The sequence below is a fragment of the Streptomyces sp. NPDC107765 genome (assembly GCF_055657085.1).
Genome location: NZ_JBVKBL010000003.1, coordinates 1 through 54,993, shown reverse-complemented (window position 1 = coordinate 54,993; position 54,993 = coordinate 1). Strand labels below are relative to the sequence as shown.

The window sequence follows — 54,993 nt, the reverse complement described above, 5'->3', positions numbered from 1 at the left end:
ATCATCCGGATCGCCCGGCCGACCTCGGGGTGGTCGCCGAAGTGCTTGGTGAGCAGGGCCATCTGCTCCGCGGCGCGCTGTTCGGTGACCCGGCTGTGGGCGAGGTAGGTGATGATGTCGAGCTCGCCGAGCGGCTCGTCACGGCGCAGTTTGTCGTGCGCCAGGCCGATGCCCCGCCGCTCCAGGAGCATGGTGTAGTCCGTCGCCCGGGGGACCTCGGTGGGGGTCAGTCCGCGCTTGCGCAGCAGGGCCTGGAAGATCCGGCCGTGCTTGTCCTCGTCGGCGCCGTGCCGGGCGACCTTGGGCGCCAGATCACGCAGCGACTCGGGCAGCAGTGCGGCGATCCGGCCGTTCTCCCAGCCGCCCTGCGCCTCACCGCTCGCCGCTATGGAGCAGAACAGGCGGTAGGCCTCGTCGTTGTCGACGATCTCCTGGAACAGGCTCCGGGCCGAGAGCATCTGCGTCACCTCCGAACGGACACACCCGCAACCAGTCAAAGCAGGTGTTCCGGGCGCGGCAACCGGGCGGGACACCCGTTCGCCCGTTCGGACGAGGCGCGGCCGGGTGGCGGGGCGTAACCCGGCCGCCCGTACCGGCGTTGTGCAGCGCGACGGCCGTGGCGGGGAAGATCCCCCGAGCCCCCACCACGGCCGCAGGCTCCCGGAAAGGCCCGAGGTCCAGGCGCCCCGGCGCCGGGCCCTTCGCCGGTCGCTACCGGGCGTTTCACCGGGCGCCTCTCGCTGAGCGCCGCCGGTCCGTTCGCCCGGCGGCGCTCATGCCAGCCCGGCGCGCTCCAGGGCCTCGGTACCGGCCCGCAGCGAGGCCAGCCGGTCCTCCAGTCCGAAGCCCGCCGGGGACAGCGTCAGCGTGGTCACCCCGGCCTCCGCATAGGCCCGCATCCGGTCGGCGATCCGCTCCACGGAGCCGAGCAGCGTGGTCCGGTCGATGAGCTCCTCGGGGACCGCCGCGGCGGCGCCCTCCTTGTCGCCGGCCAGGTACTTGTCCTGGATCTCGACGGCTTCCTTCTCGTAGCCCATCCGCCGGGCCGCCTGGTTGTAGAAGTTCTGCTTGCGGCTGCCCATGCCGCCGACGTAGAGCGCGGTGTACGGGCGGAACATGTCGGCCAGCGCGCTGACGTCCTTGTCGGCGCCGACGGCCAACGGCAGCGTCGGGCAGATGTCGAAGCCGTCCAGGGTCTTGCCGGCCTTCTCCCGGCCGGCCCGGAGGGGGGCGACCGCGGTCTCCTCCAGGTTCTCGGCGGCGGGGAAGATCAGCAGCGCGCCGTCGGCGATCTCGCCGGTCTGCGTCAGGTTCTTGGGGCCGATCGCGGCGATGTAGAGCGGGATGTGCGGGCGCTGCGGGTGGACCGTGAGCTTCAGCGGCTTGCCCGGACCGCCGGGCAGCGGCAGCGTCCAGTGCTCGCCCTCGTAGGACAGCCGCTCGCGGGTCATCGCCTTGCGGACGATCTCGACGTACTCGCGGGTGCGGGCCAGCGGCTTGTCGAACTTGACGCCGTACCAGCCCTCGGAGACCTGCGGACCGGAGACGCCCAGGCCGAGCCGGAACCGGCCGCCGGAGAGCGAGTCCAGGGTGGCGGCCGTCATCGCGGTCATGGCGGGCGTCCGCGCCGGGATCTGGAAGATGGCGGAGCCGATGTCGATGCGCTCGGTCTGGGCGGCGACCCAGGAGAGCACGGTGGCGGCGTCGGACCCATACGCCTCGGCGGCCCAGCAGACGTCGTAGCCGAGGCGGTCGGCCTCCTGCGCCACCGCGAGATTGTCGGAGTCCATCCCGGCGCCCCAGTAGCCGAGGTTGATGCCAAGCCTCATGCCGCTCCCCTTACCCATCAGTAACGTCACTGTTCCGCGGACTGTAGCGCGCACCCCCGCCGGACGTCACCGACGGGTTGTCCACAGGTCCCCTGTTCCCCGCGCCCGGCGCGTACTCTCAGGGCCCATGGAGCAAAGGCACCTCGGCCGAACGGGCCTGCGCGTGTCCCGGCTCGGGCTCGGCACCCTGAACTGGGCCCGCGACACCGGTGAGCAGGAAGCCGCCGACCAGCTCAAGACGTTCTGGGAGGCCGGCGGCACGCTCGTCGACACCGCCGACATCTATGCCGACGGCGGTGCCGAGTACCTCCTCGGCCGGCTGATGGAGGGGCTGGTTCCGCGCGAGGACCTGGTGATCGCGACGAAGGCCGGCAGCGTGCTGGAGGCCGACCGCCGGGTGGACTGCTCCCGGCGCCATCTCCTCGCCGCCCTCGACGCCTCCCTGGGACGGCTGGGCACCGAGTACGTCGACCTGTGGCAGCTCCACGCCTTCGACGCGCACACACCGCTGGAGGAGACCCTCCAGGCCCTGGACCTCGCGGTCACCAGCGGCCGGGCGCGCTACGTGGGCCTGTCGAACTTCTCCGGCTGGCAGCTGGCCAAGGCCGCCACCTGGCAGCTCGCGGCGCCCGGGGTGCGCAACCGCCTGGCGAGCGCCCAGATGGAGTACTCCCTCCTGCAGCGCGGCATCGAGCGCGAGGTGCTGCCCGCGGCGCTCGACCTCGGGATGGGCGTCCTGCCGTCCTCCCCGCTGGGCCGGGGCGTGCTGACCGGGAAGTACCGGCATGCGACCCCCGCCGACTCGCGCGGCGCCTCGGAGCATCTGGCGGCGTTCGTCGCGCCGTATCTGGACGAGACGGCGGGCCGGGTCGTCGAGGCCGTCACGACCGCCGCCGACGGACTGGCCGTCACCCCGCTGCAGGTGGCCCTCTCGTGGGTCCGGGACCGTCCCGGGGTCACCGCGCCGGTCCTGGGCGCCCGCACGGCGCAGCAGCTCAGAGCGGCATTGTCAGTGGAGGCCCTTACTCTTCCTGACGAGATCCGCCGGGCGCTGGACGATGTGTCGGCTCCGGTGCACCACTACCCCGATCACGACTGGAGCACGCTGTGAGCACCGACCGCCCCGCCGGCGACACCCCGCCCGGGCAGGAGGCCGCACCCGGGACCGCGGAGGCCCGCACGCCCGAGGGGGCGCAGGCGGCGGAAGCGGGCGCGACGGTGAGCGAGGCACCGGCCGCGGCGCCCCCGGCCGGCACGACCACCGCGGCGGCGCTGGCGGCGGCCGTCCGGGCCGTGGAGAGCGGCGAGCGCTCGGCCGCGTCGTTCTTCACCGAGGCCCCGCGCCCCGCCAGACCGGCCGCACCCGCCAAGGCGGCACCGGCGCCGGCCGGCCCCGCGCCCCAAGGCGGACCGGCGGGCCCGCCCCCGGGCCCGGCGACCGCGCACCGCGCCGCCGCACCGGCCGGCCCCTCCGCACCGCCCGTAGCCGCCCCGGGCGCCGCCGCACCCACCACCGCACCTCTCCCGGCCCCCGCCCCCGGCCTCGACGGCGTACGACAGGTGCTGCGGGCGGGCGGCGCCCCGGAGACCCTCGCGGAGCGGACCGCCGAGATGCTCGGGGAGGGGGCCGCCGAGGTCCTGCGTGAGGATCCCTGGCAGCTGCTCACGGTGCCGGGCGTGCGGCCCGAGCAGGCCGACGGCTTCGCGCGGGCGCTGCTCGGTGCCGCCGCCGGACCGGGCGACGAGCGCCGCGGCCAGGCGCTGGTCGGCTGGCTGCTGGAGCAGGCCGCGGTCGCGGGGCATTCCGCGCTGGAGGCCGGCACGCTGCGCGGCGCGCTCGCGCAGCGCCAGGTGCCCGACCCCGACGAGGCCCTGCAGACCGCCATCGCCGAGGGCGCCGTCCTGGTCTTCCAGGACGCGATCGAGGAGCCGGGCCGGGCCCGGCCCACGGCGGACGAGGACGAGGAGGAGCGGCCGGTCCGGATCCTGCTGGGCCTGGACCGCTGGGCCATGGCCGAGGAGAGCGTCGCCGACGGCCTGGCCCGGCTGCTCAACACCTTCGAACCGGTCCCGGACTCCGGCGCTGCGGACGCCGCCTCCGGGACGCCGGACGCCGAATCCGCTGCGGCGGGCACCGACTCCGGCTCCGACTCCGACGCCGGCTCCGACGCCGGCTCCGCGGACGCCGACGAGCGGGCGGACGGCACCGGTCCGGCACCGGAGACCGGTGACGCCCCGGCCCCGGTCCGTCCGTCCGCCGCCGCCTGGGAGGCCGCGGCCGCCGCCGCGCCGTCGCCGTCGGCCGCGGAGCTGATCCGTACGGCCGCGCACAGCGGCCTGGTGGCGCATACGGGCGCGGAGGCGGCCCGCGCCGAGCCGGCCGCGCTGATCACCGCGGCCCGTGCGCTGGGCCTGCGGGCCTTCGGCGCGGCCCACAGCGAGAACGGCCGCCGCCGGCTGGCCGCGGACCTCGCCTCGCTCGCACCCGAGGCGGGCCCGGAGGCCGGTTCCGCAGACGTGGGCGCGGCGGCGGTGACGGTCGCCGGGCTGCTGTCCGGGCAGGAGGGCCCCGGCCGGGACGCGGACGGCGCCCTCGCGCTCGATCTGCTGGTGGTGCTGGACGCCCCGCAGCTGGATCTGGAGACCGCGGCCCTGCTGGTCGAGTCGCTGACCGACGGGACCCGGCTGGTGCTCAGCGGCGATCCCGGCGTCCTGTGGTCCGCCGGCCCCGGCCGCCTCTTCGCCGATGTCCTCGCGTCCCGTTTCTGCCCCCAGGTCGCCTCCCGCACCCCGGACTTCGGCCCGATCGGCGAGCTGGTGTCCGGCATCGGCATCGGCGAGCTGAGCCAGGTCGAGGCGCCCGGCAAGGAGGTGGTGACCGTCCCGGTGCGGGACGCCGGCGAGGCGGTGCACCGCGCCGTCCAGCTGGTCGCCGACTCCGTGCCCCGGGCGCTGGGCGTCCCGCCGGAGGACACCCAGGTCATCACGGTCGGACACGGCGGCGCGGCGGGCACCCGGGCGCTGAACGCCGCGCTCAAGGAGCGGCTCAACCCCGGCCCCGGCCGGTTCGGCGGCTTCGACCCCGGCGACCGCGTGGCCTACGCCCCGGCCCCCGGCCGTACGCTGCCCGGCACGGTCACCGGCGCCGACGCCGCGGGGCTGCATCTGGACTGCGCGGGGACCGCGGTCGTGGTGCCGCGCCAGCGGGTCGGCGGCGCGGTCCGGCACGGCTGGGCGCTCACCGCCCATCAGGCGGCCGGGATGCGCTGGCCGGCCGCGGTGGTCGTGGTGCCGGGGGACGCCGCCGGCGGACTGACCCGCGCCTGGGTCTATACGGCCTTCAGCCGCGGTGAGCGGCATCTGTCGGTGGTGCAGGGCGCCGATCAGGCGCTGGCCCGGGCGGTAGCCGAGGTGCCCGTCAAGGAGCGGACCACCCGGCTGCGGACGCTGCTCGGGCAGCAGAGCGCGCCGTCCGCGGAGGACGCCCCGGCGTGAGGCGGGGTGCGCAGGCGGCCGCCCGAAGCGGAGCGGCCGCCTCCGCCCTCACCTCTCGCGGTCGAGCGGCTCCAGCAGGTCGTCGTCGCCCAGTTCCTCGTCGAAGACGGCGCTGACGTCGAAGCGGCACACCACCCGCTGCGGGTCCGCCTGGTCGAACGGCGCGGAGAGCCACTCCCCCGGTTCGGCCGGTTCGTCGGCGGCCGCCACCCACAGCGTGGAGTCGCCCTCCTCCAGGCCGAACTCCTTGTGCCGGGAGGCGATCTCGTCGGGTTCGAACTCCCCGAAGAGCACCCCCAGCGCCGCATGGACGCTGGTGCCGACGACCGCGGCGGCGTCGACGGAGGGGCCCGCCGCCTCGTCGGCGGCGTCCGGATCGAGGTCCGCGATGCGCTGCGCCTGGTGCAGCAACCGCTGCGGTTCGGCGACGGTGTAGTCGCGCCGGATCAGCACGCTGAGCGCACTGGGATCCTCCGGGCCCGCGTACGCCGGCAGCGCCTCGCTACCGGGGATCTCGAAGGGGGTGACCTCGTCATAGGTGTCGTAGAGCAGCTCGTCGTACACCTCGGCCGCGGCGGCGAGCTCGTCGAACGCGGCGTAGACAGCCGGATCGTCCTCCCCCGAGCGGCGTTCGACCGCGTCGAGGTGACGGTCCAGCGCGGCTTTGACCGCCTCGGCGGCGGCACGTACCTCGGCAGCGGAAGGCTGCGCAGCATCAGACATAGTGCAGACGCTATCCGTACCGGGGCCGGTCCCGCACAATAGATGCGATGCCGGAATACGAATTCTGCGATGTGTACGTGCCACGGGGCGTTTCCCGGAAGGCCACCACACGCTTGCTGACCGACCATGCCGAGTACGGACACTGGGAGTTGGACCGTCTGCGGCTGAATCCGGACGGCAGCCGCAAGGTGCGGCTGCGCCGCCGGATCATCCGACAGCTCCGCGCCACGTGGTGATCACCACCGGCGCGTGAACAGCAGAGCGGGCCCCGCCTCGGCAGGGCCCGCCCCTTGGTGCGCTCGTGCGCGCTCAGCTACCGCTCGTCACACAGCGCCGACCGTCGCATGATCGCCGCGTGAGCGCCGCCGTCACCGGCCGGCGGCACGCGCCTTGCGGTACAGCACCGCACCGCCGAGCAGCATCCCGGCGGCGGCCGGAATCGCGTAACCGGCCGTGCCGGCGCCGGTCTCCGCGAGCTGCTGCCGGGGAGCCGGCACGACCTGGCTGTGCGGCTGCACTGCCGGGGTGTGCCCACCACCCTGCTGCGGGGTGACCGGGTGCTGCGGCTTGCCCGGGTGCTGGGGCTTGCCCGGGTGCTGCTGCTCCGGCTGGTGCGGCTTCCCCGGGTGGTGCGGGTGGTGCGGGTGGTGCCCCGGGTGGTCGCCGGTACCGGGGTGGTGCGGCTTCCCCGGGTGGTGCGGCTTACCGGGGTGATGGGGCTTACCGGGGTGGTGCGGGTGTCCCGGGTGCTGCGGGTTGCCGGGGTGCTGGGGCTGGCCCGGCTGGTGCGGACGGCCCGGTGCCGGCGCCTCGTTGGCGCAGTCGTTGCCGAAGACCGGGTTCAGCAGACCGACCACCGAAACGCTGTTGCCGCAGGCGTTGACCGGGACGTCGACCGGCGCCTGGACGTTGTTGCCGGAACCCACACCGGGTGAGTGCGCGGTGCCGCCCGCGGCGCTGGCGCCACCGTGGTGGCCGCCCCCGCCCGGATGCCCACCCTGGTGGTGGCCCTGGTGCGGACCGCCCGGGTGGCCGGTGTGGTGGCCGCCGCCGTTGGCGCAGTGGTTGCCGAACGCGGGGTTCAGCAGCCCGACGACATTGACGGTGTTGCCACAGGCGTTCACCGGGATGTGCAGCGGTACTTGGACGTTGTTGCCGGATCCCACGCCGGGCGAGTGCGCCGCGCCGCCGGCGGCCCCCGCATCCGCGTGTGCGTAGCCGGCGACCGCGGCGAGTACACCGCCGGCCGCCGCCATGGTGATCAGGCCCTTTCGTGCGACCTGTCTCATAAATTGTTCCCCTGCCTAGTGCCTTACAGGAATGCGTGCGCGCGGCGATCCCCCGGGGAGACCGGGGGGATCATCCGCCCGCCCACCGAAATACCCAGAGGCCCCGGAATGCGTGCCACGCACTACGGAGCCGAACCGGATCTGACCCTTACGGGTGCAGGTACAACGTCAAACGGCGTCAGAAAGTCACTTGTTGACGCAGTAGTTGCCGAAGGCCGGGTTCAGCACACCGACCACGGAGATCGTGTTGCCGCAGGCGTTCACCGGAACGTGCACCGGCACCTGGACGACGTTGCCGGACACGATGCCCGGAGAGTTCACGGCAGCGCCCTGGGCACCCGAGTCGGCGGCGGCCAGGCCCGCACCGGCGAGCACCAGACCACCGGTGGCCGCCGCAGCAGCGACGATCTTCTTCAGCATTGTTCCTCCTAGTAGGCAACGCGGTCCCAGCCGCGGACCGCACACCCTGCAACGAGGAAAAGGACGTTGAAGCTACGAACACATCAAAGTGTTCACTCTTTCCGGCGACACCGACGCGAACGGCAGGAAATCCGCGCCGATTTCGGCTTCAGAGGCAGCTCTTCCCGCGGGTTTCCGTGGGTTTTTTCGGCGGGCTCAGCTCTGTTCGATGAACCGGTCGAGCACCCGCACCCCGAACTTCAGTCCGTCCACCGGAACCCGCTCGTCCACGCCGTGGAACATTCCGGCGAAGTCCAGCTCCGGCGGCAGCTTCAGGGGCGCAAAGCCGAATCCCCGGATTCCCAGGTCGTCGAACGACTTGGCGTCCGTACCGGCGGACAGCATGTACGGCACCGCGCGCGCGATCGGGTCCTCGGCCTGCAGCGCCGACTGCATCGCCGCGACCAGCGCCCCGTCGAAGGTGGTCTCCAGCGCCTTGTCCGCGTGCACGTCCTCGCGCTTGACCCGCGGGCCGAGGATCCGGTCCAGGTCGGCCAGGAACTCCTCCTCGTAGCCCGGCAGGAAGCGCCCGTCGACGTGCGCGGTGGCCTGACCCGGGATCACGTTGACCTTGTACCCGGCGCCCAGCTGCGTGGGGTTGGCGGTGTTCCGGAGCGAGGCGCCGATCAGCTTGGCGATGCCGCCGAGCTTCGCCAGCGTGCCGTCCATGTCCTCCGGGTCGAGCTCGGTGCCCAGCGCGTCGCCGAGCTCGTCCAGGAAGACCCGCAGCGTCTTGGTCACCCGCACCGGGAACTCGTACCGCCCCAACCGCCCGACCGCCTCGGACAGTTCGGTGATCGCATTGTCCTTGTGGATCATCGAGCCGTGGCCGGCCGAGCCGTCCACGGTCAGCTTCATCCAGTGCATACCCTTCTGGGCCGTCTCGATCAGGTACAGCCGCAGCTGCTCGTTGACCGTGAAGGAGAAGCCGCCGACCTCACTGATCGCCTCGGTCACCCCCTCGAAGAGCTCCGGGTGGTGGTCGACGAGGTACCGCGCGCCGTAGGTGCCGCCCGCCTCCTCGTCCGCGAGGAACGCCAGCACGATGTCCCGCGGCGGCTTGCGGCCGGTGCGCAGCCGGTCCCGGACGACGGCCAGCGTCATCGCGTCCATGTCCTTCATGTCGACCGCGCCGCGCCCCCAGACGCACCCGTCCGCGATCTCCCCGGAGAACGGGTGGTGGGTCCAGTCGGCGGCGTTGGCCGGCACGACGTCGGTGTGCCCGTGGATGAGCAGCGCGGGCCGGGAGCGGTCCTCGCCCTCGATGCGGGCGACGGTCGACGCGCGCCCCTTGTGCGACTCGAAGATCCGCGGCTCCAGGCCGACCTCGGCGAGCTTCTCCGCGACGTACTCGGCGGCGGCCCGCTCACCGGGGCCCGAGTGGTCGCCGTAGTTGCTGGTGTCGATCCTGATCAGATCCCGGCACAGGTCGACGACCTCGTCCTCGCCGGTCACCGTACGGGCCGGCTGTGACTCGATCACGCTGCCTCCTCTTGGTTCACGGCCGCGTCGCGCGCCCCGAGGCGCCCGGTCCGCGGCGGGGGTCCACCGCCATCCTCCACCCCGGCCGCGCTCTGCCCAAGGCCGCAATACTCCCGACATCCGCTGGTCACAGGCCCGCACCCGGCCACCTGTACGCGTGATCGACCACCCCCGAACGTTTGCTATTGTTTTCCACGTCGGAACGGCCCAGGCCGCACCGGCAGACACCTGGTCCGGGTGGCGGAATGGCAGACGCGCTAGCTTGAGGTGCTAGTGCCCTTTATCGGGCGTGGGGGTTCAAGTCCCCCCTCGGACACTCATCAATATCGACGCCCGCTTGGCACCGTCCAAGCGGGCCTCGCTGTTTTCCCGACCTGTTCCCGACGTGTCCCCTCGTTCTCGCCCGCCCGGAGATCCCGTGAGACGCCGCTCGCCCGTGCCGCCCGCTCCGTTGCCGCAGCGTGACGGGATCGATCCGGTGCGGGTGCGGTTGCCGGCCGATCCGGGCGGGGTGTGGGGCACGGTCGGGGAGCATCTCGTGGCGCGGTTCGGCGGGGCGGTGGGGGCCGGGCGGGTGGCGGAGATGTTGCGGACGGGCCGGTTCGTGGGCCTTGAGGGGGCGCTGACCGGGGGCGAGCCGTACGTCGCGGGGCGGTACGTGTGGTTCCACCGGGACTTCGCGCCGGAGGTGCGGGTGCCGTTCGAGGTGCGGATCGTGCACCGGGACGAACGGATCGTGATCGCCGACAAACCGCACTTCCTGGCCACCACGCCGCGCGGGCAGCACATCACCGAGACCGCGCTGGCCCGGCTGCGGCGCGAGCTGGGGCTGCCGGCGCTGCAGCCCGCGCACCGGCTGGACCGGCTGACGGCGGGGCTGGTGCTGTTCGTCGTACGGCCCGAGGACCGGGGGGCGTACCAGGGGCTGTTCGGCGGGCGCCGGGTGCACAAGGAGTACGAGGCGGTGGCCCCGTACGACGCGGGTGTGGCGCTGCCGGTGGCGGTGCGCAGCCGGATCGTCAAGGAGCGCGGGGTGCAGACGGCGCGGGAGGTGCCCGGGGCGGTGAACGCGGAGAGCCGGATCGAGCTGGTCGAGCGGCGGGGCGGGCTCGGGCGCTACCGGCTGCTGCCGGCGACCGGGCGGACGCATCAGCTGCGGGTGCACATGCACGGGCTGGGGCTGCCGATCCTCCATGATCCGCTGTATCGGGGTGCGGGTGACGCGGAGGGTGCCCGGGACGCCGGTGGTGCGGGCGCGGAGGACTTCGGGGCGCCGTTGCAGTTGCTGGCGAAGGTGCTGGCGTTCCGGGACCCGGTGGACGGGCGGGAGCGGCGGTTCGAGAGCGGGCTGCGGCTGGCGGCGTGGCCGGGGGCCGCGGCCGGCTGACGTCCGCCGGCGGTATTTGCGGTGCGGGCGGGGGCCCGGGCTCCGTAGGGTGCGGGGGTTGGTGAACTGGGGCGAAGGGCTGGCCGGCGGATGCTGATCTTTGATGCGGACGACACGTTGTGGGAGAACAACGTGATCTTCGAGCGGGTCATCGACGAGTTCCTGGAGTGGATGGTGCGCCCGGGGCTCGACCGGGAGGCGGTGCGGACGGTGCTCGACGGGATCGAGGCCGCGAACGCGCCGACGCTGGGCTACGGCAGCAAGGTCTTCCTGCAGAGCCTGGGCGAGTGTGTGGCGCGGCTGCGCGGGCGGGCCGTGACGGCCGAGGAGACGGCGCGGATCGCCGGGTGGGCGGCCGCCTTCGCCGGGGACCGGGTGGAGCTGATGCCCGGGGTGGCCGAGACGCTGGCGGAGCTGTCGCGGCGGCACGAGTTGCTGTTGCTGACCAAGGGCGACACCGAGGAGCAGGAGCGGAAGGTGGCGGTCTCGGGGCTGACCGGGCACTTCCGCGGGGTGCACATCGTGGCGGAGAAGGACGTCGCCACGTACGAGCGGCTGAAGCGCGCCTACGACCTGGTGCCGGACGAGACCTGGATGATCGGGAACTCCCCCAAGTCGGACATCCTGCCGGCGCGTTCGGCCGGGCTGAACGCGGTGTTCATCCCGCACCAGCACACCTGGGTGCTGGAGCACGACGAGCTCGACCCGGACGACAAGAAGGTGCTGCGGCTGTCGGCGTTCCAGGAGCTGCTGCGGCACTTCTGAGGGCGGCGGACACCGGTACGGGAAGTGAGGAGGGGCGACGTGGGAGAAGGAGACGGTGCGGTGCGGCGGCCGGGGGTGTCGTGCGTGTTCGTGTGCCACGACGGTGCGGGGCGGGTGCTGCTGGCGCGGCGCAGCGCCGGGGCCCGGGACGAGCCGGGGACGTGGGACTGCGGTGCGGGGGCGCTGGAGTTCGGCGAGACCTTCGAGGCCGCGGTGGCGCGGGAGGTGTACGAGGAGTACGGCACCCGGCCGCTCGGCATCGAGCAGCTCGGGGTGCGCAATGTGCTGCGCGGCGATCCGGTGGACTCGCACTGGGTCGCGGTGGTCTTCGCGGTGCGGGTGGCGCCGGAGGCGGTGACGATCGGCGAGCCGCACAAGTTCGACGCGCTGAGGTGGTGCCCGCCGGACGCCCTCCCCGCGCCGCTGCATTCGCAGTGCGGGGAGAGCCTGGCGTTGTTCGTGCGGTCCGCCTCGTCCGCGGGGGCGGGTGGCTAGGGATCGTCGGTGGGGGCGGGCTGACGCTCGTCTCCTCCGGTGAGCGCCGCCACCGTGCGCTCGGCGGCCTCCAGGAGCTGTTCGTCGGCGCGCAGGTCGGCGTCCGCGGAACCGGCGTACAGCGGGAGCCGGGTGCGTCGGTCGATCAGCGCGCGCAGGTGCGGGAGCGCAGGGCGGGCGTGCGGCCCCATGGCGGCCAGGGTGGTCATCGCGACGGGCCCGAAGAGGTCGTCGTCGACGTAGCCCGGAAGTACGGCGAGGAGTTCGGCGGCCACGGGTGGGCCCTCGTTCCGCCACAGCACCAGGGAGCCGCGTACCTGCATGGCGCCGGGGCGGCCGAGGACGGCGGCGCGCAGCTGCGCGGACTGCTCGCGGTCGAGGCCGCCGTGGTCGAGCAGCCACCGGAAGAGGGCGGAGTGGTCGGCGGTGCGGCGGCCCTCCGGTGGGTGGGTGCGCACATAGGCCTCGACGGGCGCGCGGTCGCCGGTGATCCGGGCCAGGGCCAGTGCGCCGTGGCCGGGGCGCCGGCGGGAGTCGCGGGTGAGCGTGGTGAGCAGCGGCACCGCGGCGACCGCGGGCGGGCCGATCCGGCCGAGCGTGCCGACGAGGGAGAGCTCCGGCCAGCTGGCCAGGGTGGCGCCGCGGGCCTCGGCCGCCTCGCACGCCGTGCGCAGCGCTGTGAGGAGGTCGGGGACGTAGGGAGCGGCGGCCGCCGGTTCGAGGGCGTCGAGGACGCCCAGGGCGAGGGACAGCGCATCGCGGTCTTCGGATCTGAGCAACTCGCCTGCGTACGCGGCCAGTTGGCCGGTGTCGGCGGCTCCGGCGCGGAGCAGGCCGCGGAGGGCGGCGAGCATGCCGGGTGGGCGGGCGCCGGCGGCCAGCAGGGCGTGGGCGTGCGGGGCGGCGCGCGGATCGTCGATCGTCGCGAGGGCGTAGGTGAGGACCCAGGCGAGGGCGGCGGAGGGGTCGGCGTCCGGGCCGGTGGGGTCCGCGGCCGGGACCGTGGTGGGGTCCGGCAGCAGGGCGGCCAGGGCGGCGGCGGACCGGCGGGTGGCGGTGCGGGAGGCGCACAGGGCGTGCACGACGAGGGTGCGGAGGCCGGGCGGTGCGGTGGGCAGCAGCCGGACGAGGTGCGGGGCGAGGGTGCCGGGGGCGGCCCGCCACTCCTGGAACGCCCGGTGGGCCAGCTGCACCCCGACCCGTCGCCCGTAGGCGCCCGCATCGCCGGCCAGCAGCCGGGTGACGATGGTGCAGCAGTCCTGTTCGCGTTCCTGGCGGTGGAGGGCGTGGCCCCAGCGGGCGCCGATGGAGTAGCCGCGGTCGGTGTCGTGGGCGGTGAGCGCGGTGACCTCCGTGAGGATCTGGGCGTCCAGTTCCGGCCAGCGTTCGCGCGGTGCGGTCGCCAGTTCCTCCAGGCAGCCGAGCAGCCGGATCTCGGGGAGCGGGTCGGTGCGGAGCGGGCCGGGCGGGCAGGAGGCGCCCGGCCTGCCGAGCAGCGCGTCGGCCAGGGCGATCCGGGTGACGGGGTCGGTGAGTTCGCCGAGGGCGGTGCGGGCCCGGTCGGCAGCACCGGTGCGGACGAGGAGCGTGGCGGCGGCCCGGCGGACGTCCGGGTCCGGGTCGTGGAGCCCGGCCGCGGCCGCCGGGGCCGGCGTCGGCCAGGGCGTACGGCCGTACGTCAGCTCGCCGAGCAGGGTGAGCGCGGTACGGCGTACGGCGGGGCTCGTGTGACGGGTGAGCGAGAGCAGTTCGCGGGTGGCCGGGCCGTCGGGGTCGGCGTCGACCGCTCGGAAGACGGCGGTTCTGGCCGGGGTGCCCGGAGCGAGGACGGATCCGTCGAGGACCGCTGCGGTGAGGTCCGACGGACGGTCGGGGCCGGAGGCGGTCGACGGGGTGGAGGCGGTCGACGGGGTGGAGGCCGGGTCCTGGCCCGGCGTCCGCGTGGTCATCGGGTGGGGCGGTGGCCGCCCTTCCTGTAGGTCATGGGGAGGATCATGAACCACGGGAAGGGCGGCGGCAACGCATTTACCGCAAGGGGCTCCCGCCGCCTTCCGGGGCGGCCCTACAGCGGTGCGACATCGGTGAGTTCGCCGTCCTCCAGGGCGAGCCAGCGGGTGATGCCCAGTTCCCGGAGGAACGCCAGGTCGTGGCTGACGACCACGAGCGCGCCCTCGTAGGACTCCAGGGCGGTGACCAGCCGGCGGACCGAGGCCATGTCGAGGTTGTTGGTCGGCTCGTCGAGCAGCAGCAGCTGCGGGGCGGGTTCGGCCAGCACCAGCGCGGCGAGCGAGGCGCGGAAGCGTTCGCCGCCGGAGAGCGTGCCGGCCTGCTGGTCGGCCCGGGCGCCCTTGAAGAGGAAGCGCGCGAGCCGGGCCCGGATGCGGTTGTTGGTGGCGTCCGGGGCGAAGCGGGCGACGTTCTCGACGATGGTCAGGTCGTTGTCGAGGACCTCCAGGCGCTGGGGGAGGAAGCGGTGCGGGACGTGGACCTCCGCGGTGCCGGACTCCGGTGGGATCTCGCCGGCGAGGGTGCGCAGGAGGGTGGTCTTGCCGGAGCCGTTGCGGCCGGTGAGGGCGATGCGTTCGGGGCCGTGCACCTCCAGGTGGGCGCGGGCGCCGTAGCGGGTGCGCACCTCGCGCAGGGTGAGCACGCCGCGGCCCGGCGGGACGGCGGTGTGCGGCAGGTCGATGCGGATCTCGTCGTCGTCCCGGACCGCTTCGACGGCCTCGTCGAGGCGGTCCCTGGCCTCCTTGAGGCGTTCGGTGTGCAGGATGCGGTGTTTGCCGGCGGAGACCTGGGCGTCCTGCTTGCGCCCGTTCATGACGATCTTGGGTTCGCGCTTGTTGGCGCTCATCTTGTTGCCGTAGCGGACCCGGCGGGCCAACTTGGCGTGGGCGTCGGACAGTTCGCGTTTCTGGCGCTGGACGTCGGCCTCGGCGACCCGCACCATCCGTTCGGCCGCCTCCTGTTCGGCGGCCAGGGCGCGTTCGTAGTCGGTGAAGTTGCCGCCGTACCAGTGGATCTCGCCGCCACGGAGGTCGGCGATCCGGTCGACCCGGTCGAGGAGTTCCCGGTCGTGGCTGACCACGACGAGCACGCCGGACCAGCCGTCCACCGCGGTGTACAGGCGCTCGCGGGCCGCCCGGTCGAGGTTGTTGGTGGGCTCGTCGAGCAGCAGGACGTCCGGCCGGCCGAGCAGCAGGGCGGCCAGCCGGAGCAGGACGGATTCCCCGCCGGAGATCTCGCCGATGGTGCGGTCGAGGTCGATACCGGTCAGCCCGAGCTGGTCGAGGGTGGCGCGGGCCCGCTCCTCGACGTCCCAGTCGTCGCCGATGACGGTGAAGTGCTCCTCGCCCGGGTCGCCGTTCTCGATGGCGTGCAGGGCGGCGCGGGTCGCGGCGATGCCGAGTGCCTGGTCGACGCGGAGCGCGGTGTCGAGGGGGGCGTGCTGCGGGAGGTAGCCGATCTCACCGGCGGTCCGGACGCTGCCCGCGGTCGGGATGAGCTCGCCCGCGAGGAGCTTCAACAGGGTGGATTTTCCCGAGCCGTTGAGGCCGATCAGGCCGGTGCGGCCGGGGCCGACGGCAAGCTGGAAGTCCTCGAAGACACAGGTGCCGTCGGGCCAGCCGAAGCCGAGGCCGGAGCAGGCGAGGGACGCGGCGGAGGCGGCGCGGGATGCAGGGGTTGGGGACATACGGGTCTCCTGGGTGCGCGGAAGGGTTGCGGGGAGCTGCGCGGGAGACACCGCTGGGGGGCGCCGGAAGGGCCGGGTGCGCCGGGGTACGCCGGTCGGCACGCCGAGGTCACGGACGGCGCCACGCGATACGTCAGGGCGTACGCGTGCGCGCGGTGTCTCAGGACCTCAGACGAGCAACGGCCTTCTCCAATCGGCGGCAATGGGGCCGGAAAAGACGGTACGGGGGACGCCGCGAAAAAGCAAACGCATTTTTCGTTGCGTTTGCGGGGTGGTGTGCGGCGGCGTCCCCGGAACCCCGCCCTACTCCCCCGCCCCCTCGCGCGGGCGCAGCCGTACCCGGGCGGGACCGGTCGGCTGCAGGGTGATGCCGGCGGCGACCGGCACCTCCTCGTCCACGGCGTCGAGTTCGTACGCGCGCAGGAGCATCGCCAGCGCGAGCACCGACTCCAGCATGGAGAAGTGCTGCCCGATGCAGGCCCGTGGACCGCCGCCGAACGGGAACCAGGCGTAGCGGTGCCGCTCCGCCTCCCGCTCGGGTGCGAACCGGCCGGGGTCGAAGCGTTCCGGGTCCGGCCACAGCGCCGGATCGCGATGGGTCACCCACGGCGCGACCACGACGTCCGCACCGGCCGGGACGCGGAAGCCGCAGATCTCGGTGGCCGCCACGGCCCGCCGGCTGACGACCGGGGCCGCCGGGTACAGCCGCATGGACTCCTTGAGCGCCCAGGTCAGGTACGGCAGCCGGTCCAGGTCGGCGGCGGTCGGCACCCGGTCCGCCAGCACGCGGTCGATCTCCGCCCGGACCCGGGCCTGTTCCTCGGGGTGGCGGGCGAGGAGGTGCAGGGTGAAGGCCAGTGAGATCGCGGTGGTCTCGTGACCGGCCAGCAGGAAGATCAGCACCTGCTCGCGGATCTCGGTGGCGTCCAGCGAACCGTCCTCGGCGTTGCCGGCCGCGGCCAGCAGCGACAGCAGGTCCTCGCCCTCGGTGGCGTCCGGGCCGTCCGCCGCCCCGGTCGCCGCGCGGCGGCCGGCGATGATCCGGTCGCACAGCGCGTCGAGTTCGTCCATGGCGGCCCGCGCCCGCAGGTTGCCCGGGGTCGGCCACTGCCGCGGGATCTTCACCGGTACGTAGGCGCGCTGCACGACGTACGCGTTGATGACCGGGGCGCAGCGGTGGATGGCGGCCACCGCCTCCTCGGCGTCCAGGCCGAAGAGGATCCGGGCGACGGTGCGCAGCGCGAGCCGGTTCATCTCGGGGACCAGGTCGACGGTGGCGTCCTCGGCGGTCCGCCAGCGGTCGACGACGGTGGCGGCCTCGCCCGTCACGGCCGAGGCGTAGCCGTCCACCCGGCGCTTGGTGAACAGCGGCTGCACCAGCCGCCGTTGCCGGAGGTAGTCGGCGTCCTGGCTGGTGAGCAGGCCGTTGCCGAACGCCTGCCGGACCTCCTCGTACAGCGGGTGGTCCTTGCGGAAGTTGGCGGCCTGGGAGGCGAGGATCTGCTGGACGCCCTCGGGCGCGAAGACGGCGTGGAACACGCTGCGCAGGCCGGGCGGTCCGGCCTCCAGGCGGACCACGTCGCCGTGTTCGCGCCGGGCCCTCGCGAACGTGCTGAGGGAGTCGCGCCGCAGGTCGAGCATCGAGCCGAGGAGGGGCAGGCCGGCCGGGCCGGGGATGTCGTCGATCGGGGCCGGGGCGGGCCGGGAGCCGGACGGCGAGTCGGGCTGGGAGTCGGTGAGGGGCATGGTCGGATGTCTATCCCGGCGACGGGTGTTCCTACCCCCGGCCGGAGCCCGGCCGCCAATGTGGCGGGAAGGCGCAGGGGGCCGGGGCGGCGCCGGGCGGGGCCGCGTAGCATGGGCCGGATGATCAACAAGCGTGCCGGCCGCCCGGCCCCCGCGGCCGCGGCGTCCTGCCGGGTCACCGTCTGCCGCGGCTGCTGCTGCGGCGATGCGGCCAAGATCCCGGGCGTGGACCACGCCGGTCAGATACCCCGGCTGCGGGCGGCCCTGGACGGGGCGGCACCGGTGCGCGCCTCGGACTGCCTGGACGTCTGCGACCAGGCGAACGTCGTGGTGGTGCAGCCGTCGCCGGCCGGGCGGGCGGCGGGTGGCCGTCCGGTGTGGCTGGGGCTGGTCAACGACGACGACGCGCTGGCGGACATCGCCGCCTGGATCCGGGCCGGCGGCCCCGGTCTCGCCGAACCGCCGGGCGTCCTGGACCTGTACGCGATCACGGTGTCGCGGCGGGTACGCGAGGGACTGGCGGACTGAGCGCCCCCGCGCTTCCCCGACGTCCGGCTCCGGCCGCCGGTTACCGGAGTCTTACGGCCGCGGGCCGGACCGCGCGCCGCGCCGCCCGGTGGTGTTGGCTGGGGCCATGAGGTCTCTCCCGGGAAGGGCCCGCTGACCGTGCACCGCGAACCGACGCCCGCCGCTCCCCCGCCCGCCCCCGCGTGCGGGCCGCCCCGGCGCGTCCTGGTCGTCGAGGACGATCCGACCGTCGCCGAGGTCGTCACCGGCTATCTCTCCCGCGCCGGATACGCCACCGAGCACGCCGCCGACGGGTTCGCCGCACTGGACCGGGCCGCGGCCTTCCGGCCGCATCTGATCGTCCTGGACCTGATGCTGCCCGGCCTCGACGGCCTGGAGGTGTGCCGCCGGCTGCGCCGCGCCGACGACGGGCCCGCGGTCCCGGTGGTGATGCTGACCGCGCGCGGCGAGGAGGCGGACCGCATCCTCGGGCTGGAACTGGGCGCGGACGACTACGTGACCAAGCCGTTCAGCCCGCGCGAGCTGGTGCTGCGGATCGGCTCGGTGCTGCGCCGCGCGGAGTCCCCGCCGCCGGCCGCGGCGCCCGCGCCCGTCCTGCGGGCCGGGGACCTGACCGCCGACCCCGAGGGACGCCGGGCCGACCGCGCCGGACGCGAACTTGCCCTGACCGCCCGCGAGTTCGACCTGCTGGTCTTCCTGATGCGCCACCCGGGCCGGGTCTTCTCCCGGGAGGAGCTGCTGCACCGGGTGTGGGGCTGGGAGTTCGGCGATCTGTCGACGGTGACCGTCCATGTGCGGCGGTTGCGCGAGAAGGTCGAGTCGGATCCGGCGGCGCCCCGGCTGGTGACGACGGTGTGGGGCGCGGGCTACCGCTTCGATCCGGCGCCCGGCTCCCCCGGGCCGGGAGAGCCGGACGAGGGGTGTCTGCCGTGACGGACTTCCTGGTCATCGTGGCGCTGGCGGCGCTCGGCGCGGCGCTGGTGGGGCTGCTCGCCGCGCCCGCGGTACGGGCGCTGCGGCGCCGTTCGGTGGCGCTGTCGCTGTTCGCGGTGGCGGCGCTGGCGGTGGCCGCGATGGCCGCGGGCACGGTGGCGGTGGCCCAGGCGATGTTCCTGTCGGGGCACGACCTGGGCGTGGTGATGGCCGTGGTGGCGGTGTCCGGGGTGGTGTCGCTGGCGGCCGCGCTGCTCTTCGGCCGGCGGATCGCGGCGGGCAGCCGGGAGCTGGCGCGGTCGGCGCGTACGGTCGGCAGCGAGGGCGGGTTCGTCGCGCCGGAGGAGCCGCCGACGGCCGAACTCGCCGCGCTGTCCCGGGCGTTGGAGGAGACCAGTGCGCGGCTGGCGGAGGCCCGGGAGCGCGAGCGGGCGCTGGACGGCTCCCGGCGCGAGCTGATCGCGGGCATTTCGCACGATCTGCGGACCCCGCTCGCCGGGCTGCGGGCGATGGCCGAGGCGCTGGAGGACGGGGTCGCCGAGGAGCCCGCGCGCTACCACTCCCGGATCCGGATCGAGGTGGAACGGCTGTCCGCGATGGTCGACGACCTCTTCGAACTGTCCCGGATCCAGGCCGGGGCGCTGGCCCTGACCCTGTCGCGGGTGTCGGTGTACGACCTGGTGGACGACGCGCTGACCGGGGCCCGGCCGCTGGCGCGGGCGGGCGGGGTGCGGCTGGTGGACGGCGGGGTGGCGCCGCTGCCGGTGCAGGTGGACGCCCAGCAGATCACCCGGGTCCTGGGCAATCTGCTGGTCAACGCGATCCGGGCGACGCCGGCCGAGGGGACCGTCGCGGTCAGTGCCCGGCAGGAGGCGGACCGGGTGGTGCTGGCCGTCGAGGACGGCTGCGGCGGCATCCCGCCGGAGGACCTGGCCCGGGTCTTCGACACCGGCTGGCGCGGCGGCAGTGCCCGCACCCCGCGGGCGGACGGTCAGGCCGGGGCGGGGCTCGGCCTGGCGATCGTCCGCGGCATCGTGGAGGCCCACGGCGGCCGGGCGACGGTACGCAACGCCGGCGCGGGCTGCCGCTTCGAGGTGGCGCTTCCGGGGGCCGGGGCGTAGGGGCCCGGGCGGGGCACGGCCCCACCGGGTCAGCTGCGGGCCGCCGCCCCGTCCCGTTCCTCCGGTCCGGGACCGGTGGCGTGGTGCGTGTCGTCCGTCCGGCGCTCCGGGAAGTCCCGGACGGTACGGACCGGCGAGAGGACCAGGGTCAGGGCCGCGAGCGGCACACCGGCGGTCGTGATCCACAGGGCGGTGCGGACCCCGAGGGCGGAGCCGAGCGCACCGCCGAGCAGGGCACCCAGCGGCAGCGTCCCGTAGTTGAGGAAGGCGCTGCTGGCCACCAGCCGGCCGAGCAGGGACGGCGGGCAGTACCGCTGCTGGAAGCCCACCTTGAGGATGTTGCCGCCCACCACGCCCGCGCTGACCCCGAAGCTGCCCGCGACGTAGAGCAGCGTGCCGGCGCCCTGTGTGGTCAGCGGGATGAGCAACGCGGCGCTGGGCAGGCCGAGTTCGTACAGCAGCATGGCGCGGGCGGTGCCGAGCCGGGCGGCGGTGCGGCGCACCAGGAACGCGCCCGCTATCCCGCCCGTACTGGCCAGCGCGAGCAGTCCGCCGACGGCTCCGGACGGCAGGCCGACCTCGCGTACCAGGAAGACGGCGACCAGGGACTGATAGGCCATCAGCGCCAGGTTGGAGAGGGCACCGAAGAGGGTCAGCGTACGGAACCACACATCGCCGGCGACCAGCCGCACGCCCTCGGCGATCTCGGCGGGCAGGGAGCGCGCCGCGCGGCCGTCGGGCCGTTCCGCCGGGAGGGGTTCGCGGTGCCGGATGCCGAGCAGGCACAGCAGGGAGACGAGGAACGTGCCGGCGTTGGCCAGCAAGCCGTTGACCGCGCCCGCCAGTTGGGCGAGGAGGCCGGCGGCGCCCTGTCCGACGATCTGCGCGGCGGAGGCGCTGCCGTGCAGCTTGGCGTTGCCCTCGGCCTGGTCGGCGGGGTCGAGGAGGGTGGGGAGGTAGGCGCTGTACGCGGTCTGGAAGACCACCGCGGCGCCGCCGGTCAGCAGGGCCACCGCGAGCAGCGCTCCCAGGCCGAGCCCGCCGTACCGGGCGAGGACGGGGACGGCGGCGAAGAGCGCCAGGGACAGCGCGGCGGAGGCGAGCATCAGGGGGCGGCGGCGCACCCGGTCCACCCATACGCCGACCGGGAGGCCGATCAGCAGCCAGGGCAGCCAGCCGGCGGCGGCGAGCACTCCGACCGCGAAGGTGGAGGCGTGCAGGGTGGACACCGCGACGAGCGGCATGGCCACGTTGGTGACCGCGGCCCCGAACTTCCCGGCCGTCTCGCCGCACCACAGCAGCCGGAAGTCGCGGTGCCGGCGGAGCAGTCCGCTCATCGGTCGCCGCCCCCGTCCGTGTCCCCGCTCTCCTTGCGGGGGAAGGACTGCAGTTGGACGAGGACCGGCCGGACCGGTTCGCCGTCCACCGCGGACGGGTTCCGGTTCGCGTCCAGCGCCGCCGCCCGGTGCCTTTCGACGACCTCGGCCAACTCGGCGTTGAGTGCCTCCAGTTGCCCGGCCGTCATCCGCAGGTCCTGCCAGCGGGAGAGGGTGCCGGCGTGGTGCCACTCCGGCTCCCAGTCCTCGGCGAGGTAGGTCGTGACCTGGTGGAAGTCCCGCTGGACGAACTCGTGGAGGTAGACCGACAGGGCGCCGCGGGTGGCCGGATCGTCGCGGAATTCGGTGGTGTCGAGGCGGCGGGAGACCCGGGCCGCCCGCCACCAGCGTTCACGCTTGGTGCCCCGGCCGGTTTCCTCCTCGATGAAACCGTGGTCGGCGAGGTGGCGCAGGTGCCAGCTGACGGTGCCGGTGTTCTCACCGAGCCGCCGGGCCACCCCCGTGGCGGTGTCCGGGCCGTCGAGGGTCAGCAGGTCCAGGATGCGCATCCGCAGCGGGTGCGCCAGGCCGCGCAGGCTGCGGGCGTCCATCCGGCGCTCGGGAAGGGCGCCGGCCGGCTGCACAGGCGGTGTTGAGGGGTCGTCAGGCATGACGCGAGCATAGCTATGCAGAGGGTTCTCTGCATAGTGTTCTCTGCAGAGAACCCTCTGTAGAGGGATTTCTACTCCGCTCCGTCTCCCTTTCCGTTCTCCGGCGTCCACAACGGGTGTTCGCGCCGGGCCCATGCCGCGTCGACCGACCCGGAGCGCAGCCCCGCCCTCGACTCCGGGTCCCGGTACGCCATCCAGATGTGGCCGCCGATCACGATGAGGAGGCTGAGGGCGAGCCAGTCGTGCACGAACGTCGCGCCGGTACGCCAGACCAGCGGCGCCAGGTGCGTGAACCACATCAGCAGGCCGGTGCCGGTCATCACCAGGACCGCGCCGGCGAGCCAGGCCGCGTACAGCTTCTGGCCGGCGTTGAACTTCCCGGCCGGACGGCCTCCCCGGCGGCGCAGTACGGCCCGCAGCCAGCGCCGGTCGTGCGGGCCGAAGCGGTTGAGGCGGGTGAGGTCGGCGCGCAGCGCACGGGAGGCCAGGCCGAGCAGCAGCGGGGCCGGCAGCAGGATGCCGGACCACTCGTGGAGGGTGACCATCAGGGCGCGGCGGCCGACGAGTTGGGCGAGGAAGGGGAGGTAGAGACAGGCCGCGGTGGCCACGCAGACGGCCATGAGGGCGGCGGTGGCCCGGTGCACCCGGTGTTCGGCGCGGGTGAAGCGCGGGACGCGGGGACGGTCTCGGGCCGGACCGGCGGCGGACTCAGGCCGTGGGGACATCGTCCCGTCCGTTCGACCGGCCGACCCAGGCATCGACGTCATATCCGAGCTGCTCCCAGTATCCGGGCTGGACGTGGTCGGTGACGGTGATCCCGGAGAGCCACTTCGCCGACTTGTAGAAGTACATGGGCGCGACGTAGAGCCGCACCGGCCCGCCGTGGTCGTGGCCGAGCGGCCGGTCCTGCATCCGCAGGGCGATCAGCACGTCGTGGCGGCGGGCCTGTTCGAGGGTGAGGGATTCGCTGTAGGCGCCGTCGAAGCAGGTGAAACGGACGGCCTTGGCCTCGGGGCGGACACCGGCGGCGTCGAGGAGGGTGGCCAGGCGCACGCCCTCGAACGGGGTGCGGGGCACCCGCCAGCCGGTCACGCACTGGACGTCGCGGACCAGCCGGGTCTGCGGCAGGGCGCGCAGATCGGCGAGGCGGTAGCTGGCGCGGTGGCGCACCAGGCCGTCGACGGTCAGGCGGTAGCTGTGCTCGTCCTTGTCCGGGACGGAACCGGTCACCGAGTAGTAGCGGAAGCCGCCGCCGGCGGGCAGCAGACCGGACAGTCCGGTGGGGTCGTTCTGCGCGGCGGCGCCGAGGGTTTCGTCGTAGGCACGCTGGAGGTAGGGGGCCGCGGCGACGCCGGCGGCACCGGCCGCGAGCATCCCGAGCACCACGCGGCGGCCGACGGGCGTGCCGCGCCGGTCGTCGTCATGGCCGGCCGGGCGGGCCGGATTCGCGTCCTTGGTCACCCCTCGATTCGAACACCGCGCGGGCGCCGGGGCCAGTGTCCGGGCCCCGGCGTCAGACTTTCGTCATGGACCGGTGCGCCCGAACCCCCGGGCCCGGCGGAGTGCGGTGGCCCGGGCGGCCCGGAAGGCACGGTCGGGGTCGCGGCCCGCGTACGACCAGGGGGCGCGGGTCCGGTGGCGGCCGATGCGCGCGAAGAGGGTGGCGGCCTCGGCCATCCGCCCCTCGTGGAAGGTGGCGTGGGCCAGGAAGTTGAGGTCGACCTTGCCGCGCGGGTGGTCCTCGCCCTCCCATTCCAGCCACCAGTCGAAGGCGGCCTGCCGGAGCCGGTGCGCGTGCCGGGTGTTCCAGTGGCCGGAGTCCGCCGGGTCGGGCGGCTCCAGGCCGGCGGCGGCCCGTACCCGGTAGAGCTCGGCGTGCGCGACGACCGGGAGCAGGGCGAGCGGGGAGTCCGCGGGGGCGCGGGCGGCGGCACGCGCGGCGAAGTCATGGGCCGGGTGCCGCGGGTCGTCGGCGGCGTGCGGCTGCCGTTCGGCCAGGCAGGCGGCCATCAGGTGGTGGGCGTGGTGGTGGTCGGGGTGCCGGGCCCGTATCTGGTGGAAGGCGTGCGCGCGGGCGTCCTCGGTGCCGGTGCGGCGGGCCAGGAGCAGCGCGCCGAGCCAGGGCGTGGGATCGTCGGGCAGCAGCCGGGCGGCGGCCGCGCAGGCCGCGGCGGCGGCACCACTGCTGGCCTCGCCGCGCAGCGCCCGCCGGACGGTGGCGACGGCGAGGAGGGTGGCCGCGTCGCCGCTGTCCGGTTCGGCGAGCTGCCAGTCACCGGCCCAGGCGGCACTGCCCGGGCAGCCGGCCAGCACCGTTAATCGGTGGCCCCGGCGGTCCCAGTCGGTGCCGGTCCCGGCGAGCAGGGTGCGCACCCGGGCCCACTGGCCGAGCGCCAGGGCGTCGGCGGCGACGGCCAGTTCGGCGTCGTCCAGCGCGGGGCCGGTGGCCGGGCCGGCCGCCCGGCCGGTGGGGCCGGGGGCCGGGGGTGCGAGGGGCGGCGAGGGGGAAATCGACATCACGGGTCAGCGGGCTCCATGGCGCGCCGCGCCGGTCGTGCGCCGCACCTGTCGTCCTTGGTGGGCGGGGCCGGGTCTGCGCGCGCCTGTGCAGAGGGTGACGGTCTGGTCCGCACCAGTCATCACGCACAGCAAAGCGGTACGCAGAGCTCCCCGTCAAGGCGGGAAGAGGAATGGCTGGATCCGCCAACATCCTCCGCGGCCCCCATGCCGTCAGGCCACCGCCCGTGCGGCCGCCCGGCCCGCCGTACGGCCGGAGAACAGGCAGCCGCCCAGGAAGGTGCCCTCCAGCGAGCGGTATCCGTGCACCCCGCCGCCGCCGAAGCCGGCCGCCTCGCCCGCCGCGTAGACGCCCGGCAGGGGCGACCCGCCGTCGGTCAGCACCCGCGAGGAGAGGTCGGTCTCCAGTCCGCCGAGCGTCTTGCGGGTGAGGATGCTCAGCCGGACGGCGATCAGTGGGCCGGCCTTGGGGTCGAGCAGCCGGTGCGGGGCCGCGGTGCGGATCAGCCGGTCACCGAGGTACTTGCGGGTCCCGCGCACCGCCGTCACCTGGAGGTCCTTGGTGAAGGAGTTGACGATCTCCCGGTCCCGGGCCACGATCTCGCCGCGCAGCGCGGCCTCGTCGATCAGCGGCTCCTTGGTGAGCGCGTTCATCCGGCGTACGAGATCGGGCAGCGAGCGCTCGACGATGAAGTCCGTGCCGCGGTCCATGAACGCCTGCACGGGACCGGGCGCGCCGGCCCTGGCCCGGCCCAGTACGTCGCGGATGCTCTTGCCGGTCAGATCGGGGTTCTGCTCGGAGCCGGAGAGGGTGAACTCCTTCTCGATGATCTTCCGGGTGAGCACGAACCAGGTGTGGTCGTGGCCGGTGCGCATGATGTGCTCGAGGGTGCCGAGGGTGTCGAAGCCCGGGAACAGCGGCACCGGCAGCCGCCGGCCGCGGGCGTCCAGCCACAGCGGGGAGGGGCCGGAGAGGATCCGGATGCCGTGCAGCGGCCAGATCGGGTTCCAGTTCTCGATGCCCTCGGTGTAGTGCCACATCCGGTCGCGGTTGATGATCCGCCCGCCGGCCGCCTCGGTGATGCCCAGCATCTTGCCGTCGACGTGCGCGGGCACACCGGACAGCATCCGCTCCGGCGGGGTGCCCAGGCGGTCGGGCCAGTTGGCGCGCACCAGCTCGTGGTTGCCGCCGATCCCGCCGGAGGTGACGATCACGGCCTGCGCCCGCAGCTCGAACGCACCGGTCACCTCGCGGCTGCTGGGCTTCCCGCGCGGGACGTCGGAGGGCGCCAGGACCTCGCCGCCGACCGTGTCCACGGTGCCGGCGCTCCGGGTGAGGCTGGTGACCCGGTGCCGGAAGCGGAGGTCCACCAGGCCGCGCGCGGCCCCGGCCCGCACCCGGCGCTCGAACGGCGCGACCAGACCGGGGCCGGTGCCCCAGGTGACGTGGAAGCGCGGGACGGAGTTGCCGTGCCCGGTAGCGGCGTAGCCGCCCCGCTCTGCCCAGCCCACGACGGGGAAGAACCGTACGCCCTGCCGGTGCAGCCAGGACCGCTTCTCGCCGGCCGCGAAATCGACGTACGCCTCGGCCCACGCGCGTGGCCAGTGGTCCTCCGGACGGTCGAATCCGGCCGTGCCGAGCCAGTCCTGCCACGCCAGGGCGTGGCTGTCGCGGATCCGCAGCCGGCGCTGTTCGGGTGAGTCGACGAGGAAGAGACCGCCGAAGGACCAATGGGCCTGCCCGCCGAGGGACTGCTCGGGCTCCTGGTCGAGCAGGATCACCTTGCGGCCCGCGTCCACCAGTTCCGCGGTGGCCGCCAGCCCCGCCAGCCCCGCTCCGATCACGATCACATCAGCGTCGTACGCCATCAGCAGCCTCTCCTCGCCGGGGCCCGCCGGGCGTCCCGGCCGCCCCGGGCCACCCGGGTGGAACGATCCTCAGTGCACCCGACTGCCGCGTCAACCATCCGTTACCGCGCAGTAGAGGAGGGCGCGCGGGAGAATGGGGGTGACCAGGGCCACCCCTCACCCGCCGCCGGATGGCTATCCTCAGGCGCATCCCCCGCCCCGCGCGATAGAGGTGCGACGTGACGGTGATACTGCTCGCCCTTGGAGCGGCCTGCTGTCTGGGACTCGGCTTCGTACTCCAGCAAGCCGCCGCACAGCACGCCCCGATGAAGGACTACCTCTCCCTCCGCCTGCTGCTCGACCTCGTGCGGATGCCCCTGTGGGTGGCCGGTATCGGCCTGATGGTGGTGGGCATGGCACTGGGGGCGGTGGCGCTGGGAATGGGCGACATCACTCTGGTGGAGCCCTTGCTCGCGACCAATCTGCTCTTCGCGATGGCACTGTCCCGACGGCTGACCAAACAGCGGCTGGGCCGCACCGGCTGGGCCGGACTGTGGCTGCTGGCCGGCGGCGTCACCGCGTTCATCGTGGCCGGCCGGCCACGGGGCGGACAGCGCAGCACCGACCACCTGTGGCAGTGGCTGATCATGGGCGTGGTGCTGGGCATCGCCCTGACGCTCGCGGCGGTGGCCAAACGGGAGCGGGTGCACGTCAGCCTGGAGGCCGCGCTGCTGGGCGTGGCGGCCGGCTTGATATACGGCCTGCAGGACGCGCTGACCCGGATCAGCGGCGAGCACTACAGCCAGGGCGGCTGGTCGGCCCTGCTCACCAGCTGGCAGCCGTACGCCATCGTGGTGCTCGGGGTGCTGGCGCTGGTGATGGTCCAGAGCGCCTTCGAGTCGGCGCCGCTGCGGCTGTCCCTGCCCGCACTGACCGCCGCCCAGCCGCTGGCCGGAATCCTGTGCGGAGTCGGTTTCCTCGGCGACCAGCTGCGGGTCACCACCGGCGCACTGGCCTGGGAGGTCGCCGGCATCGCGGCCGTGGTCGCGGGCATCGTCCTGATCGGCACCCACCCGGCCATGCCACCGGGCGCGGGGCGTCCTTCGGACGTCCGCGCGATGCAACCCCATTGACTGCCTGCGTACTCGGCTGTAGCGCCGTGGTGGTGCCTCGCCGTTGCGCTTTGCGGCGCCGCGTACGTACCCGTCTCTCGCGCCGTCGGGGTTGCTCGCCGTTGCGCTTTGCGGCGCGCCGCACGTACCTGTCTGCTGCGCCGCGGGTGGTCTCGCCGTTGCGCCTGCGGCGGGCTGGGTGTTGTCGGGTGCGGTGACGGGCCTCCGGGGCCGGTTGTGTGGACTGCTGACGCTCTACGTCCACACAACCGGCCCCTCCGGCCCGTCCCCTCCCGTGGGGGGAGTGTGCGGGTGGGTGGGGGCGCGTGTTGTTGGGCGAGCATCTGGTGTCGTGAGGTTTTGGGAATGCCTCGCCCGGCCCATTGGGTTGTGGCCCCGCAGGGGGCCCTCGCGACCCTTACGGGTTCTGTTCGACCGTCCCGTAGGGGTACCCAGGCCCCCTTGCATGCCTCAACGCCCACCCCCACAGACCGCATTCCCCTCCCCCAACGGGAGGGGACGGGCCGGAGGGGCCTTGTTCGTGGACGTAAAGCGTCAGCAGTCCACGAACAAGGCCCCGGAGGTCCGTCACCGCACCCACAACAACCTCGCCCGCCGCAGGCGCAACGGCGAGAAACACCCGCGGCGCAGCAGACAGGTACGTGCGGCGCGCCGCAAAGCGCAACGGCGGGACAGACGGGTACGTACGCGGCGCCGCAAAGCGCAACGGCGCCGCAGGCGGGTACGAAGGGAGAATGCCCCCATGGCTGAGGAACCGCTCAACGTTGATGAAGTCCTCGATGTCGTCGACGAGAACGATCAGGTCGTGGGGCAGGCGCCGCGTGGCGAGAGTTATGCGCGGCGGATGCGTACCCGTTGCTCCTTCGTGCTGGTGCGGGACGCGGAGGAGCGGATCTTCGTGCACCGCCGCACGCCGAACAAGCTGGTCTTCCCCGCGCACTACGACATGTTCGTGGGCGGTGTGGTGGGCGCCGGGGAGAGCTACGACCGGGCGGCGCTGCGTGAGGCCGAGGAGGAGCTGGGGGTGCGGGGGCTGGCGCAGCCGGAGCCGCTGTTCAAGTTCCTCTACGAGACGGCCGAGCACACCTGGTGGTCGGCGGTGTACCAGGTGCGGTGCACGCTGCCGGTCGCCCCGCAGGAGGCGGAGATCGACTGGTACGCGTTCCTGACCGAGGAGGAGCTGATCGCGCGGCTGGACGTGTGGCCGTGGACGCCGGACGGGGTGGCCGCGTACCGGCAGCTGCTGGCCCGGCGGGAGCGGGGGGAGTGCTGATGCGGGCGGGCCGGCCGGGCGGGTTGCGGCGATGAGCGGCGGCGGTGGGCTGCGGGCGGCCGGCGAGGCGGTACGGCTCTGGTTCGCGCCCGCGCGCGTACGCGAGGAGGGCACGACCCCCGACTACCGGTTCTCGCTGGCCAATGAGCGGACGTTTCTGGCCTGGTTGCGGACCGGGCTGGCGCTGATCGGCGGCGGGTTCGCGGTGGACCAGTTCCTGCCCCGGCTGCACGGCACGCTGCGGGTGAGCTTCACCGTCGTGCTGCTGGTGGGCGGGGGGCTGTGCGCGTTGCGGGCGGTCAACCACTGGGTGCGCTGCGAGCGGGCGATGCGGCGCGGCGAGGACCTGCCGGTGTCCCGCTTCCCCGGTGTGCTGGCGCTGGCCGTCGGGCTGCTCGCGGCGGCCGTGGTCGTGCTGGTCCTGCTGGGCCGGACGAACTAGGCGATGGCGAGGGAGCGCCCGGTGGCGGGCGGAGCCGGGCCGGGGCCCCGGCCGGCGTCGGACCGGGACCCGGGGCTGCAGCCGGAGCGGACCCGGCTGGCCTGGCGGCGGACCACGCTGTCGGCCACCGTGGTGGCGCTGCTGGCCGGCCGGCAGCTGCTGCGGAACGCCGAGCGCGGGGTGGCGGTCGCGGCGGAGGCGGCGCTGACCGGCCTGGTGTGGTTCGGCTTCGTCGTCCTCGCGCACCGCAGGATGCGGGCCATGGCGGGCGGCCGGCCGCCGGAGCTGCCGCTGCGGACCGCGCTGCTGCTGATCGGCTGCACGCTCGCGCTGGCGCTGTGCGGCGCGGTGATCCTGCTTCGGGGGTGATCCGCTCCTGAGGGAGGAGTGGCGCACCGGGTCGGCGGCCGTTGTCCGCCCGGGCCGGTGGCGGGGGTACCGTGGCCCGGTCCCGCGGCGGCGGAGCGCGCTCGAACTCCCCGTAGGCGGGCGGGCACTGACGCGGCATCGGAGCAGGAGGCACATCCCATGACGGAAGCGGCGGAACGGACCACGACCGGGCGGAGCGTGCCGGAGGAGCCGTACCTGACCGAACTCGCGGGCGGGGTGCACGCCTTCATCCAGCCGGACGGGGGCTGGTGCCTGAACAACGCGGGCTTCCTCACCGACGGCGGGACCACTCTCGTCGTGGACACCGCCGCCACCGAGCGGCGGGCCCGGCTGCTGCGGCGGCGGATCGCGGAGAGCGGCGCCCCGGCGCCCCGGTTCGTGGTCAACACCCACCACCACGGCGACCACACCTACGGCAACGGCGTCTTCGTGCCCGAGGCGACCGTCATCGGGCACGCCGCCTGCCGCCGGGAGCTGCTGGCCGCCGGGCACCAACTGCACGCCGTCTGGCCGGAGGTGGAGTACGGCGACATCCGGCTCACCCCGCCCACGGTCACCTACACCGACGAGCTCACCCTGCACCTCGGCGACACCGAGGTGCGGCTGATCCACCCGGGCGTGGCGCACACGCCCGGGGACACCGTGGTCTGGCTGCCCCGGCAGCGCATCGTCTTCGCCGGGGACCTGGTCTTCCACGGCGGCACCCCGTTCCTGTTCATGGGCTCGCTCACCGGCTCGCTCAAGGCGGTCGAGCTGCTGCGCTCGCTGGACGCGGTCACCGTCGTCCCCGGGCACGGCCCGGTCGCCGGTCCTGAGGTGTACGACGTCATCGAGCGCTATCTGCGCTTCGTCGGCGAGCTGGCGCAGGAGGGCAGGGCTGCCGGCCGTACCCCGCTGGAGGTGGCGCAGCGGGCGGAGCTCGGCCCGTTCGCGGAGCTGGCGGAGTCGGAGCGGCTGGTGGCCAATCTGCACCGGGCGTACGCGGAGCTGGCGGGCGGCGCGCCGGGTGCCCCGCTCGATCCGCTGGCCGGCTTCGGCGACATGACGGTGATGAACGGCGGGGTGCCGGTGGCCTGTCACGCCTGAGGCGGCGGCCCCGGGGCGGCCTGGCATGCCTGAGGCGGCGGTCCCGGGTGACCGGGGCACGTCTGAGGCGGCGGTCCCGGGTGACCGGAATCCTCCTGTGCGGCGGTGCGTGACGGACGCCCCACGTACCGCCACTGGACGCCATACCGACTAGTCGGCATGATCGGGGCACGACCGATCGACCGTCGGACCGTCCACTCCCCACGGAGGAGCACGATGAGCAAGGGCACCCCTCCCCCCACGGCCCCGGACCGGGAGGATCCCCCCGGCCTCGACCTGGCGCGGTTGCGCGCGCACCTGGACCGGGAGCGGCCCGGGCTGGCCGGCGGCCCGCTGCGGGCGGAGCTGATCGAGGGCGGGCGGTCCAACCTCACCTACCGGGTCACCGACGGCGCCGCCCGGTGGGTCGTCCGCCGGCCGCCGCTCGGCCACGTCCTGGCCACCGCGCACGACATGCGGCGCGAGCACCGGGTGATCAGCGCGCTGCACCCGACGCCGGTGCCGGTGCCCGAGACGCTGCTGCTGTGCGAGGACGAGTCGGTGATCGGCGCCCCGTTCTACGTGATGGAGCTGGTCGAGGGCACGCCGTACCGCACCGCCGCCCAGCTGGCGCCGCTCGGCCCGGAGCGCACCCGGGCCGTAGTGCTGTCGCTCGTGGACACGCTGGTGGAGCTGCACGCCGTGGACCCGGAGGCGGTGGGGCTGGGCGACTTCGGCCGCCCGGACGGCTTCCTGGAGCGTCAGCTGCGGCGCTGGGGCAAGCAGCTGGCCGCCTCCAAGAACCGTGACCTCGCCGGCATCGACGAGCTGCACGAGGCGCTCGGCCGGGCGCTGCCCGCCTCCGCCGCGCCGGCCGTCGTGCACGGCGACTACCGGCTGGACAACGTCCTGGTCGGCGCCGACGACACCATCAAGGCCGTACTGGACTGGGAGATGTCCACCCTCGGCGACCCGCTGACCGACCTCGGCCTGCTGGCGATGTACAGCTCGGACCTGGGCCTGCCCGCGTCCCCGGTGAGCACCACCAGCGGCGCCCCGGGCCACCCCTCCCCCGCCGAGCTGATCGAGCGCTACGCGGCCCGCTCGGGCCGGGACACCTCGGCCATCGCCTGGTACACCGCGTTCGCCTGGTTCAAGCTCGCGGTGATCCTCGAAGGCATCCACTACCGCTTCACACTCGGCCAGACCGTCGGTGCCGGTTTCGACCGGATCGGCGAGCTCGTGCCCGTCTTCATCGACCGCGGACTGACCACCCTCAAGGAAGGCTGAGCCCCATGGACTTCGCATTCGACGCCCGGACCGAGGAGCTGCGCGCGCGGCTGCTGACGTTCATGGACGAGCACGTCCTGCCCGCCGAGCGGACCGCGCACGAGCAGCGGGAAGCCCTCGCCTCGCCGTGGGACACCCCGGCGGTCGTCGAGGACCTGAAGGCCGAGGCCCGCCGGCAGGGGCTGTGGAACCTGTTCCTCCCGGACGAGGAGTACGGCGCCGGGCTGACCAACCTCCAGTACGCGCCGCTGGCCGAGATCACCGGCCGCAGCCCGCAGCTGGCGCCGACCGCGCTGAACTGCGCGGCGCCGGACACCGGCAACATGGAGGTGCTGGCCCAGTTCGGCAACGAGGCGCAGAAGAAGCAGTGGCTGGAGCCGCTGCTGGCCGGCGAGATCCGGTCGGCGTTCGCGATGACCGAGCCGGAGGTGGCCTCGTCGGACGCCACCAACATCACCACGCGCATCGAGCGGGACGGCGACGACTACGTCATCAACGGCCGTAAGTGGTACATCTCCGGGGCGATGAACCCGCTGTGCCAGATCTTCATCGTGATGGGCAAGACCGACCCGGACGGCGCGGACCTGCGCCGCCAGCAGTCGATGGTCCTGGTGCCGCGCGACACCCCCGGTGTGGAGGTGAAGCGCGCCATGCAGGTCTACGGGTACGAGGACCACTACCACGGCGGGCACGCCGAGGTGGTCTTCCACGACGTACGGGTGCCGGCAGGCCATCTGATCGGCGAGGAGGGCGGCGGCTTCGGCATCGCCCAGGCCCGGCTCGGCCCCGGCCGGATCCACCACTGCATGCGGCTGATCGGCATGGCCGAGCGGGCCATCGAGCTGATGTGTGAGCGGGCGGTGGCCCGTACGGCGTTCGGCAAGCCGCTGGCCCAGCAGGGCGTGGTCCAGGAGTGGATCGCCGACGCCCGGGTGGCGGTGGAGCAGCTGCGGCTGCTGGTGCTCAAGACCGCGTGGCTGATGGACACCGTCGGCAACAAGGGCGCGCACACCGAGATCCAGGCCATCAAGATCGCCACGCCGCGCACGGTCGTCGACATCCTCGACAAGGCGGTGCAGCTGCACGGCGCGGGCGGCGTGAGCCAGGACTTCCCGCTGGCCGAACTGTGGGCCGCGGCCCGCACCCTCCGCCTGGCGGACGGCCCGGACGAGGTCCATCAGCGGTCGCTGGCCCGGCGGGAGTTGAAGCGGTACCTGTAGGGGGTGTCCCGTAGGGGGGCGTCGAACAGATCCCGTAGGGGTCGCGGGCGCCCCCTCGGGGCCGACAACGAGGGTGGGGGTGGGGGTATTCCCGCCTCCGCCCGCCGGTGTTACGGGCGCAGGGCCCGCAGCAGCAGGTCGGCCAAGTGGTCGGCGACCTGCTGGGGGGTGAGGGGGCCGTCCTCCCGGTACCAGGTGCCGAGGTGGTGGACGGAGCCGAAGTGGTAGTCGACGACGAGGTCGGCGGGGATGTCGGCGGCGAAGACGCCGGAGCGCTGGCCCTCCTCGATCAGGGCGCGGAACCGTTCGTGGTAGCGCCGGCGTTCGGCGCGTACCTGCTTGTCCTTCTCCGGGCCGAGGTGGTGCATCGACCGGAAGAAGATCTTGGTGTCGTCGAGGTTCTCGATGGTGGTGACGACGACGTCGGCGGCGGCGTCGCGCAGGCGCTGCTCGACCGGGGCGTCGGCGTCGGCGAAGTGGTCCAGCCGCTCCTGCTGGAGCCGCAGCACCCGGCCGTAGACCTCGTGCAGCAGGTCGTCCTTGGAGCCGAAGTAGTGGTAGAGGGCGCCCTTGGTGACGCCCGCCGCGTCCACGATCTCCTGGACGGAGGTGCGGTCGTAGCCCTGCTCCGCGAAGAGCCTGGTGGCGGTGGCCAGCAGCCGCCGCGCCACCGGCTTCGTGCTGCCGTTGCCGTTGCCGGTGCCGTCCTTCGTGCCGGCCATCGCCCTCACCTGTCCTTCGTCGTACGTCATGCGCGGTGGCGCAGCTCCCGTCGGAGGATCTTGCCACTCGTGGTCTTGGGGAGCTCGGTCAGGACCTCCACCTCACGGGGATATTTGTACGCCGCGAGCCGTTCCTTGCAGTACGCCGCCAGCTCGGCGGGCGGCACGTCGGCGCCCGGGCGCAGGCTCACGTACGCCTTGACCGACTCGCCGCGGTAGGCGTCGGGCACCCCGACCACCGCCGCCTCGCGCACCGCCGGGTGGCCGTAGAGGACGTCCTCGACCTCGCGGGGCCACACCTTGAAGCCGGAGGCGTTGATCATGTCCTTCTTGCGGTCGACGACGTAGAGCCAGCCGTCGGTGTCCATGAAGCCGATGTCGCCGGTGCGCAGTTCGCCGTCCGGGAGGGCCTCGGCGGTGGCGTCCGGGCGGCGCCAGTAGCCGGGGACGACCTGGGGCCCGCGGACGGCGATCTCGCCCGGTTCGCCGAACGGCAGGTCCGCGCCGTTGTCGTCGATGATCCGCACGACGGTGTCCGGGCCCGGCACGCCGACCGCGAGTGTCCCGGAGACCTTGTCCACCGGCGCTTCCCGGCCGGGCGGCACGCTGGCGCACGGTGCGGTGCACTCGGTCAGGCCGTAGCCGTTGTGGAGGTACGGCCCGAAGGCGGTGCGGAACTTCTCGACGAGGGCGGGCGGCAGCGGCGCGCCGCCGGACGACATGATCGCGAAGGACGCGAAGTGGTCGCGGGTGACGTCCGGGTGGGCCATCAGCGCCATGTAGGCGGTGGAGGGGCCGACCGTGTAGGCGGGCCGGTGCTCCAGGAAGGCGTCCAGGACGACGCCGGCCTCGAAACGGTGGGCGAGCGCCAGGGTGCCGGCGTTCGCGAAGCAGGTGGCCAGTTCGCAGACCATGCCGGTGATGTGGAAGAGCGGGGCGAGCGCGAAGTACGTGCTGCCTTCGGGCAGTCCGTGGCCGGTGCGCTGGCGTTCGGCGTTGTAGGTGAGGTTGCCGTGGGTGTTGGTGGCGCCCTTGGGCGTGCCGCTGGTGCCGGAGGTGTAGCTGATCAGCGCGATGTCGTCGGCGGCCGGCCCCGGGCCGGCCGCCGGTGCGGCCCGCCCCGTGGCGGCGCGGGCGGCGGTCAGCAGGTCGTCGGCGCCCTCCTGCGGTCCGAGCGGCGCCCCGCGCAGCACCCGGGCGTCGTCGCGGGTCTGCAGTTCCCACTCGGAGGTGGTCAGCGCGAGGCGTACCGAGGGCGCGGCGGCGGCGGTGGTGCGCAGGAAGCCGTCCCAGGTGCGGTCGGCGCAGATCACGGCGGTGACCTCGGCGTCGTCCAGGACGTGCCGGAGTTCGGCGGACTTGTACATGGGGTTGACCGGCACCACGACCCCGCCGGCCTTCCAGACGCCGAGCAGGGCGAGGACGAACTGCGGGGTGTTCTGCAGCATGATCGCGGCCCGGTCGCCGGGCCGGAAGCCGCGGTCGGCGAGGTGGGCGGCGATGCCGTCGGAGAGCGCGTCGGTCTCCGTGTAGGACAGCCGGCCGTCGAAGTAGGCGAGCGCGGTGCGGTCGGGGGCCTTTCGGGCGGCGGCGCGGAAGGCGTGCAGGACGGACGGCGGCGGCTGGACCGGGCCGCGCTGGGCGTCGGTGAGCAGGGCCAGCCAGGGCTTGTCGTGGTACGAGGTCACCGGGCGCCCCCTTCGCGCTGTTCCAGCTTCTGCTGGAGGTGGTTCATCGCGGTCAGCCAGCGGTCGGGGTCGGTGGCCCGGGCGGTGTAGTAGTCGGCGACCTCCGGGTGCGGCAGGACCAGGAACCGGCCCTGCTCGATGGCCTCGAACAGCGCGTCGGCGACGGCATCGGGCTCGACGGCGGTGGGCGTGAGCACCAGGTCCCCGGCCGCTCCGGTGGCGGCCAGCATGTCGGTGCGGACACCCTGCGGACAGATGGCGTGCACCGCGATCCCGCGGTGCCGGTAGGTGAGCGAGAGCCATTCGGCGAAGGCGTACGCGCCGTGCTTGGTGACGCTGTAGGGGGCGGCGGCGACCATGGTGAGCAGGCCGGCCGCGGAGACGGTGGAGACGAAGCGGCCGCTGCCGCGGGCCAGCCATTCCGGTACCAGCTCGCGGGCCGCCCGGACGTGCGCCATGACGTTGACGTCCCAGGCCAGTGCCCAGTCGTCCTCGGGCGCGTCGGGGCCGCCGCCGGTGCCGACGCCGGCGTTGGCGCAGAAGACGTCGATGGTGCCGCCGAGCGCCTCGCGGGCGGCCGGGACGATGCCGGAGGCGTCCCCGCCCACCGCGACCGCCCCGATCTCCTCGGCGGTCTGCTTGGCCTTCGCCTCGTCCAGGTCGTTGACCACGACCCGGGCGCCTTCGGCGGCGAACCGGCGGGCCAGTGCCGCGCCGATCCCCCCGCCCGCCCCGGTCACGACGACGGCCTTGTCCCGTACGGCTTCCACTGCGGTGTCTCCCTCGGTCGCGCGGATCGACTGACAGGCAGACTAACCAGTCGGTATGTGGGAGCGGAAGAGTCGGTTTCCGGTCGGCCCGTCCCGTTCCCGGACGCCGCCCGGCGCGTTAGCGTGCGCACCGCACGTACGGGTTGGCTTCCTGCGATCACGGAGGTGTGCGGATGGCTCTGTCGAGGCGCGTTCTGCTCGGACATCTGGCGGCGACCGGCGCGGCCGGTGCGGCCCTGACCGCGGCCGCGGCGCCCGCACGGGCGGCGGCGGCCGGCCCGGACCGGGGCGGCCGGCGGGTGCGGACCGGTTTCGCGCGGCTGGCCGCGGACGGCTACCGGCTGCTGGAGGGCGAAAGGGTCGGCGTCATCACCAACCCCACCGGCGTCACGACCGATCTGCGGCACATCGTGGACGTGATGCACGCCGACCCGCAGGTCCGGCTGACCGCGGTCTTCGGGCCCGAGCACGGCTTCCGGGGCACCGCGCAGGCGGGCGGGTCCGAGGGCCGCTACGACGACCCGGCCACCGGGCTGCCGGTCTACGACACGTACAACAAGAGCGGCCGGGAACTCGCGGACATCTTCACCGTCTCCGGGGTGGACACCGTCGTCTTCGACATCCAGGACGTCGGCGCCCGCTTCTACACCTACATCTGGACGCTCTACGACTGCATGGTGGCGGCCGTCCTCGCCGGCAAGCGCTTCGTGGTGCTGGACCGGCCCAACCCGGTCACCGGCCGCTTCGCCACCGGCCCGGTGCTGGACAAGGCGTACGCCTCGTTCGTCGGCCGCGAGCCGATCGCGCAGGCGCACGGCCTGACGGTGGCCGAACTCGCCCTGCTCTTCAACGGCGAGTTCGTCCCGCGGGCGGCCGGCCGTCCGGTGGACCTCGCGACCGTGCGGATGAGCGGCTGGCACCGCGGCGACTTCTACGACGCGACGGGCTTGCCCTGGGTCCCCCCGAGCCCCAACATGCCCACCCCGGACACCGCGCTGGTCTACGCGGGCACCTGCCTCTTCGAGGGCACCAACCTCTCCGAGGGGCGCGGCACCACCCGTCCCTTCGAACTCCTCGGCGCGGACGGGATCGACCGGCGCTGGGCCGCGGCCGCCACCGCACTCGGCCTGCCCGGCGTGCACTTCAGGGAGGCGTACTTCGCGCCCACCTTCTCGAAGTTCCAGGGGAAGACCATCGGCGGGGTGCAGCTCCATGTCCACGACCGGGCCGCCTTCGACCCGGTGCGCACCGGCATCGGCCTGCTGGTCACGGCGAAACGGGTCTGGGGCGGCTTCGCGTGGCGGCCGGACCACGGCATCGACCGGCTGACCGGTTCGGCGGCCGTCCGCACGATGATCGACGCGGGCGCGGACCCGGACGAGATCGTCGCCGCCTGGCAGGACGGGCTGGCGAAGTTCCGTGCGGTGCGGGCCCGTTACCTGCGTTATCCGCCGGTGTAGTCGCCGACGAGTTCCGCGCCGGTGGTGCGGTCGCCGCGCCCGACGATCTCCCCGCAGACCCAGGCGTCCACCCCGCGGTCGGCGAGCGTGGCCAGGGCCGTGGTCACGGACTCCGGCGGGACGACGGCGATCATGCCGACGCCCATGTTCAGGGTCCGCTCCAGTTCCCGGCGCTCGACCGGGCCGGCCGTGCCGACCAGGCCGAAGACCGGGCCCGGCGTCCAGGTCGCGCGGTCGACGGTGGCGTGCAGCCCGTCCGGGACCACCCGGGCGAGGTTGCCCGCCAGTCCGCCGCCGGTGATGTGGGCGAAGGCGTGGACCTCGGTCGTCCGGGTCAGTGCCAGGCAGGCGGCGGCGTAGATCCGGGTGGGTTCGAGCAGTTCCTCGCCCAGGGTGCGGCCCAGTTCGGCGATGTGCTGGTCCAGGCGCAGCCCGGCCCGGTCGAGCAGGACGTGGCGGACCAGGGAGTACCCGTTGGCGTGCAGGCCCGACGAGGCCATCGCGATCACCGCGTCGCCGGTACGGATGCGCTCCGCGCCCAGCAGCCGGTCCGCCTCGACGACGCCCGTACCGGCGCCGGCCAGGTCGAACTCGTCCGCGCCGAGCAGGCCCGGGTGTTCGGCGGTCTCGCCGCCGATCAGTGCGCAGCCGGCCAGCACGCAGCCCTCGGCGATGCCCTTGACGATCTCCGCGACCCGCTCGGGGTGGACCTTGCCGACGCAGAGGTAGTCGGTCAGGAAGAGCGGTTCGGCGCCGCAGACGACGATGTCGTCCAGCACCATCGCGACGAGGTCGTGGCCGATGGTGTGGTAGACGCCCAGGGCGCGGGCGATGTCGACCTTGGTGCCGACGCCGTCGGTGGCCGAGGCGAGCAGCGGGCGGGCGTAGCCCTTCAGCGCCGAGGCGTCGAAGAGGCCGGCGAAGCCGCCGAGGCCCCCGACGACCTCGGGGCGGGCGGTCTTCCTCACCCACTCCTTCATCAGCGTCACGGCGCGGTCGCCGGCTTCGATGTCGACGCCCGCGGACGCATAGCTGGCTGTGGTGCGAGGGCTCATGGACGCCCGCCTTTCGAGGAGTTGATCGGGTCTGTCGCCGTACGGGTCACCATGACGCCGCGCCGTGGAAGGAGGTCGGTCCCGGGCGGAAGCCGAGGCCGCGGCGGGCGGCGCCGAGCGCCAGGGTGCGTTCCATGGCGAGGTGACTGAGCGCGTAGCGGGTGAGCCGCGGTGGCGCGGGGCGTCCCGCCAGCCGCCAGGCCGTCTCGGCGGCCGCCGCGGCCGCGGACGCCGCGGCGGTCGGCACCGTGCGCAGCCGTACCGTCCGGCCGCGGGCGGCGAGCAGGGCCCGCAGCGCCTCGCCGATGGGGACGGGGGCCGCGTCGGCGATGTTGTAGGTGCCGGGTCGGGCGGCCCGGTCGCAGGCCAGCAGCGCGGCCGCGGTCAGCTGGTCGATGTGGGTGAGCGACTGCAGGGCGGTGCCGTCGCCGGGCAGCCACAGCCGGCCGCCGCGGACGGCGCCGAGCACCCGGGGCAGCAGCGTCCGGTCGCCCGGTCCGTAGACGGCGTGCGGGCGCAGCACGACGGTGTCCGGGCGGCCGCGCAGGGCCAGTTCGGCGGCGGCCTTGGAGGCGGCGTACGGGGTGAGGTAGCGGCGGACCGGGGCCTCGGTCTCGTGGCCGAGGACGGTCGGCCGGAACGGGTCGTAGACGCTGGCCGTCGAGATGTGCACCAGCCGGGCGCCGGGGAAGGACGCGGCCACGTTCCGGGTGCCGGTGAGGTTGGCGTGCCAGACGGGCCCGGGCGCGCCCCAGTCGCGGACGGCGGCGGCCGCGTGCACCACCGCGTCGACCTCGGGGGCGCCCGCCCACACCCCGTCGCACAGGTCCCAGTCGGCGCGGGTGAGGGCGTGCACGGTCCAGCCCGCGGCGGTCGCCGCCCGGCAGACCGCGCCGCCCACGAAGCCGCGGGCGCCGGTCACGGCGATCCTCATCGCGCCGCCCCCGCCGTACGGTTGCCGGCCAGCAGGTCGCGCAGCGCGGCGCGGTCCGGTTTGCGGGTGCGGCCGGTGACCGGGATGCGGTCCAGGACGACCACCTCGTCCGGCAGCGCGGCCGCGTCGATGAGGGCGGGCAGCCGGGAGCGGACGGTTCCGGCGAGCACCTCCCGGTCGGCCGAGGGTGGTTCGGGCACGACGGCCAGGACGACGCGCTCGTCGCCGTAGGCGTCCGGGACGCCGACGATGACCGCGTCGGCGACGCCGGGCAGGGCGGCGACGGCCGGTTCGTAGAGCCCGGGGTAGATGTTGGTGCGGCCGCGGATGAGCATGTCCTTCTTCCGTCCGAGCAGGAGCAGTTCGCCGTTCTCCAGCCGGGCGAGGTCGCCGGTGGCGTGTTCGGTCATCGGCGGCTCGCCGAGGTAGCCGCGGCACAGGTTCGGCCCGGAGACCAGCAGTTCGCCGTCCGGCGCGGTGCGCACCCGGACCCCCGGCAGGGGGGTGCCGAGCAGGTCGCCGGGGCCGCGGTGGGCGAGCTTCGCGTCTCCGGTGGCGACCGCGACCGGCACGATCTCGGTCATGCCGTACACGGCGAGGAAGCGGACCCGCGGCAGGACGTGGCCGGCCCGGCGCAGCAGGCCGGGCAGGACGGGCGCGCCGCCGAGGACGAGGTGCCGCAGCGAGGCGGGCAGTGCCACCTCGCCCCGTTCGACGGCGTCGAGCACGGCGGGCAGGTCGGCCGGTACGCAGAACGCGTGGGTGGCGCCGGCCAGTCCGCGGGTGAACCGTCCGGGGTCGGCGGCGGGCGCGAAGCCGTACGGCGGCATGGTCCAGTGCGCCCCGGCGACCAGGGCCGGGATGCCCATCATCAGCTGGTCGGTGTGCAGCACGTCGCCGTCGCCCATGCCGAGGGCGGAGCCGCAGCCGACCAGGCCGGCGCCGAGCGAACCGCGGGTGTGGACGACGGCCCGGGGCGCCCGGGTCGTGCCGGAGGTGAAGACGATCAGCGCCTCCTGTCCGGGCGCCGGTCCGGGGCGGTCGGCCGGGGCGGGGCCGGCGGCGAGCCGGTGTGCGGACAGCGCACCGGCCGGAACGCCGGGCAGCCACCGGCCGGTGTGGACGTGCCGCAGGCCGAGCCGGTGGTAGTGCGGCAGCAGCAGTCCGCGCCGCCGGGCCAGCGGGCGCCCGTAGCGGGCCACCGCGTACAGCAGGGACTCGGCGGCGGCCCAGCGCGGCTGCGCCAGTTCGCGGCGGGCGGCGAAGAGTTCGGGTCCGGCGCCGGGGTCGGCGAAGACCACGGTGCCGCCCGCGGCGATCACGCCCAGCGCCAGCACCACGCCGTCCGGTCCCGGCCGTACGGAGAACAGCATCCGCTCCCCCGCCACCATCCCGGCCGCGCGCAGCCCGCGTGCGGTGGTGAGGACGGCGCGGGCCAGTTCGCGGTAGCCGAGGGTGCGGCCGTCCGGGCCGGTGAGGGCGGGCGCGTCGGCGCGCCGCTCGGCGGTGTCGAAGAAGGCGGTGAGCAGATCGATCCGGTCGTCCACCGCGGGCCGGGTGTCGGTCAACTCGCGCTCCTGAGCTCGATGTTCAGCCGGGCGTAGCCCGGTATCAGGACGTGCCGGGCCAGGCGGCGGCCGGTGACGGCGACCGGCCCGGCGGCGAGCGCGGCGGCCAGCACCGCGCGGATCTGCGCCATGGCCAGCGGCATGCCGAGGCAGAAGTGCGGGCCGGCACCGAACCACAGCCGGCGCAGTTCCGGCGGGTGCGGCCGCTCGGGGGCGAACGGCCCGTGGGCCCGTGCGCACAGCAGGGTGGCCACCACGACCCGGTCGCCGGGCGCGACCGGGACGCCGCCGATCCGTGCGGCGCGGGCGACGCTGCGCAGCATCACGGGGGACGGCACGGTGATCCGCAGCGCCTCCTCGATCACCGGGTCGGGGTCGGCGGCGGGGTCCGTGAGCCGGTCGAGCCGGCCGGTGTCATGGCAGAGCGCGAGCAGCCGCGGGATGAACGAGACCAGGGTCTCGGTGCCGGTGAGCAGGAAGGCGCCGACGGCCCCGCGGGCCTCCTGTTCGGTCAGGCCCAGTTCCCGCAGCCGGCCCGGCAGGGTCTCGTCGCCGCCCTGCCGGTAGGCCGTCACCGCCGAGGCGGTCAGCCGGCCCAGCACCTCGCGCGCCCGCGTCACCTGACGCCCCGTCATACCGGACCGCCACAGCCGCACCGACTTCGTCACCTCGGACGCCTCGGCGTGCGCCCCGCCGAAGCGGCCGGGCTCCGCGGGCATCCCGACGATCGCGCAGATCGCGGCGCCGGCGCAGATCTGCGCGACCCGGACCAGGTCGACCTGTTCGCCGGCGCGCAGCCGGCCGGTCAGCGCAGCGAGCGGCTGCGCCAGCACCCGGTCGCACAGGGCCGTGACGTAGCCGGGGGTGAAGAGCCCGGACAGCCGGCGGCGGAGCGCCGCGTGGTCCGGGCCCTCCATGTTGAGCAGCACCGACGGGCCGAGCACCGGCGTCCACAGGTCGGACGGTGAGCCGGGCCCGGTCTTGGTGAAGTGCTCGGTGTCGCAGAGGACGTCGCGGGCCAGCGCGGCGTCGCTGACCACGACGCCGACCCGGGGCACCCGGACGACCGGGCCGCGGGCGGCGATCGCGCGCAGCAGCCGGTAGGCGACGGGGTGGGCGGCGGTCTGCACCCGGTGTTCCCAGCGCTCCCAGGTGGCGGGCGGCGCCGCCGTGGTGGTGGTCGTCACCGGATGTCCACCACCTCGGGGCGGTAGCGGTGGTCCGCGTACCAGCCGAGGGTGCGGCGCAGGCCCCAGGCCCGCACCCGGCGGGCCGAGCCGGCCACCTTCACGTCGCGCCGGGTGCCGTACGCGGTGGTCAGCCGCCGGACCGCGTTGACCAGGGCACGGTCCTCGTGGACCTCCTCGATGGCGGTGCGCGGGAAGCCGCCGGCGCGTTCGTACAGGTCCGCGGTGATCGCCATGTTGCAGCCGGGCGCCATCACGTACGGGCCGAGGTAGTCGGGGCCGCGGTTGCCCGGCCGGAACCGGCCGAAGAGCGCGGCCGCTTCGGTCGCGGTGACCAGGGCGGCGCGCCGCAGCGGGGGCAGCGGCGCCTCGTCGGTGCGGGGCCGCAGCCGGCCGGCGATCAGTTCCAGTCCGGCGTCGAAGCCGGCCCGGACCCGGGCGGTCCAGTCGGGTGCGGGCAGGCAGTCGGCGTCGGTGCGGGCCAGGTGCGTGGCGCCGTGCGCGATGGCGTGCCGCATCCCGGTGTCGGCGGCCGCGCCGGTGCCCTTGCGGGTCTCGTGCACGAGGTGCAGCCCGCCGGGGAAGCCGAAGGACCGTACGACGTCGGCGGTGCCGTCCGTGGAGTCGTTGTCGACGATCACGAGGGAGAAGTCCCGGTCGGTCTGGGCCGCGAGCGCCCGCAGCGTCGCGGTGATGCCGGGGGCCTCGTTGAAGGCGGGTACCACCACCCAGAGCCTCACAGCCGGATCACGCTCACTCCCATGCTGATGCCGCCGGCGAGCCCGATCAGGGCCACCAGGTCGCCGACGCCGGCCCGGCCGCTCTCCCGGGCGCGGACGAGCTGCAGCGGCAGGCTGGCGGAGGCCGCGTTGCCGTGGTCGGTGACGGTGAGCGGGATCTTGTCGGGGGGCAGCCCGAACCGTTCGGCGAGCTGGTCCAGATAGGGCTTGGAGACCTGGTGGACGCAGATGGCCGCCATGTCCTGCCAGCGGACGCCGAGCCGCTCCAGGGTGTCGTCGAGGATCCGCGGGCCGAGCCGTTCGAAGGCGCGGCGCAGGCCCACGCCGTCGAGCCGGAAGTAGGTGTGCTCGTCGCCGCGGGGGTGCGCCGAGCCGCCGGACGCGAGCGTGCCGACGTTCCAGGCGGCGGAGTCGGCGGTGAAGCCGCAGCCGAGGATGCCGGGCTCCGCGGACGCCTCGACGAGCAGCGCGGCGCCCGCGTCGGAGAGGGTGTAGCCGGGGATCGACGCGAGGTAGGTGCGCAGGTCCGGCACCGCCCAGCGGACGGCGCGGGAGGGCGATTCACCGCAGGCGACGAGGATCCGGCGGTAGCCGCCCTGGGCGATCAGCGCATGGGCGGTCTCCAGCGCGTTGAGCACGCTGTTGCAGGCGTTCTTGACGTCGAAGACGGGGCAGCGCAGGCCGAGGCGGTCGGCGACCATGTGCGAGGTGGCCGGCTCGATCATGTCCTGGCTGGCCGCGGCGAAGAGCAGCAGGTCGATGGTGCCGGCGTCGGTGCCGGTCTCGGCGAGGAGTTTGCGGGCCGCGGCGGCCGCCAGGTCGGACGCCTGCCAGTCGTCGGGCATGACGTGCAGCCGCTCGACGCCGGTCAGCCGCTGCACGAGGCCGGGCGGCGGGCGGAATCCGGTGCTCGCGGCGGCCACCAGGTGCTCGGTGTCCGTCGTGGAGCGCAGGGTCTCGGGCAGGTGGACGGCCACACCGGCCAGCCGCGCGTGGATCTGGGGCATGGTGCTGGTCTCCCGTCAGACGAGGGTCACGGTCAGCCGGTCGTACGAGGGGATGACCACGCGGCGGCTGTAGCGGCGCTCGGTGATCCGCCAGGGCCGCCCCACCGCGGTCAGGGTCTCCAGGGTCCGGCCGATCTCGGCCTGGGCGATGGCGGAGCCGAGGCAGTGGTGGCGGCCGGCGCCGAACCACAGCTGGCGGTTGGCGGGTTCGGCGGGCCGGCCGAGCCGGAACCCGCCGGTGAGGCTGTTGGCGGTGTAGTTGAGCAGCGTGATCCGGTCGCCGGCCCGCAGGGTGCGGCCGGCCAGCCGCACCTGGCTGCGCACGGTCCGGCCGATGACCGGGGCCGGTGCGGTCACCCGCAGCCCCTCGCGGACCGCCTCCGGGACCCGCTGCGGGGACGCCAGCAGGGCGTGCTGCTCGCCGGTGTCGTGCAGCAGCGCGACGGTTCTGGTGATCGCGCTGGCGGCGGTCTCGGTGGCGGCCACGCCGACCAGCGCGGCCATGCCGGCGGTCTGCCGGGCGTTCAGCCCGGACTCGCGGCAGCGGCCGATGAGGTGGTCGGCGGGCTCGGTGGCCCACAGGCCCTCGACGTGCCCGGTGAGCCGCGCGACGATGCCGCGGCCGCGGGCCACGGTCGCCTCGGTCAGCTCGCCGCCGCCCGCCGCTTCGACGGACAGCGCGGCGAGTTGGCGGGCGGTGGCGAAGACCCGTTCGTAGGCGGCGTCGTCGGTGCCGGTGACCGGGACGCGGAGCAGCTCGGTCACGATGCGGCCGACGACGGCCCGGCCGAGGGCCGCGACGTCGAGGGGCCGGCCCGCGGCGAGCTGGACGCGGGCCTCGACGAGCCGGGCCCCGATGGTGCGGTCGACCAGTTCGCGGGCCGCGGTCTCGCCGAACAGCTCGCGGGTGCCGGCACGCAGGGCCCGGTGCCCCTCGCCGTCGAAGAGGTCCTCGACCCAGCCGCCCAGGAGCTGGGCCCACAGCCGGCCGACGCCTCCGCGGTCGAGGACGGTGAAGTGCTTCTGGTCGACGAGCACGGACCGGGCGGTCGCCGCGTCGGCGGTCAGCCAGCCCAGCTTCGGGACGTACGTCAGGGGCCGGGCCAGCCGGCCGGCGTGCAGCAGCAGCGGGAGGGCGGGGCGGCTGGCGGCCAGCACGCGCAGCTCGTGGAGTCCGGCGCGGTTCATGGTGGTCCCTCTCGTGGTGTCGGGGGAACGGCCGGGGCCCGCCGGGCTCCCTCCCGTACGGGGGAGGGAGGGGGCCCGGCGGGGTGGCAGGCCGCGGGATCAGCCTGCCTGCGGTGGAAAGAGCGCTGCCATGCCGTCGATCGACTCGGGGCCGTAGCCGACCGAGCCGACCGGGACACGGGACTTGGTGGCCTCGATGACCCGGGCCGTCCACACGGGGCCGAAGCCGCCGCACAGCTCGATGAGCTGGATGCCCTCGTCGACGAGCCGGGCGGCGACCTCGGGGGCCCGGGCCGGGTCCGCCATGCCGACCATGACGGCACGGAAGCCGTCCCGTTCGATGACGGAGCGGTCGCGGTCGGGGTCGAGCCCGCGTCCGGTGAAGAGGAACCCGAAGGCGTCCAGGGCCATGCTCAGCCCTCCTTCCGCGCCTGCCGCAGCTCCGCCACGACCGCGTCGGCCGCCTCGGCCATGCTCAGTGCGCCCAGCGACGCCTCCGTACGCAGCTCGGCGCCGCACCACTTCTCGAGGTCGCCGAGGAGCATCGAACTCGTCATGGAGTCGATGCCGAAGGCGCTGAGCGGGACGTCCGCGTCGAGGTCGGCGGGCGCCATCTCCAGCATCTCGGCCAGTACCTGGCGCAGCCGCTCGACGACCTGCTCCGGGGTGATCTCCTGTATGACGCTCATGCCGTACCGTCCTTCCGCTTGCTGGACCACTGGGCCAGCGGCGGCAGCTGGCCCGACCTCATCTGCTCGGCGCAGGCGCGCCGGCGGATCTTCCCGCTGGTGGTGCGGGGCACCTTGTTGCGCGGTACGGCGTAGACGCTGACGGCGGTCGGCAGCACCTTGGCCACCGCGATACCGGCCGCGCGGACGGCGGTGGCGAGCACCTCCGGGTCCCGCACGGTGGTCTCCACCACCACGGCCACGCCCCGGTCGTCCTCGTGGAGCGGCCAGGCGGCGGCCCGCTGCTGGGCGAAGGCGGGGTGGGCGGCGGCCGCGACGGCCTCGGCGTCCTGCGGGAAGTAGTTCTCCCCGCCGATGATCAGCACGTCCTTGATGCGGCCGGTGATGAACAGCTGGCCGCCGTCGACGAAGCCGAGGTCCCCGGTGCGTACGTAGGCCGGGCCGGTGCCGTCCTCGGTGCCGGCCAGACGGGCCGCGAAGGTGTCCGCGGACTCTGCTTCCCGGCCCCAGTAGCCCCCGCAGTTGCCCGGTGAGTCGACCCAGATCTCGCCGACCACGCGGTCGGCGAGTGCCTGGCGGGTCCCGGGGTCGACCACGGCGACGCGGATGCCGTCCGCCACCGGCCCGCAGCCGACGAGTTCGACGCCCGCGGCGGGGTCGTCGGTCGGCACGGCCTTGCCCTCGGCCAGGGCGTCCCGGTCGTAGTGCGTGGCCACGACCGGTTCCAGGGACGGGCTCACGCTCACCAGGAGGGTGCACTCGGCGAGCCCGAAGCCGGGCGAGAAGACCTCCTCGCGGAAGAAGCTCAGCCGGAACGCCTCGGCGAACCGCCGCTGGGTGGCCGCCCGTACGGGCTCGGAGCCGTTGACCGCGACCCGCCAGGTGGACAGGTCGAGGGCGGCGCGCTCGTCCGCGGGGATGCGGTTGACGCACATGTCGTACGCGAAGTCGGGCGCGGCGGTGAAGACGTCGTCCTCCGCGGCGATGGCGCGCAGCCACACCCGCGGGTCGCGGACGAAGGTGGCCGGCTCCATGGTGACGGTGGCCGCGCCGGACACCAGGGGCAGCACCACCGCGGTGCACAGGCCCATGTCGTGGAAGAACGGCAGCCAGCTGACGATGGTGGTGGTGGGCTCCACCTCGCAGGCGTCGCGCATCGCGATCTGGTTGGCGACGAGGTTGCCGTGCCGGACGACGACACCGCGCGGGTCGCCGGTGGAGCCGGAGGTGTACTGGAGCAGCGCCGTGGTCGCCGGGTCGAGCGCGACCGGGTCGGGCAGCGCGTCTCCTCGGGGCTCGGGGCGGTCCGGCCGGCGGACGGCGATCCACCGTACGCCGGGCAGCAGTTCGGTGTCGGCCTCGTCGGCGTCCTCCTGGGTGGAGACGAGGACGGCGCACGGGTCGCAGTCGCCGCAGATCGCCGACAGCCGCTCGGCGCGGGTGGTGGTGCCGCCCCGGGCGGCGGTGCGGAACGCGGGCACCGGCACGGCGATCATGCCGGCGTACAGGCAGCCCAGGAAGCCGATGTGGAAGTCGAGGCCGGGCAGCGCGGGCACGATGACGCGGTCGCCGGCGGTGCCGGTCTCGCGCAGCGCCGCGGCCAACTGACGGGCGCGGGAGTCGAGTTCGACCGGGTTCAGGGACTCGATGGTGTCGCCGGACGCGTCGAGGGCGGTGACCACCGGCCGGTCCGCGTCGGGGCCCGCGGCGCGGGCGAGCAGCGCCTCGACGAGGGTGCGGGGCTCCCGGCCGGGGCCCGGCGCCGTGGTCGTGGTCGCCTCGGTTGGGGTGTTCACTGCTGTGCTCCTCATTCGACGGTGCCTCGGGACGCGAGGGCGGTGCCGGATCGGGTTCCCGGCTGCGGCCGGGCGGCCGGGGCGGCGAGCGCGCCGGCGGGGGTGGCGGTCGGGTAGCGGCCGGTCAGGCAGGCGGTGCAGTAGCCGGAGGGGTCCCCGCCGGCCGCCTCCAGGAGCCGGTCCAGCGAGAGGAACGCCACGCTGTCGCAGCCCAGTTGTTCGGCCAGCTCGGTGATCGGCAGTTGGGCGGCGAGCAGCTCCTCCGGCCGTCCGGTGTCGATGCCGTAGAAGCACGGCCACCGGTACGGCGGGGAGGCCACCCGCAGGTGCACCTCCACGGCCCCGGCCTTGCGCAGCAGCCCGGTCACGGTGCGCATGGTCGTGCCCCGGACGAGCGAGTCGTCCACCAGCACCACCCGCTGTCCGGCGACCGCGGCGGCGACCGGGGCGAGCTTGCGGCGCACGGTGGTCTCCCGGGCCGCCGGGTCGCCCGCGATGAAGCTGCGGCCGACCGCCCCGGGCCGCAACAGGCCCTGGACGACCCGCAGTCCGGCCCGCTCGGCGTAGCCGTCGGCGGCGACCCGTGCCGTCTCCGGGGTGGCGACGACGACCGGGCGCGGCGATCCGGTGACCGGCGCGTAGTCGGCGAGGGCCTGGCCCGCCCGGTAGCGCGCCTGGTAGACGCTGCGCCCGGCGAGGGCCGAGTCGGCCCGCGCGAAGTAGACGTATTCGAAGAGGCAGGCCGCGGTCTTGGCGTCCGGCACCGGCACCCGGCTGCTCGCGGTGCCGTGCGGGCCGATGGTGAGTACCTCGCCCGGCTCCAGCTCACGGACCACCTCACCGCCGACGGTGGTGATCGCCGCGGTCTCGGAGGCCAGCAGCCAGGCGTCGCCGCGCCGGCCGAGGGCCAGCGGCCGGAAGCCGTGCGGGTCGCGCACGCCGTACAGCTGCGCACCGTCGGACAGGACCAGGGCGTAGGCGCCGGTCAGCCCGGGCAGCACCGCGTGCAGGGCGGCCGAGGTGTCGTCGCCCGCCGCGGCGCGCCGGGCGAGCAGCAGGTGGGCCATCAGCTCGCTGTCGGTGGCCCACCGGGCGGGGTCGATCGCCTCGGCGCCGGGCGCGGTGTGCGGGTCGACCAGGGTGCCGTTGTGGGCCAGGGCCAGCGGCGGCCGGTCCAGGACGACCGGCTGGGCGCCGGCCAGCCCGTCCCGGGCGCCGTGGGTGGCGTAGCGGACGTGGCCGACCGCGACCGGGCCGTGCGGCAGGCCGTCGAGGTCGGGCAGTCCCTGGGCGACGGTGCCGGCGCCGTGCCGGGCGACCAGGGCGCCGCCGGTGCCGACGGCGATGCCGACGCTCTCCTGGCCGCGGTGCTGCAGTGCGACGAGCATCTCCCGTACCAGTGCGGCGTGGTGGCCGGACGGCCCCCAGACGCCCGCGACGCCACAGGCCTCGCGGGGCTTGTCCGCGTCGTACAGGGACCCGCTCATAAGGCGTCACCGCCCGCGTCGAGCCAGTCGGTGAAGGCGTCCAGGTCCGGCAGGATCACGGTCGAGCAGGCCAGCACCGCGAGGTTCTGGCGCATGTCCGTGATGGCGACGACGGTGCGGCCGGCGCGGTGCGCGGAGAGCATCTCCGCGGCGGTGCCCATGCTCGGCTCGTGCCCGGGCAGCCAGGCCACACAGACGTCGCTGTCCGCCGCCAGCCGGGTGAGCCGGTGGAACAGGTCGGTCAACTCGCGGAGTTCCTTGGCGAGTTCGTCGTGGTGCAGGACCTTCCGGTCGGCCAGTGCGGCGTGTGCGGCGCGGACGTCCGCGGGGTGCGAGGCGAGCCATTCGGCCATCACCACGCCCGGGTCGTGGATGACGGCGTCGGGGCGCCGGGCGCGCAGCGCCTCGGTGAGCCGCTGCCGGTAGGACTGATCGGTGAGGTCGGCGCCGGTGCGCGCGCCCTGCATGGTGCCGGCCAGGAAGTAGGAGCGGGCCCGCCCCTCGTCCCGCACGTCGTGGGCCGTCACTCGTCCTCCAGGGAGTACGGGGCCAGGACCAGCCCGGCCGGTGCCGCGGCGCGGTGGATGGCGGCCGCTTCGAGGAGGAAGGCGACCACGTCGTCCTGCGGTGCGCCGACCGCGTCCGCGACGACCTCCAGGTCGCGCCGGAAGCGGGCGTCGCCGTGGGTGGCGACGGCGCCCTGGTTGTCCTTGGTGAGCATCAGCAGGCTGTCCTCGGCGACCCCGGCGGGCCGCCCCGCGAGCGGCAGGACCAGCTCCGCCATCTGCCGGGTGACCGGGTGCAGCACCCGTACGGACACGCTGTGCTGCTCGGGGTGGACCAGCAGCGGACGCACCCAGTCCGCGGCCGGCGGCACGGTCTGAAGCTGCGACTCGGGGCGCAGCACGAACGACCGCGAGGCGATGTTGTGCCCGCGCCGCGGGCTGTACCGCAGGTAGTCCAGCCGGACCGCGTCGTCGTCGAGCGTCCAGGTAGCCCGCACCCGGCTGGGCGCCGGGCTGCCGTCCCGCCTGACCCGGTAGGGGTAGGCGTCGACGGTCAGCTGTACGACGCCGTCCTTGGCGGCGGAACGGTCCAGCCGCAGCGGCTCGGCGTGCAGCAGGTACGGGTCGAGGATGTCGAGGCCCTCCGCCCGCCGGTAGACGGCCGCCACGTGCCGCCCGTCGATGGGGTATTCGGCGGTGATCCCGGACCGTTCGGCGACCAGCCGGCCGGCCGTGAACGACTGCCAGGCACAGGACTGTCCGAACCGCGGCGGGGCGGCCCGGGTGCCGAAGTACTCGTGGAACTGGGAGGCGCTGTTGTACGGCACCCCGACGAGCACCTCGTCGAGGACCTCCTTCTGCACCTCGCTCAGCACCGCCGCACCGACGGCGTTCACTTGCGGCCTCCCGAGAAGAGCGCGGCCGCCTGCTCCAGCAGGGAGGGCCGTTGGGCGTAGGTGGTGTCGCGACCGCCCAGCAGCGACAGGTGGTCGCGCAGCACCCGCAGGTAGGTGAGCAGCTCGAACTGGGTGAGATTGCGCGGGGAGTCGAGGAACTTGATCCCGCCGGTGATGTCCACGTCCCGCCTCCGCTTGCGCTCGTCGAACCGGCGGGCCGCCTCCGGGTCCCGTTCCCGGGCCGCCAGGTAGCTCGCGATCACCCGCGACTGCAGCTCGACGGTCGGGAAATGGCCGCCCGTTCCGTCGGTCATGCCGGCGATGAAGAGGTCGTCGTAGCGCGGCGAGAACGCGAGCAGATAGAAGTCCGGCCGGCCCTTGTGCCAGTCGAGGTGCTCCTCACCGACGAACGGAATGTGGATCCGGAAACCGGTCGCCATGATGATGGTGTCGAATTCCTCCGACGTACCGTCCGAGAACTCGACGAACTTCCCGTCGAAACGCACCGGGGCCTTGCGCACCTTCACCCGGCCGTGCGCGCAGTAGTACGGCAGCAGGGAGTTCACGATCGGCGGGGATTCCAGCGGCTCGTGATCGGGCTTCGGCAGTCCGAACTGGTCGGGGCTGCCGATGCTCAGCTTCAGCATGGTCCGGTACGCCGCCCGCGCCACCGGGGCCGGCAGCCGCAGATTCTGGCTCGATTCGGAGACCTGGTCCGCGGGCTTGCCGAAGATGAATTTCGGGAAGAAGTAGTAGCCGCGGCGCATGCTGATCGCGACGTGATCGGTGACCTGGGCGGCTTCCACCGCGATGTCACAGCCGGAGTTCCCGGCCCCGATGACCAGGACCCGCTTGCCGGCGAGACCGGCCGCGCTGGTGTAGTCCCGGCTGTGCAGGATCTCCCCGTCGAACTTCCCGGAGAACGCCGGTACATGGGGGTGCCAGTTGTGGCCGTTCGCGATGATCAGCGCGCGGTGCTCGGCCGAGTGCCCGTCCGCGGTGGTGACCCGCCAGCCGTCCGAGAGCCGCTCGACCTGCGTGACGTCGGAGTCGAACCGGATCAGCGGCAGCAGGTTGAACCGCTCCGCGTACTGCCGCAGATACCCGTGCACCTGATCGTGCCGGGGATAGGCCGGCAGCCCGCGGTCCATGGGAAGATCCGCATAACCCGTCACCTCGCGGGAGGTGATGGTGTGGGTGTTCTGATAGACGGAACTCCGCGGATTACGGATGTCCCAGATACCGCCCACGCCGGAGTGGGCCTCGTACGCCACACACGGAATGTTGAGATCACTGAGGTTCTTGAGAGAGGCCAACCCGGAAGGGCCCGCTCCGATGACGGCGACCGGCCGTGGATCCACTTGTGGTTCTGGCATGGAACTGAATTCCCCCATCGATGGTGCGGCGTAGCCAGCTCCCTCCGAAGCCTGTGAGGGTGCTGCTGTACGAACAAGACTTCATCAAGTCGCCGGGCCGACTCCAGCCACTTTCAAGGACTTTCAAACGACCGGCGGGATTCCTGCCGAACCTTGACTTCAGCGCCCCGGCTTCCCCCTAATGGAGCCGACCGGACGGGGGCCCGGACCAAGGGGACCGAACGACTTCGCGCCGGAGTGCAGTACGTCACTCCGGCGCGAATCCCCGCACTCCGAAGTGAAACAGGTCACTTTTTCCTTCCGGTGGAACCCAACAACTCTTTTTTGCGTCAACACCCTTACCGGAAGGAGTGCCAGTGGCACGCGTCGTGGTCGACGTCATGCTCAAGCCGGAGATCCTCGACCCGCAGGGGCAGGCGGTGCAGCGCGCACTGCCCCGCCTCGGTTTCGACGGCATCGCGATCGCCGATGTCCGTCAGGGCAAGCGCTTCGAACTGGAGCTGGAGGGACCGGTCGATGACGCCGCCCTCGCCCGGATCGAAGAGCTGGCCGGGACGTTCCTCGCCAACACCGTCATCGAAGACTTCACCGTGAAGGTCGAGCCGTCATGACCGCACGGGTAGGGGTGATCACTTTCCCCGGCACGCTCGATGACCGCGACACCCGGCGCGCGATTGCTCTGGCGGGCGCCGAGGCGGTGCCGTTGTGGCACCGTGACAAGGACCTCAAGCAGGTCGACGCCGTCGTCCTGCCCGGCGGGTTTTCCTACGGCGATTACCTGCGCGCCGGGGCCATTTCCCGCTTTTCGCCCGTCATGGAATCGGTGATCGCCGGCGCCCGGACCGGTCTTCCGGTCCTGGGTATCTGCAACGGGTTCCAGGTGCTGACCGAGACGCATCTGCTGCCGGGCGCGATGCTGCGCAACAACCATCTGCACTTCATCTGCCGGGACCAGAAGCTGCGGGTGGAGAACGCGACCACGGCCTGGACGACCGAATTCACGGCCGGACAGGAAATCTCCGTTCCGTTGAAGAACATCGACGGCCGGTACACCGCCGACGAGCGCACGCTCGACGAGTTGGAGGCGGAGGGCCGGGTGGTCTTCCGTTATCTGGACGGTAACCCCAACGGTTCGCTGCGTGACATTGCCGGCATCACGAATGCGGCGGGCAATGTGGTCGGCCTGATGCCGCACCCCGAGCACGCGGTGGAGCCGCTGATCGGGACCGGCCGGACCGACGGCCTGGGATTCTTCACCTCGATCCTGAAGAGGTTGGTCACCGCATGACGCTGGACACGGTCAAGCACGCCGCCACCACGCCGGACACTGCGCTGCCGTGGGCCGAACTGGGCTTGAAGGAGGACGAGTACGCGCGGATCCGGGAGATCCTGGGCCGCCGCCCCACGGGGGCGGAGCTGGCGATGTACTCGGTGATGTGGTCCGAGCACTGCTCGTACAAGTCCAGCAAGGTGCATCTGAAGCAGTTCGGGGAGAAGGCTCCCGAGAATGATGCGCTGCTGGTGGGCATCGGTGAGAACGCCGGTGTGGTGGATGTGGGTCAGGGTTATGCGGTGACCTTCAAGGTCGAGTCGCACAACCACCCCTCCTACATCGAGCCCTATCAGGGTGCGGCCACGGGTGTGGGTGGCATCGTGCGCGACATCCTGGCGATGGGTGCCCGTCCGGTGGCGGTGGTGGACCCGCTGCGGTTCGGTGCGGCCGATCACCCCGACACCAAGCGTGTGCTGCCCGGTGTGGTGGCGGGCATCGGTGGTTACGGCAACTGTCTGGGTCTGCCCAACATCGGTGGTGAGGTCGTCTTCGACGCCTGCTACCAGGGCAACCCGCTGGTCAACGCCGGCTGCATCGGTGTGATGAAGCACGAGGACATCCACCTGGCCAAGGCTTCCGGCGCCGGCAACAAGGTCATCCTCTACGGCGCCCGTACCGGCGGCGACGGCATCGGCGGCGTGTCCGTACTGGCCTCGGAAACCTTCGACGCTGCGGGCAACAGTGCCTCCGGCACGGGCAAGCCGGCCAAGCGGCCCGCGGTCCAGGTCGGTGACCCGTTCCAGGAGAAGCTCCTGATCGAGTGCACCCTGGAGATCTTCGGCGAGAAGCTGGTCGCCGGTATCCAGGACCTGGGCGGGGCCGGTCTGTCGTGTGCCACCAGTGAGCTGGCGTCGGCCGGTTCGGGCGGTATGCGGGTCGAACTGGACTCCGTCCCGCTGCGCGACGCGACCCTCTCTCCTGAGGAGATCCTCATGAGTGAGTCGCAGGAGCGGATGTGCGCGATCGTCGAGCCGCAGCACGTCGAGCGGTTCATGGAGATCTGCGAGAAGTGGGACGTGATCGCCACCGTCATCGGTGAGGTCACCGACGGCGAGCGCCTGGAGATCTTCTGGCACGGCGAGCAGATCGTCGACGTCCCCCCGCGCACCGTCGCCCACGAGGGCCCGGTCTACCAGCGGCCCTACGCCCGCCCCGACTGGCAGGACGCCCTCCAGGCTGACGACGCGGCGAAGCTTCCCCGCCCGGCCAGCGGCACCGAACTGCGCAGCCACGTCCTGCAGTTGGTGGCATCCCCCAATCAGGCGTCGAAGTCCTGGATCACGGACCAGTACGACCGTTTCGTCCAGGGCAACACCGTCCTCGCACAGCCGGAGGACTCCGGCATGATCCGCATCGACGAGGAGACCAACCTCGGCGTCGCCATCGCCACGGACGGCAACGGCCGGTACGCCAAGCTCGACCCGTACGCGGGTGCGCAGCTGGCGTTGGCGGAGGCGTATCGCAATGTGGCGGCTGCCGG

At 73.9% G+C, this 54,993-nt stretch carries 52 protein-coding genes and 1 tRNA gene (1 of these 53 only partly in view); 21 read left to right on the top strand and 32 right to left on the bottom strand.

The features are described from left to right. Together ACZ7MX_RS08885 and ACZ7MX_RS08880 are read right to left on the bottom strand one after the other, a co-directional pair. Positions 1–458, bottom strand: the 5' portion of a protein-coding gene (locus ACZ7MX_RS08885; protein ID WP_472130733.1) for a ferritin-like domain-containing protein. 331 nt of this gene lie to the left of the window's left edge; only the first 458 of its 789 coding nucleotides appear in the window; it begins with the start codon at positions 456–458; its stop codon lies beyond the left edge, outside the window. A 315-nt stretch (positions 459–773) separates the two neighbouring features. Next, positions 774–1,829 (bottom strand): LLM class F420-dependent oxidoreductase, encoded by a 1,056-nt coding sequence (locus ACZ7MX_RS08880; RefSeq protein WP_030801900.1) that lies wholly within the window; start codon positions 1,827–1,829, stop codon positions 774–776. Positions 1,830–1,956: 127 nt separating this feature from the next. Between ACZ7MX_RS08880 and ACZ7MX_RS08875 the strand changes: the two genes are divergently transcribed. Beyond that, the gene (locus tag ACZ7MX_RS08875) at positions 1,957–2,940 is read left to right on the top strand and encodes an aldo/keto reductase (protein WP_030414740.1); all 984 of its coding nucleotides are present in this window, start codon (positions 1,957–1,959) and stop codon (positions 2,938–2,940) included. Next, positions 2,937–5,324, top strand: a complete 2,388-nt coding sequence (locus ACZ7MX_RS08870; protein WP_472130731.1) for a helix-hairpin-helix domain-containing protein — start codon at positions 2,937–2,939, stop codon at positions 5,322–5,324. The genes ACZ7MX_RS08875 and ACZ7MX_RS08870 overlap by 4 nt, the downstream gene beginning before the upstream one ends. 48 nt (positions 5,325–5,372) lie before the next feature. On the opposite strand, the gene ACZ7MX_RS08865 is transcribed toward ACZ7MX_RS08870, so the two are convergent. Then, entirely contained in the window at positions 5,373–6,047 is a 675-nt protein-coding gene (locus ACZ7MX_RS08865; RefSeq protein WP_472130729.1) for a hypothetical protein, read from the bottom strand. Positions 6,048–6,094: 47 nt separating this feature from the next. Between ACZ7MX_RS08865 and ACZ7MX_RS08860 the strand changes: the two genes are divergently transcribed. Next, positions 6,095–6,283, top strand: coding sequence for a DUF5703 family protein (locus ACZ7MX_RS08860; protein WP_030416245.1), 189 nt, complete (start codon positions 6,095–6,097; stop codon positions 6,281–6,283). 132 nt (positions 6,284–6,415) lie between these two features. Here the strand turns inward: ACZ7MX_RS08860 and ACZ7MX_RS08855 are convergent, their stop codons facing one another. The 3 genes from ACZ7MX_RS08855 to ACZ7MX_RS08845 form a co-directional block, all read right to left on the bottom strand. Next, on the bottom strand, positions 6,416–7,336 hold the full coding sequence (locus tag ACZ7MX_RS08855) for a chaplin (protein WP_472130727.1): 921 nt from the start codon (positions 7,334–7,336) through the stop codon (positions 6,416–6,418). Positions 7,337–7,522: 186 nt separating this feature from the next. After that, positions 7,523–7,756, bottom strand: a complete 234-nt coding sequence (gene chpH, locus ACZ7MX_RS08850; protein ID WP_472130725.1) for a chaplin ChpH — start codon at positions 7,754–7,756, stop codon at positions 7,523–7,525. A 195-nt stretch (positions 7,757–7,951) separates the two neighbouring features. Further along, positions 7,952–9,277, bottom strand: a complete 1,326-nt coding sequence (locus tag ACZ7MX_RS08845; protein ID WP_030801914.1) for a M20/M25/M40 family metallo-hydrolase — start codon at positions 9,275–9,277, stop codon at positions 7,952–7,954. A 231-nt stretch (positions 9,278–9,508) separates the two neighbouring features. Between ACZ7MX_RS08845 and ACZ7MX_RS08840 the strand changes: the two genes are divergently transcribed. The 4 genes from ACZ7MX_RS08840 (at position 9,509) to ACZ7MX_RS08825 (ending at position 11,924) form a co-directional block, all read left to right on the top strand. Further along, positions 9,509–9,593 (top strand) — tRNA-Leu (locus tag ACZ7MX_RS08840). A gap of 102 nt (positions 9,594–9,695) precedes the next feature. Next, entirely contained in the window at positions 9,696–10,664 is a 969-nt protein-coding gene (locus tag ACZ7MX_RS08835; RefSeq protein ID WP_472130723.1) for a pseudouridine synthase, read from the top strand. 90 nt (positions 10,665–10,754) lie between these two features. Beyond that, complete coding sequence (locus ACZ7MX_RS08830; protein ID WP_472130721.1) at positions 10,755–11,429, top strand: HAD family hydrolase; 675 nt, start codon at positions 10,755–10,757, stop codon at positions 11,427–11,429. A gap of 39 nt (positions 11,430–11,468) precedes the next feature. After that, complete coding sequence (locus ACZ7MX_RS08825) at positions 11,469–11,924, top strand: NUDIX domain-containing protein (protein WP_472130719.1); 456 nt, start codon at positions 11,469–11,471, stop codon at positions 11,922–11,924. Here the strand turns inward: ACZ7MX_RS08825 and ACZ7MX_RS08820 are convergent. The 3 genes from ACZ7MX_RS08820 to ACZ7MX_RS08810 form a co-directional block, all read right to left on the bottom strand. Beyond that, positions 11,921–13,873, bottom strand: coding sequence for a HEAT repeat domain-containing protein (locus tag ACZ7MX_RS08820; protein WP_472130717.1), 1,953 nt, complete (start codon positions 13,871–13,873; stop codon positions 11,921–11,923). The genes ACZ7MX_RS08825 and ACZ7MX_RS08820 overlap by 4 nt on opposite strands. Before the next feature lie 113 nt (positions 13,874–13,986). After that, positions 13,987–15,618 carry an ABC-F family ATP-binding cassette domain-containing protein gene (locus ACZ7MX_RS08815; protein ID WP_472130715.1) on the bottom strand — a complete coding sequence of 544 codons (1,632 nt, stop codon included), beginning with the start codon at positions 15,616–15,618 and terminating at the stop codon, positions 13,987–13,989. Positions 15,619–15,921: 303 nt separating this feature from the next. After that, positions 15,922–17,364 (bottom strand): cytochrome P450, encoded by a 1,443-nt coding sequence (locus tag ACZ7MX_RS08810; RefSeq protein WP_472130713.1) that lies wholly within the window; start codon positions 17,362–17,364, stop codon positions 15,922–15,924. A 120-nt stretch (positions 17,365–17,484) separates the two neighbouring features. Between ACZ7MX_RS08810 and ACZ7MX_RS08805 the strand changes: the two genes are divergently transcribed. The 3 genes from ACZ7MX_RS08805 (at position 17,485) to ACZ7MX_RS08795 (ending at position 19,946) form a co-directional block, all read left to right on the top strand. Beyond that, a complete protein-coding gene (locus tag ACZ7MX_RS08805) occupies positions 17,485–17,892 on the top strand; it encodes a (2Fe-2S) ferredoxin domain-containing protein (protein WP_472130711.1) in 408 nt (135 codons plus the stop codon). A 138-nt stretch (positions 17,893–18,030) separates the two neighbouring features. Next, on the top strand, positions 18,031–18,825 hold the full coding sequence (locus ACZ7MX_RS08800) for a response regulator transcription factor (RefSeq protein WP_472130709.1): 795 nt from the start codon (positions 18,031–18,033) through the stop codon (positions 18,823–18,825). Then, complete coding sequence (locus tag ACZ7MX_RS08795; RefSeq protein WP_472130707.1) at positions 18,822–19,946, top strand: sensor histidine kinase; 1,125 nt, start codon at positions 18,822–18,824, stop codon at positions 19,944–19,946. The genes ACZ7MX_RS08800 and ACZ7MX_RS08795 overlap by 4 nt, the downstream gene beginning before the upstream one ends. A 29-nt stretch (positions 19,947–19,975) precedes the next feature. Here ACZ7MX_RS08795 and ACZ7MX_RS08790 read toward each other — a convergent pair whose 3' ends face one another. From ACZ7MX_RS08790 to ACZ7MX_RS08765, 6 genes are all read right to left on the bottom strand, one after another. Continuing rightward, positions 19,976–21,283, bottom strand: a complete 1,308-nt coding sequence (locus ACZ7MX_RS08790; protein ID WP_472130705.1) for an MFS transporter — start codon at positions 21,281–21,283, stop codon at positions 19,976–19,978. After that, entirely contained in the window at positions 21,280–21,933 is a 654-nt protein-coding gene (locus ACZ7MX_RS08785) for a helix-turn-helix domain-containing protein (protein ID WP_472130703.1), read from the bottom strand. Before ACZ7MX_RS08785 ends, ACZ7MX_RS08790 begins: the two co-directional genes overlap by 4 nt. A 71-nt stretch (positions 21,934–22,004) precedes the next feature. Next, positions 22,005–22,658, bottom strand: coding sequence for a cytochrome b/b6 domain-containing protein (locus ACZ7MX_RS08780; RefSeq protein ID WP_472130701.1), 654 nt, complete (start codon positions 22,656–22,658; stop codon positions 22,005–22,007). Beyond that, a complete protein-coding gene (locus ACZ7MX_RS08775; RefSeq protein ID WP_472130699.1) occupies positions 22,642–23,394 on the bottom strand; it encodes a molybdopterin-dependent oxidoreductase in 753 nt (250 codons plus the stop codon). Before ACZ7MX_RS08775 ends, ACZ7MX_RS08780 begins: the two co-directional genes overlap by 17 nt. 63 nt (positions 23,395–23,457) lie before the next feature. Then, complete coding sequence (locus tag ACZ7MX_RS08770) at positions 23,458–24,450, bottom strand: hypothetical protein (RefSeq protein ID WP_472130697.1); 993 nt, start codon at positions 24,448–24,450, stop codon at positions 23,458–23,460. A 213-nt stretch (positions 24,451–24,663) separates the two neighbouring features. Then, on the bottom strand, positions 24,664–26,319 hold the full coding sequence (locus ACZ7MX_RS08765; protein ID WP_472130695.1) for an FAD-binding dehydrogenase: 1,656 nt from the start codon (positions 26,317–26,319) through the stop codon (positions 24,664–24,666). A 218-nt stretch (positions 26,320–26,537) separates the two neighbouring features. On the opposite strand from ACZ7MX_RS08765, the gene ACZ7MX_RS08760 reads away from it, so the two are divergent. From ACZ7MX_RS08760 to ACZ7MX_RS08730, 7 genes are all read left to right on the top strand, one after another. After that, entirely contained in the window at positions 26,538–27,431 is an 894-nt protein-coding gene (locus tag ACZ7MX_RS08760; RefSeq protein WP_472130693.1) for a DMT family transporter, read from the top strand. A 742-nt stretch (positions 27,432–28,173) separates the two neighbouring features. Beyond that, entirely contained in the window at positions 28,174–28,704 is a 531-nt protein-coding gene (locus ACZ7MX_RS08755) for an NUDIX hydrolase (protein ID WP_472130691.1), read from the top strand. Between the two features lie 31 nt (positions 28,705–28,735). Continuing rightward, complete coding sequence (locus tag ACZ7MX_RS08750) at positions 28,736–29,146, top strand: YidH family protein (RefSeq protein WP_472130689.1); 411 nt, start codon at positions 28,736–28,738, stop codon at positions 29,144–29,146. A gap of 3 nt (positions 29,147–29,149) precedes the next feature. Continuing rightward, positions 29,150–29,515 (top strand): DUF202 domain-containing protein, encoded by a 366-nt coding sequence (locus ACZ7MX_RS08745; RefSeq protein WP_472130687.1) that lies wholly within the window; start codon positions 29,150–29,152, stop codon positions 29,513–29,515. 159 nt (positions 29,516–29,674) lie between these two features. Then, a complete protein-coding gene (locus ACZ7MX_RS08740; RefSeq protein ID WP_472130685.1) occupies positions 29,675–30,622 on the top strand; it encodes an MBL fold metallo-hydrolase in 948 nt (315 codons plus the stop codon). A 216-nt stretch (positions 30,623–30,838) separates the two neighbouring features. Further along, the gene (locus ACZ7MX_RS08735; RefSeq protein WP_472130683.1) at positions 30,839–31,891 is read left to right on the top strand and encodes a phosphotransferase family protein; all 1,053 of its coding nucleotides are present in this window, start codon (positions 30,839–30,841) and stop codon (positions 31,889–31,891) included. Between the two features lie 5 nt (positions 31,892–31,896). Then, positions 31,897–33,111 carry an acyl-CoA dehydrogenase family protein gene (locus tag ACZ7MX_RS08730; protein WP_472130681.1) on the top strand — a complete coding sequence of 405 codons (1,215 nt, stop codon included), beginning with the start codon at positions 31,897–31,899 and terminating at the stop codon, positions 33,109–33,111. 110 nt (positions 33,112–33,221) lie between these two features. Here ACZ7MX_RS08730 and ACZ7MX_RS08725 read toward each other — a convergent pair whose 3' ends face one another. Genes ACZ7MX_RS08725 through ACZ7MX_RS08715 form a run of 3 tightly spaced genes read right to left on the bottom strand, consistent with a single transcriptional unit; the run spans position 33,222 to position 36,291 of the window. Next, the gene (locus tag ACZ7MX_RS08725; protein ID WP_030416155.1) at positions 33,222–33,833 is read right to left on the bottom strand and encodes a TetR/AcrR family transcriptional regulator; all 612 of its coding nucleotides are present in this window, start codon (positions 33,831–33,833) and stop codon (positions 33,222–33,224) included. Between the two features lie 26 nt (positions 33,834–33,859). Then, positions 33,860–35,521, bottom strand: coding sequence for an AMP-binding protein (locus ACZ7MX_RS08720; protein WP_472130680.1), 1,662 nt, complete (start codon positions 35,519–35,521; stop codon positions 33,860–33,862). Next, on the bottom strand, positions 35,518–36,291 hold the full coding sequence (locus tag ACZ7MX_RS08715; protein WP_472130678.1) for an SDR family oxidoreductase: 774 nt from the start codon (positions 36,289–36,291) through the stop codon (positions 35,518–35,520). Before ACZ7MX_RS08715 ends, ACZ7MX_RS08720 begins: the two co-directional genes overlap by 4 nt. Before the next feature lie 173 nt (positions 36,292–36,464). On the opposite strand from ACZ7MX_RS08715, the gene ACZ7MX_RS08710 reads away from it, so the two are divergent. Then, on the top strand, positions 36,465–37,751 hold the full coding sequence (locus ACZ7MX_RS08710; protein ID WP_472130676.1) for an exo-beta-N-acetylmuramidase NamZ family protein: 1,287 nt from the start codon (positions 36,465–36,467) through the stop codon (positions 37,749–37,751). Here the strand turns inward: ACZ7MX_RS08710 and purM are convergent. The 14 genes from purM to ACZ7MX_RS08640 form a co-directional block, all read right to left on the bottom strand. Next, on the bottom strand, positions 37,736–38,806 hold the full coding sequence (gene purM, locus ACZ7MX_RS08705; RefSeq protein ID WP_472130674.1) for a phosphoribosylformylglycinamidine cyclo-ligase: 1,071 nt from the start codon (positions 38,804–38,806) through the stop codon (positions 37,736–37,738). The genes ACZ7MX_RS08710 and purM overlap by 16 nt on opposite strands. A 46-nt stretch (positions 38,807–38,852) precedes the next feature. Continuing rightward, positions 38,853–39,740 carry an NAD-dependent epimerase/dehydratase family protein gene (locus ACZ7MX_RS08700; protein WP_472130672.1) on the bottom strand — a complete coding sequence of 296 codons (888 nt, stop codon included), beginning with the start codon at positions 39,738–39,740 and terminating at the stop codon, positions 38,853–38,855. Next, positions 39,737–41,308 carry a class I adenylate-forming enzyme family protein gene (locus tag ACZ7MX_RS08695; protein ID WP_472130670.1) on the bottom strand — a complete coding sequence of 524 codons (1,572 nt, stop codon included), beginning with the start codon at positions 41,306–41,308 and terminating at the stop codon, positions 39,737–39,739. Before ACZ7MX_RS08695 ends, ACZ7MX_RS08700 begins: the two co-directional genes overlap by 4 nt. Then, on the bottom strand, positions 41,305–42,495 hold the full coding sequence (locus tag ACZ7MX_RS08690) for a cytochrome P450 (RefSeq protein WP_472130669.1): 1,191 nt from the start codon (positions 42,493–42,495) through the stop codon (positions 41,305–41,307). Before ACZ7MX_RS08690 ends, ACZ7MX_RS08695 begins: the two co-directional genes overlap by 4 nt. After that, on the bottom strand, positions 42,492–43,223 hold the full coding sequence (locus ACZ7MX_RS08685; RefSeq protein ID WP_472130667.1) for a glycosyltransferase family A protein: 732 nt from the start codon (positions 43,221–43,223) through the stop codon (positions 42,492–42,494). Before ACZ7MX_RS08685 ends, ACZ7MX_RS08690 begins: the two co-directional genes overlap by 4 nt. Positions 43,224–43,231: 8 nt before the next feature. Beyond that, positions 43,232–44,242: a 3-oxoacyl-ACP synthase III family protein gene (locus ACZ7MX_RS08680; protein WP_472130665.1), complete on the bottom strand. Its 1,011-nt coding sequence runs from the start codon at positions 44,240–44,242 to the stop codon at positions 43,232–43,234. 15 nt (positions 44,243–44,257) lie between these two features. Beyond that, positions 44,258–45,430: a cytochrome P450 gene (locus tag ACZ7MX_RS08675; protein WP_472130663.1), complete on the bottom strand. Its 1,173-nt coding sequence runs from the start codon at positions 45,428–45,430 to the stop codon at positions 44,258–44,260. 99 nt (positions 45,431–45,529) lie between these two features. Then, positions 45,530–45,841 (bottom strand): DUF6506 family protein, encoded by a 312-nt coding sequence (locus ACZ7MX_RS08670; RefSeq protein WP_472130661.1) that lies wholly within the window; start codon positions 45,839–45,841, stop codon positions 45,530–45,532. Between the two features lie 2 nt (positions 45,842–45,843). Then, positions 45,844–46,119 (bottom strand): acyl carrier protein, encoded by a 276-nt coding sequence (locus tag ACZ7MX_RS08665; protein ID WP_472130659.1) that lies wholly within the window; start codon positions 46,117–46,119, stop codon positions 45,844–45,846. Beyond that, entirely contained in the window at positions 46,116–47,915 is a 1,800-nt protein-coding gene (locus ACZ7MX_RS08660; protein WP_472130658.1) for a fatty acyl-AMP ligase, read from the bottom strand. The genes ACZ7MX_RS08665 and ACZ7MX_RS08660 overlap by 4 nt, the downstream gene beginning before the upstream one ends. An 11-nt stretch (positions 47,916–47,926) precedes the next feature. Next, positions 47,927–49,402 carry an amidophosphoribosyltransferase gene (gene purF, locus ACZ7MX_RS08655; RefSeq protein WP_472130656.1) on the bottom strand — a complete coding sequence of 492 codons (1,476 nt, stop codon included), beginning with the start codon at positions 49,400–49,402 and terminating at the stop codon, positions 47,927–47,929. Beyond that, complete coding sequence (locus ACZ7MX_RS08650; RefSeq protein WP_472130654.1) at positions 49,399–49,929, bottom strand: hypothetical protein; 531 nt, start codon at positions 49,927–49,929, stop codon at positions 49,399–49,401. The genes purF and ACZ7MX_RS08650 overlap by 4 nt, the downstream gene beginning before the upstream one ends. Beyond that, positions 49,926–50,804 carry a hypothetical protein gene (locus ACZ7MX_RS08645; protein ID WP_472130652.1) on the bottom strand — a complete coding sequence of 293 codons (879 nt, stop codon included), beginning with the start codon at positions 50,802–50,804 and terminating at the stop codon, positions 49,926–49,928. Before ACZ7MX_RS08645 ends, ACZ7MX_RS08650 begins: the two co-directional genes overlap by 4 nt. After that, positions 50,801–52,180: a flavin-containing monooxygenase gene (locus ACZ7MX_RS08640; protein ID WP_472130650.1), complete on the bottom strand. Its 1,380-nt coding sequence runs from the start codon at positions 52,178–52,180 to the stop codon at positions 50,801–50,803. The genes ACZ7MX_RS08645 and ACZ7MX_RS08640 overlap by 4 nt, the downstream gene beginning before the upstream one ends. Positions 52,181–52,536: 356 nt before the next feature. Between ACZ7MX_RS08640 and purS the strand changes: the two genes are divergently transcribed. The 3 genes from purS to purL all read left to right on the top strand — a co-directional run. Then, complete coding sequence (gene purS, locus ACZ7MX_RS08635; protein ID WP_362148572.1) at positions 52,537–52,791, top strand: phosphoribosylformylglycinamidine synthase subunit PurS; 255 nt, start codon at positions 52,537–52,539, stop codon at positions 52,789–52,791. Continuing rightward, the gene (gene purQ / locus ACZ7MX_RS08630) at positions 52,788–53,468 is read left to right on the top strand and encodes a phosphoribosylformylglycinamidine synthase subunit PurQ (RefSeq protein WP_472130648.1); all 681 of its coding nucleotides are present in this window, start codon (positions 52,788–52,790) and stop codon (positions 53,466–53,468) included. The genes purS and purQ overlap by 4 nt, the downstream gene beginning before the upstream one ends. After that, positions 53,465–54,993 (top strand): phosphoribosylformylglycinamidine synthase subunit PurL (purL, locus tag ACZ7MX_RS08625; protein ID WP_472130646.1); only part of this gene is annotated, 1,529 nt, incomplete at its 3' end. The genes purQ and purL, both read left to right, overlap by 4 nt.

What these genes read in the sequence shown, in the direction of transcription:
- ACZ7MX_RS08880 (WP_030801900.1), bottom strand. Translation starts at nt 1,829, where the DNA reads ATGAGGCTTGGCATCAACCTCGGCTACTGGGGCGCCGGGATGGACTCC.
- ACZ7MX_RS08875 (WP_030414740.1), top strand. Translation starts at nt 1,957, where the DNA reads ATGGAGCAAAGGCACCTCGGCCGAACGGGCCTGCGCGTGTCCCGGCTC.
- ACZ7MX_RS08865 (WP_472130729.1), bottom strand. Translation starts at nt 6,047, where the DNA reads ATGTCTGATGCTGCGCAGCCTTCCGCTGCCGAGGTACGTGCCGCCGCC.
- ACZ7MX_RS08860 (WP_030416245.1), top strand. Translation starts at nt 6,095, where the DNA reads ATGCCGGAATACGAATTCTGCGATGTGTACGTGCCACGGGGCGTTTCC.
- ACZ7MX_RS08855 (WP_472130727.1), bottom strand. Translation starts at nt 7,336, where the DNA reads ATGAGACAGGTCGCACGAAAGGGCCTGATCACCATGGCGGCGGCCGGC.
- chpH (WP_472130725.1), bottom strand. Translation starts at nt 7,756, where the DNA reads ATGCTGAAGAAGATCGTCGCTGCTGCGGCGGCCACCGGTGGTCTGGTG.
- ACZ7MX_RS08830 (WP_472130721.1), top strand. Translation starts at nt 10,755, where the DNA reads ATGCTGATCTTTGATGCGGACGACACGTTGTGGGAGAACAACGTGATC.
- ACZ7MX_RS08820 (WP_472130717.1), bottom strand. Translation starts at nt 13,873, where the DNA reads ATGACCACGCGGACGCCGGGCCAGGACCCGGCCTCCACCCCGTCGACC.
- ACZ7MX_RS08815 (WP_472130715.1), bottom strand. Translation starts at nt 15,618, where the DNA reads ATGTCCCCAACCCCTGCATCCCGCGCCGCCTCCGCCGCGTCCCTCGCC.
- ACZ7MX_RS08810 (WP_472130713.1), bottom strand. Translation starts at nt 17,364, where the DNA reads ATGCCCCTCACCGACTCCCAGCCCGACTCGCCGTCCGGCTCCCGGCCC.
- ACZ7MX_RS08805 (WP_472130711.1), top strand. Translation starts at nt 17,485, where the DNA reads ATGATCAACAAGCGTGCCGGCCGCCCGGCCCCCGCGGCCGCGGCGTCC.
- ACZ7MX_RS08790 (WP_472130705.1), bottom strand. Translation starts at nt 21,283, where the DNA reads ATGAGCGGACTGCTCCGCCGGCACCGCGACTTCCGGCTGCTGTGGTGC.
- ACZ7MX_RS08785 (WP_472130703.1), bottom strand. Translation starts at nt 21,933, where the DNA reads ATGCCTGACGACCCCTCAACACCGCCTGTGCAGCCGGCCGGCGCCCTT.
- ACZ7MX_RS08780 (WP_472130701.1), bottom strand. Translation starts at nt 22,658, where the DNA reads ATGTCCCCACGGCCTGAGTCCGCCGCCGGTCCGGCCCGAGACCGTCCC.
- ACZ7MX_RS08770 (WP_472130697.1), bottom strand. Translation starts at nt 24,450, where the DNA reads ATGTCGATTTCCCCCTCGCCGCCCCTCGCACCCCCGGCCCCCGGCCCC.
- ACZ7MX_RS08765 (WP_472130695.1), bottom strand. Translation starts at nt 26,319, where the DNA reads ATGGCGTACGACGCTGATGTGATCGTGATCGGAGCGGGGCTGGCGGGG.
- ACZ7MX_RS08755 (WP_472130691.1), top strand. Translation starts at nt 28,174, where the DNA reads ATGGCTGAGGAACCGCTCAACGTTGATGAAGTCCTCGATGTCGTCGAC.
- ACZ7MX_RS08750 (WP_472130689.1), top strand. Translation starts at nt 28,736, where the DNA reads ATGAGCGGCGGCGGTGGGCTGCGGGCGGCCGGCGAGGCGGTACGGCTC.
- ACZ7MX_RS08745 (WP_472130687.1), top strand. Translation starts at nt 29,150, where the DNA reads ATGGCGAGGGAGCGCCCGGTGGCGGGCGGAGCCGGGCCGGGGCCCCGG.
- ACZ7MX_RS08740 (WP_472130685.1), top strand. Translation starts at nt 29,675, where the DNA reads ATGACGGAAGCGGCGGAACGGACCACGACCGGGCGGAGCGTGCCGGAG.
- ACZ7MX_RS08735 (WP_472130683.1), top strand. Translation starts at nt 30,839, where the DNA reads ATGAGCAAGGGCACCCCTCCCCCCACGGCCCCGGACCGGGAGGATCCC.
- ACZ7MX_RS08730 (WP_472130681.1), top strand. Translation starts at nt 31,897, where the DNA reads ATGGACTTCGCATTCGACGCCCGGACCGAGGAGCTGCGCGCGCGGCTG.
- ACZ7MX_RS08725 (WP_030416155.1), bottom strand. Translation starts at nt 33,833, where the DNA reads ATGGCCGGCACGAAGGACGGCACCGGCAACGGCAACGGCAGCACGAAG.
- ACZ7MX_RS08710 (WP_472130676.1), top strand. Translation starts at nt 36,465, where the DNA reads ATGGCTCTGTCGAGGCGCGTTCTGCTCGGACATCTGGCGGCGACCGGC.
- purM (WP_472130674.1), bottom strand. Translation starts at nt 38,806, where the DNA reads ATGAGCCCTCGCACCACAGCCAGCTATGCGTCCGCGGGCGTCGACATC.
- ACZ7MX_RS08700 (WP_472130672.1), bottom strand. Translation starts at nt 39,740, where the DNA reads ATGAGGATCGCCGTGACCGGCGCCCGCGGCTTCGTGGGCGGCGCGGTC.
- ACZ7MX_RS08680 (WP_472130665.1), bottom strand. Translation starts at nt 44,242, where the DNA reads ATGCCCCAGATCCACGCGCGGCTGGCCGGTGTGGCCGTCCACCTGCCC.
- ACZ7MX_RS08675 (WP_472130663.1), bottom strand. Translation starts at nt 45,430, where the DNA reads ATGAACCGCGCCGGACTCCACGAGCTGCGCGTGCTGGCCGCCAGCCGC.
- ACZ7MX_RS08670 (WP_472130661.1), bottom strand. Translation starts at nt 45,841, where the DNA reads ATGGCCCTGGACGCCTTCGGGTTCCTCTTCACCGGACGCGGGCTCGAC.
- ACZ7MX_RS08665 (WP_472130659.1), bottom strand. Translation starts at nt 46,119, where the DNA reads ATGAGCGTCATACAGGAGATCACCCCGGAGCAGGTCGTCGAGCGGCTG.
- purF (WP_472130656.1), bottom strand. Translation starts at nt 49,402, where the DNA reads ATGAGCGGGTCCCTGTACGACGCGGACAAGCCCCGCGAGGCCTGTGGC.
- ACZ7MX_RS08640 (WP_472130650.1), bottom strand. Translation starts at nt 52,180, where the DNA reads ATGCCAGAACCACAAGTGGATCCACGGCCGGTCGCCGTCATCGGAGCG.
- purQ (WP_472130648.1), top strand. Translation starts at nt 52,788, where the DNA reads ATGACCGCACGGGTAGGGGTGATCACTTTCCCCGGCACGCTCGATGAC.